Below are 40,472 nucleotides of genomic sequence, written 5' to 3' on the forward strand. Positions count from 1 at the left end.
AGGACCTGATCCTCTTCCACAACCGGTTGAGCGACTCCTTATTCTCCCAGAACAACCGGGTTTCCTTCTTTTTCGACGGCACGGAGAAGTTCGACCGCCTGTTCCAGGACATCCGGGAGGCCAAGCACCATGTCCATATGCTTTATTATATCATCCAAGGGGACAGCTTGGGACAAAAACTTTTCGAATTGCTGGGCGAAAAGGCATCCCAGGGGGTGGAGGTCCGTCTCCTGGTGGACCACGTGGGAGGGCGGCACCTTCCCCGCTCCAGAGTTGCTGCGCTCCGGGCCCAGGGAGCGGAAGTCTGCTTCTTCTTCCCTTCCTGGCTGCGGTACTTCAATCTGAAGGGCAACTACAGGAACCACCGGAAGATCACCGTAATCGACGGGGAAGTGGGGTATGTGGGCGGCTTCAATGTGGGCAACGAGTATCTGGGGCTGAAGAGGAAATTCGGCTATTGGCGGGATACCCATCTGCGCATCGAAGGGGACGCGGTCATCGCCATGCAGCTGCGCTTCTTCCTGGATTGGCGCAACGCTTCCAGGAAGGGTCTGACCCTGTCCCCCGCCTATCTGGGGTCGGACCGTTCCACGGGGGATGTGGCGGTCCAGATCGTCTCCTCCGGTCCGGACAACATCAACCAGCAGATCAAGCAGGGGTACCTGAAGATGGTCCACCGGGCGGTGGAAAGCATCGACATCCAGACCCCCTACTTCATCCCCGACGAAAGCATTCTGGAGGCCTTGCGGATTGCCGCCTCCTCCGGCGTGCGGGTCCGTCTGATGATCCCCCGGATGCCGGACCACATCTTCATCTACTGGGCCACCTATTCCTATGCGGCGGACCTGCTCCCCTACGGAGTGGAGGTCTACATCTACGAAAAGGGCTTCCTCCATGCGAAAGCCATCCTTGTGGACCGGAAGGCCTGCTCCATCGGCAGCTGCAACTTCGACATCCGCAGCTTCAAGCTGAACTTCGAGGCCAACGCCTTCATTTACGACCGGCAGGCCAGCATGGCCCAGGCCCTGCAGTTCGAAAAGGACCTGCTTTCCTGCCGGCGGCTGACCCTGGAGGATTACGGCAACAGGCCTTTCGTGGTGAAAGTGAAGGAGGCCGTATCCAGACTCTTTTCCCCCCTGCTGTAGTTTTCGGAAACAGGTATTGCATATTTATTAAGCTTAATGTATAATTATACCCAATCAACATCAATTGGATAGAAAATGGAGGAATTCGTATGAGTAAGAAGGTTGTTTTGGCGTATTCTGGAGGATTGGACACGACCGTGATCATCCCTTGGTTGAAGGAGAACTACGATTGCGAGGTCATCGCAGTATGCGTGGACGTCGGTCAAGGCAAGGAAATGGAGGGCCTCGAGGAACGCGCCCTTTCCACCGGCGCCAGCAAACTCTACATCGAGAATGTGACCGACGAGTTCGTGGACGAATATGTGGTCCCCACCATGCAGGCGGGTGCCGTTTATGAGGGCAAATACCTTCTCGGCACCTCCATGGCAAGACCCGTCATCGCAAAGCGCCTTGTGGAGATCGCCCTCCAGGAGGAAGCCATGGCCATCTGCCACGGCGCCACCGGCAAGGGCAACGACCAGGTCCGTTTCGAGCTGACCGTCAAGGCATTGGCACCCCAACTGGAAATCATCGCCCCCTGGAGGATCTGGGACCTGAAATCCAGGGAAGACGAAATCCAGTATTGCGAGGACAGGGGCATCGAAGTGCCCATGAAAAAGGACGACAGCTACAGCCGGGACCGCAACCTCTGGCATTTGAGCCATGAAGGACTGGAACTGGAGGATCCGGCCAACGAACCCGACTACAAGAAGATCCTGCAGATGGGTGTCACTCCGGAAGAGGCTCCCGACACCCCCACCTATGTGGAACTGGAATTCGAGAAGGGCTTCCCCGTGAAGCTGGACGGCCAGGCGATGAAAGCATCCGCCATCATCGAGAAGCTTAATGCGGTCGGCGGGGCCAACGGCGTGGGGATCATCGACATCGTGGAAAACCGCGTGGTCGGCATGAAGTCCCGGGGCGTCTACGAGACCCCCGGCGGAACCATCCTCTATGCGGCCCACCAGGAGCTGGAATACCTCTGCCTGGACAAGCAGACCATGGCGGTGAAGAACCAGCTTGCGGTCAAATTCGCGGAGCTGGTCTACAGCGGCGAATGGTTCACCCCCTTGCGGGAGGCCCTGACCGCATTCATGGATTCCACCCAAGCCACCGTCACCGGCAAGGTCCGCCTGAAGCTATACAAGGGCAATGTCATCCCGGCCGGAGCCACTTCCCCCTACTCCCTCTATGATGAGGACATCGCAAGCTTCACCACCGGCGAACTGTACGACCACAAGGATGCGGAAGGATTCATCAACCTCTTCGGCCTGCCCCTGAAGGTGCGCGCCATGAAGATGCAACAGCAGGGCAAGCAATAGAAAGGAGACCGCTATGAAATTGTGGGGAGGCCGCTTTTCAAAAAGCACCGATGCCATGGTGGACGACTTCAACTCCTCCATCCGCTTCGACCAGAGGCTGTACCGTCAGGACATCGCAGGCAGCATGGCCCACGTCACCATGTTGGGACAGCAGGGCATCATCAGCCAGGAGGAGGCGCAGGCCATCCGGTCGGGCCTTGAGGCCATCTTGGGGTCCATCGAAAACGGGGATGCCGCATTCGACATCGATGCGGAAGACATCCACATGAACATTGAGAAGATGCTGATCCAGCGGATCGGGGATGTGGGCAAGAAGCTCCACACCGGACGCAGCCGGAACGACCAGGTGGCCCTGGACATGCGGATGTATGTCCGGGAGGAAATCCGCGTCCTCCAGTCCATGGTGGCCGACCTGCACCGGGTCCTGCTGGACCAATCGGCGGAGCATCTGGACACCATCATGCCCGGATACACCCATCTCCAGAAGGCCCAGCCCATCACCTTCGCCCATCACCTGATGGCCTATTTCGAAATGCTCAAGCGGGACACCCAGCGGCTTTCGGACGTGTGGAAGCGCACCAATGTGCTTCCACTGGGAGCGGGAGCCCTGGCCACCACCACCTATCCCCTGGACCGGGAAGCGGTGGCCGGACTCCTGGACTTCGACGGCATCTGCCTCAACAGTCTGGACGCGGTTTCAGACAGGGACTTCTGTCTGGAGCTCCTGGGGGCCTTGTCCATCCTGATGATGCATCTGAGCCGGTTCAGCGAGGAAATCATCCTCTGGTGCACCAACGAGTTCCAGTTCATCGAGCTGGACGACGCCTACAGCACCGGCAGCAGCATCATGCCCCAGAAGAAGAACCCGGACATCGCGGAACTGGTGCGCGGCAAGACCGGCCGTGTCTATGGCGACATGGTGGCCCTTCTTGCCACCATGAAATCCCTGCCCCTGGCCTACAACAAGGACATGCAGGAGGACAAGGAGGCGACTTTCGACGCCATCGACACGGTGAAGATGTGTCTTCCCATCTTCACCGACATGCTCCGCACCATGAAGGTGAACAGGAACCGGATGCGCCAGGGAGCCTCCGGCGGCTTCACCAACGCCACCGACGCTGCGGACTATCTTGTCAAGAAGGGCGTCCCCTTCCGGGACGCCCACGAGATCGTGGGCAAGCTGGTCTACCGCTGCATCCAGACGGACCAGACCCTGGAAGGCCTCAGCCTGGAAGAGTACAAGGCCCTGTCCCCAGTGTTCGGGCCGGACATCTACGATGCCATTTCCCTGGAGACCTGCGTCAACAAGCGGCAGGTCATCGGCGGCCCCTCCAGGGCCATGATGGAAAAGGTCATCGCATTGAACGAGGCGTTCCTGCAGCAGGAACCTATCCGATAAGAAGTACCTGGAGGGAAATTCCAGGCACATGAAAAGGCCGGCCCCATGGGGCCGGCCTTTTCATGTCTTATCCCAGATATTTCAACACGGTGATCCCCAGCGGCGGAACCTTCAGGGACAGGCTGTGGTCCCTGCCGTCCCATTCGATTTTTTCCGTCAGGATTGCATCCGCATTCACGGTTCCGCTTCCGCCGTACTTCTCTTCATCGCTGTTCATGATCTCCAGATAGCTTCCCTTGTAGGGAACCCCAACCCTGTGCATGGTCCGGGGAACGGGCGTGTAGTTGGCCACGAAGACCAAGGTGTCCGTCTTGTGCTCGCCCTTGCGCACGAAGGATACGATGCTGGCCTCGTAGTCGGAACAGTTGATCCACTCGAAGCCCGCTTCGGTGAAGTCGTCATACCAGCAGGCGGGCTCGTTCACATACAGGTAGTTCAGGTCCTTGACGAACTGTTGCATTTCCCTGTGCTTCTCGAACTCCAGAAGGTGCCAATCCAGGCTCTTGGTTTCTGTCCATTCGTCGAACTGGGCGAACTCCCCTCCCATGAAGAGCAGCTTCTTGCCCGGATGTCCGTACATGTAGCCATAGGCAAGCCGCAGGTTGGCGAACTTCTGCCAGTAATCCCCTGGCATCTTGTTGATCATGGACCCCTTGCCATGGACCACCTCGTCATGGGAAAGCACCAGGACGAAATTCTCCGTATAGGCATAGATCATGCCGAAGGTCAGGTCGTTGTGGTGGTATTTCCTATGGATGGGGTCCTTGGAGACGTAGCGGAGGAAATCGTTCATCCAGCCCATGTTCCACTTCAGGCCGAATCCCAGGCCACCGATGTTGGAAGGCCGGGAAACCCCAGGCCAGGAGGTGGATTCCTCCGCGACCATCAGTGCCCCCTTGTATCTGCCGTAGATGACCGAATTCAAGTGCCGGAAAAACTCCACAGCCTCCAGATTCTCCCTGCCCCCGTGGGGATTGGGAATCCACTGGCCGTCGTCCTTGCCGTAGTCCAGATACAGCATGGAAGCCACCGCATCCACCCGCAGTCCGTCCAGATGGAACTTCTCCAGCCAGAAGATGGCGTTGCCGATCAGGAAATTCTTGACCTCGTTCCTACCGTAATTGAAGATCTTGGTGCCCCAGTGGGGATGCTCCCCCTGCCTGGGGTCTCCATGCTCGTACAGGGCCGTTCCGTCGAAGTTTGCCAGCGCGAAGTCGTCTTTGGGGAAATGGGCGGGCACCCAGTCCAGGATCACGCCGATGCCGCTCATATGGCAGTAGTCCACGAAATACATGAAGTCTTCCGGCTTGCCGAAACGGCTTGTGGGCGCATAGTAACCGGACACCTGGTACCCCCAGGAACCGTCGAAGGGATGTTCGGATACGGGCATCAGTTCGATGTGGGTGTATCCCATTTCTTTCACGTAATTCACCAGGTCATGTGCCAGGTCCCTGTAGTTCATGAAGCCCGTCTCGGAGCCGTTCCGCTTCCAGGATCCCAGATGGACCTCATAGATGGCGATGGGCACATCCAGGTTTCCCACGTTCTTCTTCTCTTCCTGCCAGTGCCTGTCCCTCCACTCGTAGCTGTTCAGGTCTGCCACCACGGAAGCCGTATTGGGCCTAAGTTCCGAATAGTTGGCGTAGGGGTCCGATTTCTTCAGGAGATAGCCTTCCTGCGTCTTGATCTCGTATTTGTAACGCTCCCCCAAACCGATGCCGGGAATGAAAAGCTCGAAAATTCCCGATTGTCCCAGTGTGCGCATGGGATGGATCCTGCCGTCCCAGCCGTTGAAATCACCGATGACGCTCACGCGCTTGGCGTTGGGTGCCCATACGCTGAAGCAGACGCCCTGCGCCCCTTCATGTTCCATTGCGTGGGCCCCCATCTTCTCGTAGATCTCGTAATGGGTTCCTTGCCCGAAGAGATAGAGGTCCAACTCCCCAAGCACGGGACCGAACTTGTAGGGGTCTTCCGTCTCCCAGCCGTTCCCATACCCGTCTTCCAGGAGCACCTTGTATTCCAGCTGTCCCGGCAACTCCACGGTGAAGAAGCCGTCCTCATGGACCTTCTCCATGGGATGCGCTTCCCCGCTGTTCTTGTCCACGACCACAGCCTTCACCGCGGCGGGTTGGAACACGTTCACGTGCCAGCCTCCGCCCTCCTCTTGGTGGATCCCCAGCAAATGGTGCGGATCCCTATGTTCCGAAGCCAGCAAGGCATCCAATTCATCTTTGTTGATGTACGCTCTCATCATACCCCTCCTTTTCCATTCTTATGCTTATTCTACACGCAAACCCGGGAAACCACAAGTAGAAGATGCCTGCCGGCCGTTCCACGCTTTTTGTTTGTTTTTAGGGATTGACTCCCTGGAAATAGTCGAAGATGCCGTTGCTGGAATCCATGAACACCGTGTTGTCGCGCATCTCCCGGTAGATCTTCATCCTCTGCATGAAGCGGTAGAATTCCAGATCCTTGGATAGGGAAAGCTGGTAGATTTCCATCGCCTCCGCATCGGCGCCCGCTTTCACGATGGCTGCCTCCGCCACTGCCTTGGCCAGGATTTCCTCCCTTTGCCTGTCTGTGGTGGCCTGGGCCTGGACATAAGCGGCATCCCCTTCCGCGATGAGCTTCTCACTCTCCTTGGCGATCTGCTTCGTCATCTTGTCTTCGATGGTGTCGATGTTGGAAGGCGGAAAATTCTTCCTGTTGATTCCGATGTCGGAGATGTACAGGCCGAAATCCCCCACCAGGGACCGGTTCAGCCGCAGCCGCTGCTCCGCAAGCATTCCCTGCAGCTTGTTCTCCTGGAAGAACTCGTTGAACGTCAGGGCGTTGGCCGACTGGATCACCGACTTGTATACCAGTTCGTCCATCCGCCGGTTGGCCTGGTCCCTGGAAAAAACGGTCATGGAAAAGGTGTAGGGGTCCACAATCCTGTACTGGGCATACATCTGGACCTCCAGCCGTCTCCCGTCCCTGGTGTTCAAGAGCTCCGGGGAGGACCGGTAGGTCAGGTATTTGGAGGAATGGACGGACACCTCGTCCGCGAACGGAAGCTTGAATCGCAACCCCTTCCTGTAGGTCTTCTGGATGGTCTGGTAGGGCTCCTGGGCGAAATTCCCTTCCAGGATATCCAGGTCCCGGCTGTCCACGACCACCTTGACCACCCTTCCCAGCCTCCGCACCACGGCGACCTCGTCTTCCCGGACGACGTATGCGGTTGTGGAGAGCAGGAACAGGAACAGGCCGGCCACAAGCAGTAAAAACATCGATTTCTTCATAAGCACGCCTCCTAGTTCTCCACCAATCCGGCCTTCACCGGGGTGTCCTGGGTCATGTTCAGGAACTTGTAGAGGTTCCCGCTTTCCGTAGCATCCACCACGATGGTGTTGTTCTCCAGGAAGCTCTGGATGGCCTCCACATAGTAGCGCTCCTTCAGGATGGCGGGGTTTTTCCTGTACTCCTCGTAGAGCGCATCATAGGATGCCATGGCAGCCTTGGCTTCCGCCACCGTCTTGGCCTTGTATCCGCTGGCTTCCTCCAACAGCTTGGTGGCCTCGGCGGTCGCCCGGGGAATCACCATGTTGTTGTATTTCTCCGCATCCTCCATCTTGCCGTTCTTGTACTGGTTGGCATTTTCCTTCTGCTGGTAGGCTTCCTCCACCGAAGGCAGGAACTGCATGTTCTGCGTGCCCACCAGGAGGATTTCGATGCCGGCCCCGTAGTCGTCCATTTTCTTCTGCAGGAGAGGCATGACCTTCATGTCCAGCAACTCCTTCTGGGTTTTGGCCTCGTCCAAGGTCAGGGTCTGGACGGTGCTCCGGATGGTGTCCTCCAGCGCCAGCCGCAAGGTGCCTTCCACATCATCCACCTTGAAGAGGTAGTCCGTCGGATTGTAGATCCTGTACTGGATAATCAGTTCCAGCAAGGCGATGGACGCGTTGTTCGCTGCGGCATCCACGATCACGGTCGCTTCCTGGGGATTGTCCTCGTAGACGGGATCGGACTGTTCCGTGCCCGCACGCAGGATGCGGAAGCCGTATTCCATGTTGTACACGTTCCGCACGTTCACTTTCGTCACTTCCTCTATAAAGGGCAGCTTGAAATGGGGACCCGGTTGCCGTTCCACGGTCCGCAATTGCCCCAGACGCAGGACGACCCCGTTCTCGTTGTCCTGCAGTACGAAAAAAGATTGGAAAAATAGGAATGCCGCCCCCAAAACGAGCAAGAACATGAAGCCCCAGCGGAAACCGTGGGTCTTCATGTTCTTGAATTTCGGATGGACGTCTTTGATTTCCTCTTCCCCTCTGCGGGGGCTGTTGTTCATTTCCATAAGACGTACCTCCCAGCTGTCAATGGGCGGCGCTTCAAGCCAACAGGTGGATGAAGAGTCCGCTCCGCAATTTGGGTTCAAACCATGTGGATTTGGGAGGCATCAGCGCTCCCGCGTCCGCTATGGACATCAGTTCGTCGATTCCTGTTGGGACCATGGCGAAGGCGACCGCCATATCCTTGCGGACCCTGCGTTCCAGTTCCTCCAGGCCCCGGATGCCGCCTACGAAATCGATCCGCTCGTCCGTCCTGGGGTCCTGGATGCCCAGCACCGGAGCCAGCAGGTGGTTCTGCAGGATGGAGACATCCAGCGCCTCCACGGGATTCTCCGACCTGGCGATCCCTTCCTTTGCGCGGAGGAGATACCAGGTGCCGTCCAGGAACATTCCGAAGGTGGCCTTTTCCACCGGACGGATGGCCTGGCCGCTTTCCTTCTCCACCAGGAACTTCCCTTTCACGGCTTCCAGGAAAGCTCCCTTGTCCATTCCGTTCAGGTCCTTCACCACACGGTTGTAGTCCAGGATCTTCAACTGGTTGTCCGGGAATAGGACGGAGAGGAAATAGTTGAACTCCTCCTTGCCTGTGTATCCGGGATTCTCCAGGCGGCGCTTCTGCCCCACCTTCACCGCCGAAGCGGCACGATGGTGTCCGTCGGCGATGTAGAGGGAAGGGACGGCGGCGAAAAGTTCCACCAGCCGGCTGTTGGTTTCCCTGTCGCCGATCCTCCATACCTGGTGCCGCACCCCGTCCTCCGTGGTGATGTCGTATTCCGCGCCGTGCGCCCCCATCCAGCCTTCCACCAGGCCGTCCACCGCATCCTTCGCCTGGTAGGCCAGGAAGATAGGACCGGTGTTGGCGTTGCAAGCGTCCACATGGCGAATCCTGTCTTGCTCCTTGCTTTCCCGGGTCAGCTCATGCTTCTTGATCCTGCCCTCCAGATAGTCGTCGATGCTTGTGCATGCCACCAGCCCCGTCTGGGGTCGGCCGTCCATGGTCAGGCGGTAGATGTAGAAGCTGTCCTCGGAGTCCTGGATGAACTCCCCACTTTCCAGCATCCCGTACAGGGCTTCCCTGGCCTTCCCGTAGACCTCGTCCGCATACATGTCCTGGTCGGGCGGGAAAAAGGTTTCCGCACGGTCGATCCGCAGGAAGGAGAGGGGCTTGTCCTTCACTTCCTCCCTGGCTTCCTCCCGGCTGTACACGTCATAGGGCAGGGCCGCAATCGCGGCCGCCAGGTCTTTCCTGGGCCGCACTCCTTGAAATGGCTTCAGGATGGCCATCCGGTCACCTCCCGCATTCTTCGATCAGACGGACCCGCACCACACCCTCGATGGCTTCCAGTTCGCCGACGATCTCCTCGTTGAGGTCGTTCTCCACGTCCAGAACCGTGTAGGCCCAATCTTTCCTGCTCTTGTTGATCATGTCCTCGATGTTGATGTTGTGCTTGGCGAAAACGGAGGCGATCTGGCTCACCATGTTGGGGACGTTCCGGTGATGGAGGGTGACCCTGTGGTTGCTGCAGCAGGGGCCGGCTTCGCAGTCCGGATAGTTCACCGAATTCTTGATGCTGCCGTGCTCCAGATAGTTTTTCAGTTCCTGTGCCGCCATGATGGCGCAGTTCACTTCCGATTCCGGCGTGGACGCTCCCAGATGGGGGATGGCGATCACATTCTGCATGCCGATGGTCTTCTCGTTGGGGAAATCCGTTACATAGTAGGAGACTTTGCCGGAGGCGGTGGCCTCTTCCATGGCCTCGTCGTCCACCAGGGCATCCCTGGAGAAGTTCAGGATCCGGACGCCGTCCTTCATCGATCCAAGACTCTCCTTGTTGATCATCTTCCTGGTCCCCTCCATCAGGGGCACATGGACGGTGACGTAGTCTGCTTTGGCCAGGACTTCCTCCATGCTGGGCGCCTTGTGCACGGCCCGGCTGAGTCCCCATGCCGCATCCACGGAAATGAAGGGGTCGTATCCATAGACTTCCATGCCCAGGGAAGCGGCCGCGTTGGCCACCAGGACGCCGATGGCTCCCAGGCCGATGACGCCGAGCACCTTGCCCTCGATTTCAGGTCCCGTGAAAGCCCCCTTGCCGCTTTCCACCTGCTTGGCCACATCCTCCTGTCCTTTCAGGGTCTGGGCCCACTGGATGCCGCCGACGATGTTCCTGGAGGAAAGGAGGATTCCCGCAATCACCAGTTCCTTCACCGCATTGGCGTTGGCTCCCGGCGTGTTGAAGACCACGACGCCCTTTTCCGCGCACTGGTCCACCGGAATGTTGTTCACGCCGGCGCCCGCCCGGCCGATGGCCAGCAGGGACTTGGGCATGACATAATCATGCATCTTGGCGCTGCGCACCAGGATCGCGTCCTCCTCCCCTTCTCCGTTGATCTCATATCTTCTATCAAAAAGGGCCAGGCCCCGCTCGTCGATCTTGTTCAATGTCTTGATTGTAAACATCCTTGCCTCCTGTATGTGCTTTGTTTTTTGCCTCTATGCGTTCCGGGCTTCGAAATCCTTCATCAGCGCCACAAGCTTCTCCACGCCTTCCACCGGCATGGCGTTGTAGATGCTGGCGCGCATGCCGCCGACGATCCTGTGTCCCTTCAGGTTCACGAAGCCTTGGGCTTCCGCTTCCTTGATGAACTTGGCATCCAGTTCCGCAGAGGGTGTCACGAAGGGTATGTTCATGATGGAGCGGTCCTCCTTGACCACGGTGCCTTTGAACAGCTTGCTCTGGTCCAGGTAGTCGTACAGCAGGTTGGCCTTGCGGACGTTGATCTTTTCCATCTCCACCAATCCGCCCTTGGCCAGCACCCAGTCGAACACCATGCCCGCGATGTACACCGCGAAGGTGGGGGGCGTATTGAACATGGAGCCTGCATCCGCATGGGTCTTGTAGTTCAGCATGGTGGGCGTGGTGTCGGGGGCGTGGCCGACCAGGTCCTCACGGACGATGACCACGGTCAGGCCGGCCGGTCCCATGTTCTTCTGGGCTCCCGCATAGATCAGGCCGTATTTGGTGACATCCACCGGACAGGACAGGATGTCCGAGGACATGTCCGCCACCAAGGGCACATCGCCTGTGTCCGGAAGGTTCTTGAACTTTGTTCCGAAAATGGTGTTGTTGGAGGTGATGTGGAAATAGTCCGCTTCCTTGTCGAAATCGGCGGGGTTCAGGGAAGGGATGTGGTTGTAGGTTTCCTCCTCGGAAGACCCCACCACCCGCACTTCTCCGTAGCGTTTGGCTTCCTTGATCGCCTTCTTGGCCCATTCGCCGGTGTTCACATAGTCCGCACGCTTGGATTTCCGCATCAGGTTCAGGGGCACCATGGCAAACTGGAGGGACGCACCACCCTGCAGGAAAAGCACCTTGTAATTCTCCGGGATTCCCATCAGCTTGCGCAGGGATGCTTCCGCATTGTGGATGATTTCTTCGTATACTTTGGAGCGATGGCTCATTTCCATGACAGACATGCCGCAACCTTTGTAGTCCAGCATTTCGTCCGCCGCTTGTTTGAGAACTTCTTCTGGCAATGTGGAAGGTCCCGCTGAAAAATTGTACACTCGATTCATCGTATCTCTCCTATTATTGTTAATTTTTTAAAAATCCAAAAGAACATATTCAAACTATACTATATACCAATTCCTTTACCGCGTCAACATCCCAAAGAGACGGAAGAATCCAAAAAAAGCAGGGCCGAAAGGCCCTGCGATGCGTTTTTCCCTTTGGGGTAGAAGCCGCCTGAAGAAATACCGTGGTTGTTGTGGTCGGGAAAAACACCCGGGCAGACTATGACTGTCTGCTCCCTATTCCGTTAAAAATTAATCAATCCTCCCTTTCCTTTGTTGCATGGTTCCATTATACACAAATTTCCGCAACCGTTGGTGTGCCGACGACACACATTCCCTTCTTTTTTTCCCCCTTTCTGCTATACTGGTCGAAAAGGAGGTTCCCATGACAAAAGAAGAAGAAAAAAAAACGCCCGGCTTCCTTCCCTGCAAAACAGAAAGGCTCCTGGGCGAGTTGAAGGAATCCGCCAGCATCTTCAGCTACATCACAAGGAACGAGCCCGTGCTGGAGGCCCTGCCGCTGACAGAGTATCTGGAGTTCCTGGGGGACTGGAAGAAGTTGAAGAAGTCCCAAGCCATCCGCCTGTCGGGCCTGAACCGGAACTATGCCTACCAGATCTACTCCGGCCTCAAGCATCCCTCCAGGGACAAGCTGGTTCTCCTCTCCTTCGGTTACAGCCTGGACCTTGAGGAGACCCAGAAGCTTCTGGCTGTGGGAGGCTTTTGCCTCCTGTCCCCCAGAAGCAAACGGGATTCCGTAGTCATCTTCGTCAAGCACAAGGGGATGTCCCTGGACCGTCTGGACACGCTCCTGGACCAGCTTGACCTGGCTCCCTTCGTCTAGTTTTGTATGTGCTTGTGGTCGAAGAGATGGTCCGAACAGTACTCGTGGTAGCCGTCGCATTTGGAACAGAAGCGGAATTCCAGGGACGGGTCGTCCTCTTCCGTCCGTCCGCACACTTCGCACCGGTGGAAACTTCCCTTCTCTTTCGGCATTTCCCTTGTGTAGCTTTGCCGCCTCTGCCTCACGCGGACTTCCTGCTTCCTGCGCAGGACGATGTCCTTGCCGAAGAACAGGAGGTAGTTCACCAGGGCCCCGGCGATGGCGATCTTGCTGGATGTGCCTCCTGCAAGGAATTGGAAAGCCAGGATCCCCCAACTGAACCAGGCCAGATATTTTATCCGGACAGGCAGCACCAGGAACAGCAGGAGCTGCATGTCCGGAACCAGCCTGGCGAAGGCGAAGAAAAGGGTCAGGTTGATATAGTAGCCCGTCACGGGAACTCCGGACAGCATGGATCCCGCGATGGTCCCCAGCATGCCGGTGAAATAGTAGAGGTTGAACCGGTAGCTGCCCCACTGGTTCTCCAGGGTCGTGCCGATCATGTAGTAGAAGTAGAGGGCGAACAGGATCCAGAGGAGGCTGCTGCTGGGCGGAATCATCACGAAGGTGAGCAGGCGCCAGACCTCCCCGGCCAGCACACGCTCCGGCACCAGCACCAGCCGTCCCAGCAGGCTCCTGTCCGCCATGCTGCCCAGGAAGACCAGAGCGTTGGCGGCGATGATGTACAGCATCAGGTGGGGGATGGCCAGCCCCTGCAGTTTCCGTTCCATCTTGTCGAATAGCTTCATCCGTTCTCCTTCCAGGGGTCTTGGCAGCATTCGCTTTCCTCCGCATCTATTTCCATGCTGGAAGCCGTCAGATGGTAGTGGATGTGGAGGATTTCCCTCTTCTGGGCCTCCTCCAGCTCCATGCGCACCTTCGAGAACTTGCAGCTCCCTTCCAGCACCACCTCCACATGGCTGGGGATCAGGATCTTCACCCTGCTTGCCACCGCCTGAAGGTCCAGGTACATCTCTTCCTCAAAGAAATTGGTGTTCGTCAGGTCGATTTCAATGTCGGAACAAAGCATGGACATGGAATCCCCGTCGAATTCATCATCGTATACGATCCGTTCGCTCTTCCCGAAAATGAAATGGTTGTAAACGCTCCTGAGTTCTTCGAAATTGTGGTAGACCTTTTTCCCCACCAGTCCGAAAACCGCACCCAGGGCCAGATATTTCAACATCTTCCTTTTGTTTCGCATAGGACATCCTTTCTTGGTCTTGTCGGCGGCAAGCCCCTAGACGGTGGCTCTTCCCGTCCAGACGTCTTGGATGATCTTGTCCAGCATCTCGCCGAAACCATAGCCGCCCTCGCTGGCGCTCTTGGGCAGCAGGCTGTAGGGGGTCATCCCCGGCAGGGTGTTGATCTCGATCACATACACTTGTTTGTTCCGGATCATCATGTCGATCCTTGCATAGTTTTTCAGGGAGAAGAGTTTCCAGATCTTCTGGGCAATCCGTTGGACCTCTTCCATGACCTCCCCGGGGACATCCCGGACCGTTTCCGTCAATGCCCCCGTGGTCTCCTTGTACTTGGAGTCGTAGTCGAAAAACCGGAGGGTGGGGCTCACCTTCAGGATGGGGATGACCTCCCCTTTCAGAAGGCTGCAGGTGATTTCCGTTCCCTGGATGAACTCTTCCACCAGGACCCGGTCGTCGAACCCGAACGCTGTCCGGATTCCCTCCTCCAGGGCCCCAGGATCCTCCACCACGGTGATGCCCATGCTGGATCCCCCCTGGTTCGGCTTCACGATCAAAGGGTAGACAAGGGAACCCGTGGAGCTTCTCCAGGAACCCTCTTCCCAATCCTGTTTGCTTACGGCTGCGAAGGGCGGTGTCAGGATTCCCATGCCGCCCATGGCCATCTTGCTCATGGTCTTGTCCATGCACAAGGCGCTGCTGGCGATTCCGCTTCCGGAATAGGGGATTTCAAGCGCCTCCAGCAGCGCCTGGACCTTGCCGTCCTCCCCATTCTTACCGTGCAGGGCAATCAGCGCCACGTCGATCTCGTCCGCGTAGGCCAGGATCTCCTTGGGACGACGGATGAAAATGGGAACCGGCAGGTACTTGTCCCGGTTCATATGTCGCAGGAATTCATTTCCTGTAAGGATGGAGACTTCCCTTTCCAAGGAATCGCCACCCATGATCACGCCTACCCGAAGCATGGGACACCTCCTGTCGTTTTTGTCCATTATAGCACGAACCTGCAAAAAATCTCAATACCGTTGCACCAAGAAACAATGGAAGCGCGCCCCTTGCGGGTGCGCGCTTCCATTGTTTCTTGTGGATCAAGCCATGAACAGGGCGATGTCGTCTTCCACCTTGCCGATTCCGGCGATTCCGAATGTTTCCACGAGGACCTTCGCCACATTCGGGGAAAGGAACGCGGGCAACGTGGGTCCGAGATGGATGTTCTTCACGCCCAGATACAGCAGGGCCAGGAGGACGATGACAGCCTTCTGCTCGTACCATGCGATGTTGTAGGCGATGGGAAGTTCGTTGATGTCGTTCAGCTCGAAGACTTCCTTCAGTTTCAGTGCGATGACCGCCAAGGAATAGGAGTCGTTGCACTGGCCGGCGTCCAGGACCCGGGGGATGCCGCCGATGTCGCCCAGAGGCAGCTTGTTGTATCTGTATTTGGCACATCCCGCTGTGAGGATGACGGTGCCTTCCGGCAACTTCTCAGCGAATTCCGTATAGTATTCCCTGGATTTCATCCGGCCGTCGCATCCGGCCATGACGAAGAATTTCTTGATGGCTCCGGATTTGACCGCATCCACCACTTTGTCTGCCAGCGCGAACACCTGCGCATGGGCGAATCCGCCCACGATGCTGCCGGTCTCGATTTCCGTAGGGGCAGCCAGCGTCTTGGCCTGGGCGATGATGGCGGAGAAATCCTTCTTGCCGTTCTCGTCCGCTACGATATGGGTGCATCCCGGATATCCGGCTGCGCCTGTGGTGTAGATTCTGGAGATGTGCTCCGGCCTGGGGGGGACGATGCAGTTGGTCGTGAAGAGGACCGGTCCGTTGAAGCTTTCGAACTCCTCCTTTTGTTTCCACCAGGAGTTTCCATAGTTGCCCACCAGGTTGTCGTATTTCTTGAATGCGGGGTAATAGTTGGCGGGAAGCATCTCGCTGTGGGTGTAGACATCCACGCCCGTTCCCTTTGTCTGTTCCATCAGCTGCTCCATGTCCGTCAGGTCATGTCCAGAAATCAGGATGGCGGGGTTGTTGCGCACGCCGATGTTGACTTCGGAGAGCTCGGGGTTGCCGTATTTCCCTGTGTTGGCGCCATCCAGCAACGCCATGGCTTCCACACCGTATTTGCCGGTTTCCATCACCAGGGCCACCAGTTCGTCTGCGGTCAGGCTGTCGTCCAGGGTTGCGGCCAGGGCTTTGGAAATGAAAGCGTAGATCTCTTCCTTCTCGGCGCCGATGTTGTACGCATGGTGGGCGTAGGCCGCCATGCCCTTCAATCCGTAGATGACAAGCTCGCGCAGGGAACGCACGTCTTCGTTCTCCGTGGCCAGGACGCCCACCCCTGCCTTCAGGTCTGTGGACTTCGCTTCGATCTGCTCGTCCGTGGAGACGCTGAAGGTCGCACAGTCATGCAGGTCTCCCAGTTCCACGCCCTTTGCGGCCAAGGAGGCCTTCAAGGCTTCACGGACAGCCAATCCCTCTTTGATCGTTTTGGCGATGGCCGCGTCGTCGAAGTTGGCGTTGGTGATGGTCATGAACAGGGAATGCATGATGTGGAAGTCCGCTTCGGGTGACTTTACGCCTGCAGCCTTGCCTTTTTCATTCAATACCGCAATCCCTTTCAGGGTGTAGATCAAAAGGTCCTGAAGGTTCGCCACATGGTTGGTCTTGCCGCAAACACCTTGGATTGTGCATCCCGTTCCTTTGGCCGCTTCTTGACATTGATAACAAAACATTGAGTTCACACTTACCCTTTCTGGATGGTTGTTGTTTTATGGAAGCTGCCGGTTTCATCCGGCTGACTTGTTTGTAGTATAGCATAACAGGGAATAAAAGTTTGTTGCTGTAGCTACGCCTTGGAAAGTTTTTCCCCCTGCCGCAGCCGGGTGCGCATGTCCGCGATGTAGCTGTCCATTTCCGCAAGCTCCGCCAGTATTTCCCTTTCGGCGTCCCCGGTGGGAAGCACCTTGTGGATCCCTCCGTTGCGGATTACGATGCGCTGGTCCGCCATCAGCGCCAGGGATGGGTCGTGGGTGGCCATCAGTACGATCTTTTCCTCCCCCACCAGCAGCGCCAGCGCCTTTTTCCGGTCGATGCCCGCGTTCTCGATCTCGTCGATGAGGACGATGGGGGACGTGCTCAGGATGGCGGTGTCCGCAATCATCAGTGCCCTGGACTGGCCACCGCTAAGGCTGGTGACGGGCGTGTCCGGGTCGAACCGCTCCCCGGCCAGATGGTTGGCCTCCCGGATGATTTTTCCGATGATGGCCTCCTCGTCCTCCACCATCCGGCTCCTGGCATGGAGCTCCAGGAATTCCCGGACGGTCAGGTCCATTACGAAGTTCATGTTCTGGGAAAGCTGGGCCACCAGCCTGTTTCCCGAAGAGAAGCGCCATTTCTTGTCCGGCGTCTCCCCATTGATCAGAATCCTTCTGCCGGTAGGGGTGTCCCCGTCCGCGGTCCATTCGATGTCCGCCAGAAGCCTGCTTTTTCCGGAACCGGTGGGCCCTACGATGGATACGATGTCGCTCCTCCGGATGGTGATCTCGTCAAACCCTTCCGGATTCCCGGACTTGTCCCTCCCCGCCAGGATGGTCAGTTCCCAAACCCCCTCCTCCCTGTCCAGCCCCAGGAAGGAGAGCATCTGTTCCACATAGGTGACCAGGCCCTCCTCCAGGGATTCCAGGTCCATGGCGTTCTCTTCCACCGCTTCCCTGTCGAAGCCCTGCAGGAACTCCGGAAAGGTCAGGTGTCCGGACCCTTCCACCTCCAGCTTGTTGTCCTCGAAAAAGGCTCCCAGAAAGGGGTATTTCTCCAGCAGGGCCTCGATGCTTTCCTTCAACAGATGCCTATTTTTCATGGCCGTCCCCCATTTCCATTTTCCGCACGTTCCCCATCTGGTAGTCGTCCCCGATCCTGGTCTCTCCAAGACAGTAGGAGCAAAGCGCCGACGGCATGGGATACCGAAGCTGTTTTCCCTTCACGGTGTCCAGGTTCTCCTTGCCGTCGTGCAGCAGGGTGGAAAGCTCGTAGGCCCCCTGGCCCGTCAGCCCGTTGATGTGCATGGTGATGGACCTGGGATTCACCGAATGGACCTTGGAGGCGAAAACCTCCCGTTCCGCCTGGGATACGATATCCCCCTTGGTGATGACCACGATGTCTGCTGACTTCAGCATGGGACCGATTTTCTTCGGGGTGTTGATGCCGCTCAGGTTGTCGATGACGCACACCGCCTTCACCTCCTTGATGTAGGGCGAGCATCGGTTGCATAGGCCGGCGCTTTCAGTGACCAGCACATCCAGCTCCATCTTCCTGCCCCACTGGACCACCTCCTCGATGTTGCTTACGAAGTAATGGTCCGGACACAGGGAACCCGAAAGGCCCTTCTTGACCGGGATGCCCGCCTTCTCGTACAGTATGTCGTCGTCGGTGTAAAGGCAATCGAACTTCACCACCCCCACCTTCAGTTTCCGGCTCTGGAGGGCCTGGATGGACTTGAGGATCACCGAAGTCTTCCCTGAAGACGGTGGTCCGGATACGGTTACAAGCTGCATGGTTTCCCTCCTTTAGCTGCCGGTGTGTGCATGGAACAACGCTTCGCAATGTTTAAGCAGGGGGCCCAGGTCGTTCTGCCTGATGAAGTCCCAGCCCACCCACAGGTAGGTGTTCCCTTCCGGGACACGGTTGTCCACCTCCGGGTGTACGCTGGGAAACCTTCCGTTGTGCGCCAGGATTTCCCCCACTTCCTTCGAGGCGAAGAATTCCACCAGCGGCTTGAGCATTTCCCGCTTGCTCTTCTTCGCAAGCAGGAAGATGGGGCTGGCGATGGCACCTTCCTCCGGCCATACGGCGACCATGGGCCCCCCCTCCTTCACCATGTGCGTGAAGAAGTACGGCATGATGGTCACCGCAGGGCGCTTGCTCCTCTTCTGGTGGGATTTGACCATCTCGGAGGGATGCATGCTCCGCAGCAGGCTCCTTCCCAGCCTTTCCACTCCCTCCTCCCCGAAGTTCTTGTAGATGTTCAACAGTATGGCGTTGAAAAGGTCGAAGTCCCCGATGGGGAGGCTGACCGCGCCCTCGAACGCCTCGCCCAGCAGGTCCCCCCAGCCCTTCGGCATGGGTCTGTCCCCCAGCTCCTCCCTGTTCACCAGGAAAATGGCGGGAACCACGCCCAACACCGCATACTGCCGGTCCGGATCCCGCAGCTCCAGCCGGCTGTTGGAGAAATCGCTGTTGTAGCGCTCCAGTCCGGTCAGGTCCTCGAAGACCCCCTGGGCCTTGAACTTCCCCATGAGCTTCTCGTCGAAGAAGATGTCGAAGCCCGCGCTGATGAACAGGTCCGCCAGAGCCTCCTCCGAGGTCGCCTGGGCCAGGTCCTCCACCATCCAATCCAATCCCATGGAAGCGGATTTCAGGTCATGCTCCAGGGTGAAGCCCAGCTGTTCCCTGTTCTTCTCCCAGAAGCCCGTAAAGGATTCCATCAGGGGCACCTTCACCGGACAGGGCAGCACGCCTGCCACCTTCACGTCCGGTTCCGGTTGGACCATGTCCGCCTGGTCCCTGTTCTGACGGATGGCTTCCTGCAGGTTCCCCATGAATGTCCCGGGATTCACCTTCTTCAGGCGCAAGGCGGCCTCCATGGTGATGTTCTTACCCAGGACCTTCCGTTTCTGCGGATCCTGCATGTTCTCCAAGCCGATGGCCACCAGAAGGGGAATGGCCTCCGGGTACTTTTCTGTAACAGTGTACAGGCTTTCCTGCATATCGAAAATCTCGTTCTGTTCCACAACGCTTCCTCCTGTCGTCCCTCGTGTTCATTTGATTCGCTCTCCCCTGCATTATACGGCAGACCCGGATTTCCCGCCGTATCCATGGCTACAACCTCTTCCTTTCCTCCTGCAGCTCTCCGATCAGCTCCCCCAGCCGCCAGCCGGCGGAAACGGGGGTCACCATGGCGAACAGGGGCCTTTCCATCCCCAGCAGGGAGAACTGCCGGATGAACCGGTGCAGCTCCTCCTGGGACACCGCATGGAAGACCACCGCCTTCCGCTCCGCCGGTTCGGGAGCGGGTGTCCCCGTGCCGGCCAGGGGGTCCTCCAGGATCTCCAGCAGCCGCATCCCGTCGCTCCTGCCGTCCAGCAGGATCGTTTCCCAGATGCCTATCCCGACTGCATGGGCCGCCAACTTGGTCCCCTCCTCAGGAGAAAATCCGTAGGCCAGGATGCAGTTCCTTCCCTCCGGCCGCGTCTGGTCCTGCATGTCCATTTTCCTGAATGTCATGATTTCGTCCTCCCTTTGTTTGAATGATCTGAATATCCGTTGAATCCACTGTTTTCATTATACCACCGGAAAAATTGGCTGCCAAGGAGCTTCCAATACAGCAACTATCGCAAGCAACTAAGCAACCATCGCATGGAAACTGCACCGGTTCCTGGTATACTGGTAGACAGGATATGAAACCACCCCCAAGAAGGAGAAGAACCTTGAAGAATGATTTCATGCTGCAGGGGCCTACTGCGGAACGGCTGTATGCCGCCCATGCCAAAAACGCCCCCATCTACGACTACCATTGCCACCTTTCGGCCCAGGAAATCCATGAGGACCGGATATTCGACAACATTTCCTCCATGTGGTTGAAGCACGACCACTACAAGTGGAGGACCATGCGCTTTGCCGGCGTTCCGGAGAGATACGTCACCGGCGACGGAAGCGACGCGGACAAGTTCCGGCACTTCGCCAAAACGGCCGGCCGGCTGGTCGGGTCGCCCATCTACCATTGGTCCAACATGGAACTTTCCACCTACTTCGGTGTGGAGGAAGCCCTGACGGAAAAGAACTGGGAGGCGGTCTACGACCGCTGCAACAGGAAAATCAGGGAGGAATCCCTTTCCCCGGTGAAGATCATCCTGAACTCCAATGTAAAACTGATCTGCACCACCGACGATCCTACGGACAGCCTGGAGCACCACATCCTTTTGAAGGAAAAGGGGCATCCCTTCCAGGTCCTTCCCACCTTCCGCCCGGATAAGGCGCTTGCCATCCGCAAGCCCGGCTGGACGGAATACCTGAAGGAGCTGGAGAAGGCTTCCGGCATCAGCATCGGAAACTTCCGCGACCTGGCGGATGCCCTGGTTGACCGGATCGGCTTCTTCCATTCCCAGGGGTGCGTGCTCGCAGACCATTCCCTGGAAAGCCTGCTGGAGACTTCCGGCACCCTGGAGGATGCGGAAGCGGTGTTCCAGAAGGCCGTCCTGGGGATGGAGGTCGACTTCCTGGAGGGGGAGATCTTCAGAAACCAGCTCCTGGTCCTTCTGGCCGGCGCATACGCAAAAAACAACTGGGCCATGCAGCTCCACATCGGCGCCCTGCGGAACAACAACAGCCGTTGGGCTGCCGTCTTGGGCCCCGATGCCGGCTTCGACGTCATGAACGATTTTCCCGTGGCCAGACCTTTGGCCGCTTTGTTGGATGCCATGGATGGAAACGGCGGACTGCCCAATACGATCCTCTACACTTTGAACGACAAGGACAATCTGGTCCTGTCCACCTTGCCCCACTGCTTCTCCATCGACAGTGTGCCGGGCAAAGTGCAGTTCGGTTCCGCCTGGTGGTTCAACGACCACAAGCAAGGGATGCTCGACCATTTCACAACGCTGGCGAACCAAGGGATGCTGGCCGACTTCGTGGGCATGCTTACGGACTCCCGCAGCTTCCTCTCCTATGCCAGGCACGACTATTTCCGCAGGATCCTCTGCAGCTTCCTGGGAACCCTTGTGGACGAAGGCGAATTCCACGGCGATCCGGAAATCCTGGGCGGGATCGTGGAGGACATCTGCAGCAACAACATCCGGAACTATCTGGGACTCTGAACACGGTTTGGAAATTGGGGACATGCAAAAAGAAGCTTGCACGGCAGTCGATTAGGAACTGCCGTGCAAGCTTCTTTTCATTCATTGGGTCATTCTGCAAACGCCTCCGCAACGACGGCCTTCTGCTTCTTCTCCCAGATGTCCTCCTTGATCTCCACCATCCTCTTCTCATCCAACTCGTAGAACTTCATGGCGACCAGGGATGCCACATGCCCGATCAGCGGAAGACCGAAAACGATGAACAGGATGACCATCTCGAATTTGGAATTCACTGCGGTATTGGGTTCGATGACCTGCCCCCCATATCCGGCAAAAGCGATCCCCACGCCGATGATGAAGGTGGCCAGGGAGGAGATCATCTTGTCGACAAAGGAGAACAGGGTGCCCAGCAGTCCCGGCATGAAGCGTCCGCTCCGGTAGGTCTCGTAGTCGCTGCAGTCGGCGATCATGGGGATGACGATGTTGCCGGCCAGCTGGCTCACGGAGACCTGGACAGCCATGAGCACCAGCAGGATGATGACGCTGACTGGCGTTCCCTGGCTGGAATCGGCCCGCAGCACAGGGGTCAGCGCCAGCATGACGACCAGCATGATTGTGCCCATCCACGTGAAACGCACGAAGGATTTCTTGATGCCCCCTTTGGAAGCCATCCGCACGCCCACAAAGGCCGCCAGCAGGGTGGGGACGATCACCCAAAGGGAATACTTCCCTTGCAGCGCCGTGCTGTAGAGGATGTTGGAGAAGAGGTACACCATGGCGCCGCGTACGGCTACGTTGGCCAGCTTGTCCGTGGAGGCCGCCACCACCAGCATCTGAAGGGGACGGTTGTTCCTGATCACCTCCAAAGAATCGGAAATCTTGACCTTGGGTGCATGTGCGCCCATGCCGAAGAATTCGGTCCTGTCTTTCTGCCAAATGCCGATGACGGCCAGGATGGTCATCCCCAGGGAGATGACGACGAAGACCAGGGAGACGTCATGCCACAGGATCGGATCGATGACGTTCTTCTCATAGCGGGGACCCATGAAGGTGAAGATGAACCAGGTTCCCACATTGAAGAGGATGGCATTGTAGATGGCGTCGAAGAATGTGAACACGGGCCTTTGGGCGGGGTCGTTCGTCAGTACCGCCTGGGCCCCCTTGGTGACCGCTGTCTGGAGCGTATACCCCAGGATATAGACCACATAAAGGATGGTCGTGTACAGGTACTTGTAGTTCTCCCCTGCTTCCACATTCGTCCTGAAGAGCAGGAAAACCGAACCGAAAAGGATGATGTTCCCGACCAACATGAACGGCCTGAACTTGCCGAACTTTCCGTCCGTCCTGTCGATCAGGAACCCGATGATGGGGTCCGTGACGCCGTCGAATATCCGCATGCCCATGGCGATGGTTCCTACGATGGCGGCCGAAAGCCCCAATACGTTCTGTGTGTAAAACGCGTAGAACATCATGGCAAGCATGGCGATGTTGGTTGCGGTGTTGTTCAGTGTGAAAAGTCCGATCTGCCAAAGCTTGGCGCGGTGGTATCTGGACCGTTGTGCTGCGGTTGTATTCTCCATCGTTCTATCCCTCCTATTGTTCCTGTCCTTTCCGGATGGCGGAAAGCTCCTTGTTCAACAGGTACATCACTTTTTCCGTGAACGTTTCCTCGGCCATGCCGGCCAACATGTCGATGCTCATTCCTTCAAGCATGCCGTACATGGGCTGGCTTTCCACATCCCCCAAGTATTTCCGGATCACGGCCTTGGCTTCCATGTTTTCCATCATTGCGCCCAGGCTGTCCTTGGTGGAGAAGCAGTCCTCGGACATCACCAGCTCTTCCACCACAACATCCTCCAGGTCCTCCGGCATGGTGAACCAGTTGTCCACCACTCCGCCCTTGGCTTCCGGGGCCCCATAGCTGGGATTTTCTTCCCGAACCCGCTGGAAATGGGCCGTATCCCGGGCTTCCAAGCTGCCGTCTGCCATAAGCCCTTCCACCTGCAGGGTATTTTCCCCCATCTGCAGGGGAACCTGCCGAAAGACCACCACATGTCCGTCGCCGTCCTTTTCCTCCATTGTGGTCCCGTTCACCTGTAGGCGGACCTTGCCGCAGGTGGTGTACACCTTCAAGTCGATTTCCCCGGTGGCCCGTTCAACAAAGCGTTTGCCGGTGATGTGGACGAACTTCTCCTTGGACCAGTGGGCTTTGTACATGTAGAAGGCGTCCTTCTTGATTTTCCGGTCATAGGTCACCAGCCCCTTGTTGTTCCTGCCTTGCACGCCACCCTCGTCCCGGATGTTGGCCCCGAAGTCGAACATGTTCCAGACATAGGTGCCCCACAGGTAGGGACGGGCCTCGAAAATCTTCCAAACGGTCTCGTGGTACAGGGCATGGTACTCTTCCGTGTAGTCCTTCACTTTCGGGGTCTCGCTGTGGTATTGGATGATGCCTTCCGCCCCGTATTCGGATATGCTCAGCTTCACTTTCGGGTTGGCGGCATGGAAACCGTCCAGCCAACCGGCGAAGTCTTCCGCCTGGCCCTGGTACCATCCGTAGTACTTGTTGTAGCCCACAGTGTCCGTCATGAAGTTGTAGGGATCCCCGTCCTTCACGAACATCACGTTGGCCATGGTGGTCAGCCTGTTGGGATCCTCTTTCTTGGCGATTTCGGCCAGTTCCTGGACCACCTGCCGCACCAGGGGCTTTTCCCCCCCGATTTGGATCTCGTTCTGCACCCCCCAGAAGAAGATGGAAGGATGGTTGTAGTTCTGCCGGATCAGCTCCACCAACTGTTGCTTGGCGTTTTCCCCGTCCGCATCGGATTTGCCCATGACGCTGATGAAGGGAATTTCCGCCCAAAGCACCATCCCCTCCCTGTCGCACAGGTCGTAGAAATACTGGTTGTGCTGGTAATGGGCCAGCCGGATGGAGTTTGCCCCCACTTCCTTGATCAGGGCCATGTCCTCGTCCTGCTCCCTGGGTGTGATTGCCCATCCCATGTCCTTCCTGTCCTGGTGTCTGGAGACGCCATGGAGTGGAAGGTGCTCCCCGTTCAGGAAGAAGCCTTTTTCAGCATCCACTTCGAAATGGCGGACCCCGAAGGGGATCAGGACCTCGTCCACCGTGTCGTTGCAGCTGGCAAGGGAAGCCTTCAGGCTGTACAGATAGGGATTCTCCAAACCGTGCCACAGGTTGGGGTTCTCGATGGAAAGGGGGACGGCGGCTTCCGCCGTGCTTCCCGCTTCCACGAACACCTCCCTTGCACCGTAGGCCACCGTCTTTCCTGCATCGTCCAGCACCTCCAGCCAGAGCCGGACCTTCTCCGTGGCCTCCCTGCTGTTGGAGATCCGGCTGCGCACGGTGAGCTCCGCCTTTTCCCGGTCCACCTTCTCCTGGGTGATGTAAATCCCCTGGGAGCCATGGTCCATTAGGTCGAAGTGTACCGGTTCGGCCACAATCAGCGCCACATCCCTATAGATGCCGCCGTAGAACGTGAAGTCCGCCATCTGGGGATACACGTCCTCATACACCGTGTTGTCCACCTTGACGGACAAGGTGTTCTCCCCGCCCACCGCCAGTCCGTCGGTCACATCGAAACGGAAGGTGCTGTAGCCTCCCCGATGCTGTCCCAGGTGCTTTCCGTTCATGTAGACATCCGTTACGCTGTTGGAGCCCTGGAACTCCAGGAAGAAACGCTTTCCCTCTTCCTGGGAAGTCACCTGGAACCTCTTCTCGTACCAACAGGCTCCCTTGTAAAAATTGAATCCGTTGGCACCGTCCTGGGCGTTCCATGTATGGGGCAGGTTAACGCTCTCCCAAGCGCCACCCTCCGTCTTCAGGAACTTCCAGTCCCGGTTCATGTCCTTTGCAATTCTCATAAATATCCTCCTTGTGGTTTGTGGCTTCCTTCCATCCTTCATTGTATTCATTGTAGCAAATTTTCCAGCAGAGTGTTATAATCTAATTTAAGAAAGCAGCACCATATTTATTTTTTCACAATGGAGGAGACGCATATGAAGAAAATCGAATTCGACCAGCGGATCATACGCGGCATGCAGCATTTGAACGCCCTCACCCAGTTGGACCTGGTTTGGTTCTCCCCCGCCTTCGAGAGGGTCCACAGCCTTGCCAAACAGCCCATCCCCCAGGTCCTGGACTTCGACCCGGAGGAAGACAATCCCCGGATCGCCGCCCTCTGCATGGAGACGGCCCCCCCCAGCAGCTGCGTCGCCTCCACCCGGGGGGACCTGGAATTCGTCTTCATCCCCCTCTTGTTTCAGGATGCACCCGCAGGATACCTCCGGATGGGGCCCTTCCTAACCAGCCCCAAGGACGACGCTTCCATTTCCAGGCTCATGGTCCACTGGGGCCTCCCCCTTTTCCAGCGCCATCTGCTCCGCAACTACTACGACAGCCTGAAAATCCTTTCAGACAATTACAGCCAGCACCTCAGCTTCATCGGCATGAACCTCTTCGGGTCCAGCACCCATGATGTGCCCACCGCAAATTACCATGCGCTGGGCGGAGGTCCCCAGGCTGCGGAAGGCGCTCCGGCGGCCGACGCCACCGAGGACATGCTAGCGCTTCGTTATGGCTACGAACACGAACTGCGCAGGGCTGTGGCCAGGGGGGATGAAACGCAGGTGGAAAAGCTCATCCGGCAGATCGAAACCGAAACCCCCATCAAGGACCGTTTTCCCGAGAACCCCCTGCGTTCCGCAAAGAACATCGCCATCGTCATGAACACCATCTTCCGCCATGCGGCCGAAGAGGGGGGACTGCATCCCGTCTACCTGGACCAGTTGTCCATGCGCTTCGCCATCCTCATCGAGCAAGCCAGCACGCGGGCGGGAATCTACAAGTTGCAGACGGAAATGTACCAGAGTTATACCCGGGCCGTGAAGGAACACGCCTATCCCCAGCTTTCCCCTTCCCTTCGCCGGGTGGTGGACACCATCCAACTCCATCTGGACGAGGACCTGGGTGTCACGGCCCTGGCCCGACGCTTCGAGATGCAGCCCTCCAATCTCGCCAACCAGTTCAAGGCCCAGATGGGCTGCACCTTGTCCGAATTCGTCAACCGGCTCCGGGTCCAGGAGGCCTGCCACCATCTGCGGCATACCGGCTTGTCCGTCCAGGAGATCAGCCGCCTGGTGGGGATCGACGACCCCAACTATTTTTCCCGGGTCTTCCGGAAGCACAAGCACCTGTCCCCTACCGGATACAGGCGCGCTTCCCATGCGGAAGAGGAAGGAAGGGGAGCACGAAAAGGAAGGCCGCAGACGGTCTGATCCAACCGTCTGCGGCCTTCCTCGATGCGTATCCTAAACCTTACTGCGGGTTCACGATGTTGATGGGATTTCCCGCCTGGAACGCACGCAGGTTGTCCACCGCCACATCCATCAGACGCTGTCGTGCCTCTTTCGGTGCCCAGGCGATGTGGGGGGTGATCAGGATGTTGGGAGCCTGGAGCAGAGGGTTGTCCGCCTGCACCGGTTCGCTGGAGACAACGTCCAAAGCGGCTCCCCCCACCTTGCCCTCCTTGAGGGCGGCGGCCAGGTCCTCCTCCACCACCAGTGCGCCCCTGGAGGTGTTGACCAGAAGCACTCCGGTCTTCATCCTGGAGATGGATTCCCTGTTGACCATGCCTTCGGTCTCCTTCGTCAGGGGGACATGGAGGCTGATGACATCCGACTCCCCATAGAGGGTCTCCAAGTCCACGAAGCGCAGCGTGTCGGACTCCATGGACGGGTCCGGCCTCCTGGCGTACACCAGGACCTGCATGCCGAAGGCCTGGGCGATCCGTGCCGTCCTCGTACCGATCCTCCCCAATCCCACGATGCCCATGGTCTTGCCGTCCAGCTCCATCAGCGGATGGTCCCAATAGCAGAAATCCAGGCTCCTGGTCCATCGTTCTTCCTTCAGCACCGTGTCGCTGTGATGCCCCACATGGTGGGCCAGCTCCAGGAGGAGGGCAAAGACGAACTGGGCCACCGCATTGGTGCCGTAGGTGGGCACATTGGCGATAGGAATCCCCAGGGTCTTGGCGGCCTCCACATCCACCACATTGTAGCCTGTGGCCAGGACACCGATGAAGCGCAGGTTGGGGCAGGATTCCAATGTTTCCCTGGTCAGGGGGGTCTTGTTGGTATAGACCGCTTCCGCATCCCCGATCCGCTCCAGGATCCGGTCGGCAGGGGTCCTGTCATGGACTTCCAGGTCCCCCAGGGCCTGAAGGCCCTCCCAGCTGAGGTCGCCGGGGTTCAGCGTATATCCGTCCAATACGACTGTCTTCATCCTTTTCCTCCTTCGATTTCCAGATTGGCCCAGGCGATGTTCAGTACCCGCTTGCAGTTGGCGATGGCCAGTTCGGAGGTCTGGTCCGCCGCCGGCTTCACCTCGAAGCTGACGATGGGTTTTTCCTCCTTGTCGAAGAAACCGCTGGCGAACAGCACCTGCAGGAAGCGGGTGACCTCCTCCACGTCGTTCTCGCTGTTGGGGTAGCCGAACACCGGATGCTCGTCCCCGTAGGCGTCGTGGGAGGGATCGGAAATCACCGTGTTTCCCAGGTGGATGTGCACAACATGCTCCAGGATAGGCTGGATGGCATGCTCGTAGCTCTCGTAGTACATGGGTATGTGGCTCAGGTCCACCATCAGGCCGAAATTGTCGTGGGTCTTCTTCATGTCCTCGGCAAACCGCTTGGCCAGCATGGTGGGACCGATCAGGCTCTTCTTGGCGATGTCGTAGTCGAAAATCTCCAGGATGATCCGGATTCCCTTGGGTTTCGCATGGTCGCAGAGGGCTCGGGTGGATTTCAGCAGCTGGGTGTAGGAATCTTCCTTGCTTTCCTCCTCATACTTGCCGCTCAGGAAAGCGAACCCTTTGATTCCCATCTCCTCCGCTTGGTCGATCCCCCCCTTGAGTGCCTCCACCGCCTTCAGCCTTTCCTCTTCCTGCAGATGGTTCACGTTCAGCCCTCCCATCAGTGTGATGGGCTGGCTTCCGAAACCACCACGGACATGGGCGGTCCGCATGTGTTTTCCCACCAGCTTGCGCACTTCGGGATCGTTGATCCTGGTCAGTTCGATTGCGGTGAAATAGGGATCTTCCAGTATCCTGTCCACCGAAGGAAGGATTTCCCCTTCTCCGGACATGGTCTTCGGAAAAGCCATGAAGTGGACGATGCCCAGGTCGAAATATTTGTACATGCTTTCTTTCATGATTTTCATGCTCCTTTCAGAATGTGGAAAGGCTAAAGGCCTCCCTTCGGGAAGCCCTCCTCCTTTCATGTTCATTGTTCGGCGGTACCCGCCATGGCCTTCTGTTTCTTTTCCCAGATGGCTTGCTTGATTTCCGCCATCCGCTTGTCGTCCAGCTCATAGAACTTCATGGCCAAGAGGGAGGCGAGGTGCCCCAGCAGAGGAAGGCCGAAGATGATGAACAGGATGACCCCTTCGAACCTGCCGTTCACAACGGAATTGGGTTCGATGATCGTTCCGCCATAGCCTGCGAACGCTATCCCCACACCGATGATGAAGGTGGCGAAGGAGGAAATCAGCTTGTCCACGAAGGAAAACAGGGTTCCCATCAGCCCGGGCATGAACCGTCCGGTCCTGTACGTCTCATAATCGCTGCAATCCGCAATCATGGGGATGACGATGTTTCCGGCCAGCTGGCTTACAGACACCTGGATGGCCATAAGGACCAGCAGAACGATGACCGTCACTGGAACCGCCACACTGGAATCCGCACGCAGGATGGGGGTCAGCACCAGCATGGCGACCAGCATCACGGTGCCCATGAGGGTGAACAGGGTGAAGGATTTCTTGATTCCACCCTTCGAAGCCATCCGCACCCCTACGAAGGTCGCGATGAGTGTGGGGATGATGGCCCACAGGGAGTATTTCCCTTGCAGTGCGGTGCTGTAGAGGATGTTGGAGAAGAAGTACACCAGCGCCCCACGGACAGCAACATTGGCCAGTTTGTCCGTGGAAGCCGCAACGACCAGCATCTGGAGGGGACGGTTGTTCTTGATCACTTCCAGGGAATCCGCAATCCTGATTTTCGGAGCATGGGTTCCCATTCCGAAGAATTCCGTCCTGTCCTTCCGCCAGATTCCGATGATGGCCAAGATGGTCATGCCGAAGGAGATGAGCATGAAGATTAGCGTGACGTCATGCCACAAGCTGGGGTCGATGACATTCTTCGCATATCTGGGGCCCATGAAGGTGAAGATGAACCAGGTGCCGACGTTGAAAAGCACCGTGTTGTAGATGGCGTCGAAGAAGGTGAATACCGGCCTCTGTGCGGGATCGTTGGTAAGGACCGCCTGGGCTCCTTTGGTGACCGCTGTCTGGAAGGTGTAGCCGATGATGTACAGGACATACAGTACCGTGGTGTACAAGTACTTCCAGGACTGTCCCTTCTCCACATCCGTCCGGAAGATCAGCAGGATCGTGATGAAGAGGATGACATTCCCCGCCAGCATGAAGGGTCTGAACTTCCCGAATTTCCCGTCCGTCCTGTCCATGACGAATCCAATCACAGGGTCTGTGACACCGTCAAAAATCCGCATCGCCATGGCGATTGTTCCCACGACTGCCGCGGAAAGTCCCAGCACGTTCTGCGTGAAAAACGCGTAGAACATCATGGACAGCATGGCCACATTGGTCGCCGTGTTGTTTAACGTGAAGAGTCCGATCTGCCAAAGCTTCGCCCGATGGTATCTCGACTGCTGAACCGTGTTGGCATTTTCCATAATTTTCATTCCTCCCTGATGACGTGTTTTGTTGTTTCTATCTCTACTAGGAATCATACCATCCCCTGCATCGGAAAAAAATGCGAATGGTGCTGGATGACTTGTAAAAAATGCTTGCAGCTTCCGTCTTTTCCTTTGGACGGTTGTGGCATCCTACAGCGCCCGCTCCGCATCCGTCATGATTTCATAGAATTGCTTGGGCGTTATGCCATATTCCTTCTTGAACGCGCGAAAGAAATTGGAGTAATCCCCGAATCCGCACTTGATGTACACGTCTGTGATGGAGTCGTTCTGCAGGATGAATTCCTTCGCCATGATGAGCCGCTTCAGGATGATGTACCGGTGGATGGTAACCCCCGTGTACTTTTTGAATTCCCGGGACAGGTGGTACTTGCTCAGGAAGAACTCTTCCGCAAGCCTGTCGATGGTCAGGTCCTCGCTCAGGTTGGCTTCGATATGGGCAATCATGCTGTCGATGAGGACGCTCTTCTTAAGGATGGTATTGTACAGCTTCTCCTTGTCCGCAAGGATGTTCCTGATCTTCACCAGGATTTCCATGGAATAAGCCTTTGCCAGCAGGTCCTTCCCCTCTCCCTGGAAGTCCTCCAGGGCGATCAGCTTCTGGAAGAGCATCTTCAGTTCCTGCCGAATCTCGAAATCCGTGTTGACCACACTCCTTTTCTCCGGCGCTTCGAAGCACTGGAGCAGGTCTGTCTTGTCCGAGGAAAGGCTCCGCAAATAGGACCTGCTGATCCAGAACACATACCGCTCATAGGGCGTATCCGTCTTCCGGATATACGCCTGGTGGAGGTCCCTTGTGTCCAGCAGCACGATGTCCCCAGGATTCAACCGGTAGGTCTGCCCTTCGATCAGAAAGTCCAGATCACCTGAAACCAGCAGATACACCTCGTAGAAGTCATGGTGATGCAACTCCACCCCGTGCATCCTTTGGTCCAGATAATGGTATATTTCATAGTTCTCCCCCAGCATGTGCTGTCTGGAGGAATAGGCATGGAGCATGTTTTTCATGTCGGCCTCCTCTCGCTTTCCTGTCACATTCCTTACCTATAGTATAGCACCATTCGCGGGAAGGTTGTCTATTTTTTTCATTCCCCTGTTCCATTCCCTCCGCCTCTGCTATAATGTAATTCAAACCCATGAACGACCAAGGAGGTTCCCATTGGAAAACACATTCGCCTGTACCGGCATCCCTTCCCATCTGGAGGAGGGCTTGAAAAAATTGATGATCCATACGCCCACCCCCATCCAGGCTGCTGCCATCCCCGCCGTCCTTGCAGGACAGGACGTCATCGGGCAATCGTCCACCAGCAGCGGAAAGACCTTTGCCTATCTGCTGCCCCTGATGGCCCGGATGGATGCATCGAAAAGGGAGAACCAGGTGCTGGTCCTGACACCCACCTATGAGCTTGCCCTGCAGGTTGCGGACCAGGTCCGTCTGCTGGCCGATGCATCGGGCCTGCCTTTCCAGGTGTCCGCCATCAACGGACAAGCCGGCATCCAACGGCAGATCGAGAAGCTGCGGGAAAAGCCCCAGTTCATCGTCGGCACCGCCCCGCGGATCCTCGCCCTGATCCAGAAGAAGAAGATCGCCGCACACCAGATCCGCACCGTCGTCCTGGATGAAGCCGACCGTCTTTTCGATCCCCAGCAGTTCCAAGGGGTGGAGCAGGTCATCCGCACCACCCTCCGGGACAGGCAGCTGCTGGCCTTTTCCGCCACCATGACGGAGCATGCGCGCAACCTTGCCAAGGACAGGATGAAAGATCCCGTGCTCCTCCTCATGGAGGAGCCCAGGGTGAATGCAAACCTCACCCATCTGCTTCTTGTCACCCCCCTGCGGGAAAAGACAAAAATGCTTCGGAAGGCTATCGCTGCGGAGAAACCCACCAAGGCCATGGTCTTCCTGAATCAGGCCGTCCCGATGGCCAACCTGGAATCCACTTTGGCGCACCACAGCATTCCGGTTGCCTCCATCCGGGGGGATGCGGGAAAACAGGCAAGAAAGGCCGCCATGGAGAAGTTCCGCAGCGGCAAATGCCCCATCCTCCTGTCCTCCGACCTGGCCTCCCGGGGGCTGGACGTGCCCCAGGTCACCCACATCTTCAACATGGACCTGCCGGACTCCGCCGAAGACTACCTGCACCGGGCGGGGCGCGGAGGCAGGAACGGCCTCTCCGGCAAGGTGCTCAACATCTGCACCGCAGGGGAAGCCCAGCAGCTCAAGAAAATGGCCAAAGCGCTGCAGATCCGGATCCAGTCCGTGGACTTGGAAAACGGCAGCCTCCAGCCCGTTTCATCGGAAGAGGAAGAATGACGAAAAAAGGGACAGGGGTCCCGCCTCCATGGGATAGCATGGAGGCGGGACCCCTGTCCCTTTTTTCTGGCATGAGCCTTATTTCATCAGTTGTCTTAGGACCGTCTGCAGTATCCCCTGGTTCTTGTAGTATTCCACATCCACCAGGCTGTCCAAGCGGGAAACAACCTTGCATTCCCGGACGGTGCCGTCGCCCTTTTCCACCTTGACCGTCAGTTCCTGCATGGGAAGAAGCTCCCCTTCCAGACCCTCGATGGTGATGGTCTCATCCCCCACAAGCCCAAGGGTCTTGCGGTTTTCCCCTTCCTTGAACTGGAGGGGGAGGACGCCCATGCCCACCAGGTTGCTCCGGTGGATCCTTTCATAGCTTTCCGCCAGGACGGCCTTCACTCCCAGAAGCAGGGTGCCTTTGGCAGCCCAGTCCCTGGAGCTTCCCGTACCGTATTCCTTGCCGGCCACAACCACCAGGTCCGCGCCTTGCTCCTGGTACGCCATGGAGGCATCGTAGATGGGTAGGACGTCCCCTTCCGGGAAGTGCTTGGTCACACCGCCCTCGGTCCCGGGTGCCACCTCGTTCCGGATCCGGATGTTGGCGAAGGTTCCCCGCATCATGACCTCATGGTTGCCCCTTCTGGAACCGTAGGAATTGAAGTCTGCAGGTGCGATACCCCTTTCCGTAAGGTAGGTTCCCGCAGGGCTTGTGGGGGCGATGCTTCCCGCGGGAGAGATGTGGTCTGTCGTGACCGAGTCGCCCAGCATGGCCAGGATGTGGGCCTTGCGGATGGACTCCAAGGCTTGGGGTTCCGCCGACAGGCTCTTGAAGAACGGCGGCTCCTGGATGTAGGTGGAATCCGCATCCCATTCGTACAGGTCCCCTTCGGGAACGGCGATGCTGTTCCAGCGCTCGTTGGCCGTGAACACGTTCTTCTCGCCCTTGTACTGGTTGATGAACATGCGGGACTGCACCCCTTGGGCAACCGCTTCCTGCAGTTCCCTGGAGCTGGGCCAGATGTCCTTCAGATACACGGCCTGCCCATCCTTCCCTGTGCCGATGGGCTCCACCGCAAAATCGATGTCAACGGTTCCTGCAAGCGCATAGGCGACCACCAGCATGGGAGACGCAAGGTAGTTCATCTTGATCTGGGCATGGATCCTGCCCTCGAAGTTCCTGTTGCCGCTCAGGACGGAGGCCACCGTCATGTCGTTCTCCGTGATGGCGCTGGACACCGGACCTGGAAGGGGACCGGAGTTGCCGATGCAGGTCGCACAGCCATAGCCCACGGAATGGAAGCCCAGCTTCTCCAGATAAGGCATCACGCCGGAGGCGTCCAGGTAGTCCTTGACCACAAGGGAGCCAGGGGTGAGGCTGGTCTTCACGTAGGAGGGGACGGACAGGCCAAGTTCCACCGCCTTTTTCGCCACAAGTCCGGATCCGATCATGACACTGGGATTGGACGTGTTGGTGCAGCTCGTGATGGCGGCCAGCACCACGGCCCCTGCCTTCATGACCTCTTTCCTGCCGTCCTCCCACTGGACCTCCACCTGCTCCTCCATCTTGTTGGAAGAAAGGCCGTATCCCCCCTCGGAAAGGGGTTTGGCAGCAATGCTCCGGAAGCTTTCCTTCATGTCGGAAAGGAGCACCAGGTCCTGGGGACGCTTGGGTCCGGCCAGACTGGGCACGACGGTGGAAAGGTCCAGTTCCAGGACTTCACTATATTGGGGTTCCGGACTTCCCTTTTCAGCGAACATCCCCTGGGCCTTGTAGTAGGCTTCCACAAGGGCAACCTGCTCCTCATCCCTTCCGGTCTCCCGGAGGTAGTGCAGGGTTTCCTGGTCTACGGGGAAGAATCCCATGGTGGCACCATATTCCGGGGACATGTTCGCCACCGTGGCACGGTCCGCCAGGTTCATGGAGAACACCCCTTCGCCGAAATACTCCACAAACTTTCCAACGACGCCCTTCTTCCGGAGCATGTTGGTGACCGTCAGGGCCAGGTCCGTCGCCGTCGTCCCCTCGGGCAGGGAACCTGTAAGCTTCACGCCGATGACCTCAGGCATCAGGAAGTACAGGGGTTGCCCCAGCATGCCGGCTTCCGCCTCGATGCCGCCCACGCCCCAGCCCAGCACGCCCAGGCCGTTGATCATGGTCGTATGGGAATCCGTCCCCACCAGGGAATCGGGATACACATGGGTCTCCTCACCCACCTGCTTCGTGGTGGCGACGCTGGCCAGGTACTCCAGGTTCACCTGGTGGATGATGCCTGTGGCCGGAGGAACAGCCCGGAAATTGTCGAACGCAGTTTGGGCCCAGCGGAGGAAACGGTAACGTTCCTCATTCCGCTCGAACTCCTTGGCCACGTTGAACTCCAACGCCTCGTTCGAACCGTAACGGTCCACCATCACGGAATGGTCGATCACCAGGTCCACAGGGACGATGGGATTGATCTTCTTCGGGTCCCCTCCCATCTCCTCCATCGTGGAACGCATCGCGGCCAAATCAACCACCACCGGAACGCCTGTGAAATCCTGCAGGACAATCCTGGCGGGAATAAAGGGGATCTCCTTTGTCTTCTCTTTCAAAACAGTCCAATTGGCGATTTCGTCCACATGGGCCTGCGTGATACCCAGACCATCCATCTGACGGATGGCGGCCTCCAGCAGGACCTTCATCGAAAACGGCAGCGCACGGATCGGCGCCCCACTCGCCTTCTCGAAGGAATCCAGGGAAAAATAAGTGAAACTCCTATCCCCCACCTGCAAGGTCTTTTTAACAGATTCTGGTTGAAAACTCATCGGTAACCTCCTGATATTCTTGATTGGGTAACGCTTTATGCTGTTATTATACATAAGATGCACCAAATAAACAAGTGCGCCGCCCCACACAACCCCCTGGCACAGGATTTAGAACACTCCTGAAGCCGAAACAGCACCTGCCAAGGTCAACAGGCAGCAGGACATCCTGTCCTGCTGCAACCGGAAGGGGAACAGACTCCCCCAAGCTAGCTTGGGGACGGCCGTTCCCCTTCCGGTTGTCTGCGTGCTTCGCACGCTGACCTGTTGTCCCTTCCCCTCTGGGGATTCCGCAAGGTCTGGCCCTGCATCCGGAATTCCGTCGACGCCGGAAGCAATCGCTCCTGCGATTCCCCGGCGTCTCCAGCCCTCTTCCACCCTGCCGGAAACGGCTGCGGGGGGCGGCGCACTGGCCTCCCCCCATACACGCTGCCCTGGGACAGGACAAGCGTGCACCCCTTCAGCGGCGATGACCTATCCGGTCTCCCGCCCTGGAACAGGGCAAGCGTGTGCGTTGTCTTGTCGCCTGTCCATGCACAAAAAACGGAACATGTCCGCCACCTATTGACACCGCCTCCTCACAGGAATACACTGGAAGAAAACCGAAGGAGCTGAAGCAGTTGAAACCCAAATTTTTCTCGATCCTCAAACACCGGGATGTGGAACTCACGAAGAACATCCTCCTCAACGACATCATCGCCGGCATCATCGTAGCCATCATCGCCCTCCCCCTCTCCGTAGCCCTGGGGATATCCTCCGGCGTCTCCCCCGAAAAGGGACTCATCACGGCAGTAGTGGCAGGTTTCCTGATTTCCTTCCTGGGCGGAAGCCGGGTGCAGATTGGAGGCCCTACAGGCGCCTTTGTCGTCATCGTCTACGGAATCGTCCAGACCCATGGCCTGGGCGGCCTGGCCATCGCCACCCTCATGGCCGGCATCTTCCTCATCTTCCTGGGTCTCATGCGTTTCGGCAGCGTCATCAAATACATCCCTTATCCGATCACCACCGGATTCACTTCAGGAATTGCCGTAGTGCTCTTCTCCACCCAGATCAAAGACCTCTTGGGCCTGCAAATGGAAGAGGTGCCGGCGGAATTCTTCGAAAAATGGGAAGCCTATTTCTCCCGCCTGGGGACACTCAACACGGCCAGCCTGTTGCTGGGCCTTGTCTCCATCGCGGTCATCGTCCTCTGGCCCCGGATCAACAAGACCATCCCGGGCTCCCTGGTGGCTTTGGTGGGAGCCACCCTGGCCACCAGCTTGTTCAACCTTCCTGTGGAGACCATCGGATCCCGGTTCGGGGACATCCCTGCCACCATCCGGTTCGTCGACTTTGGAACCCTGGACTTCAGCCTGGGCAACCTGCAGGCCCTTGTGGGACCGGCCATCACCATCGCTTTCCTGGCTGGCATCGAATCCCTCCTCTCTGCGGTCGTGGCCGACGGGATGATCGGCAAACGCCACAACTCCAACATGGAGCTGGTTGCCCAGGGGATCGCCAACATCGGCTCCGTCCTCTTCGGAGGCATTCCCGCCACCGGCGCCATCGCCCGCACCGCCGCCAACGTGCGGAACGGCGGCCGGACCCCGGTTGCGGGAATCACCCATGCGGTGGTCCTGCTGCTGATCATGCTTCTGTTCATGCCCTATGCGAAACTGATCCCCTTGACCGTCCTGTCCGCCATCCTTGTCGTGGTCGCCTACAACATGAGCGAGTGGCGGTCCTTCAAAGGACTTTTCCGTTCGACGAAAAGTGATGTCTCCGTACTTCTTACAACCTTCCTCTTCACCGTGGTTTTCGACCTTGTGGTCGCCATCCAGTTCGGTATGGTCATGGCAATGTTCCTCTTCGTCCATAGGATGGGGGAAAGCATGGGGTATGCGGATGTCACCCGCTCCCTGGTTCCCGGTTCGGAGGATGCGGACGATACGCCGGGCACCGAAGGGAACGGTCCTGTCAAGACCAAAGAGGAACTCTCCCTGGATTCGGAGCTGCTGGTCTATGAGATCAACGGCCCCCTGTTCTTCGGGGCGGCCAACACCTTCCTGGATGTCCTCCAGGAAATCCGCAGCCATACCAGCGTGCTTGTCTTCAAGATGAAAAACGTGCCCATCATGGATGCCACCGCCCTGGACGCGCTGAAGCGGATTGAAAAGCGGTGCAGGGAGCGGAAGGTCCTGCTGCTGTTTGCCGAGGTCAATCCGCAACCCCTCAAACTGTTGAGACAATCCGGCTTCCTGGACCGGATCGGTGAAGACCGCCTCTTTTCCGCCGTGGAGGACGCTGTGGGTGCGGGAAAAGCCATCCTGGCATCGAAGGAAACCGCTTGAAAAAAAGGCCTATTTCTCATGAAATAGGCCTTTTACAACGCAGGACATGGGATCGTCCGCCACCAGTACCGACAGCCCCGTTTTGCTGCTGATCAACTGGTCCATCCCGTGCAGGAGGCTGCCGCCTCCTGTCAAGATCATTCCCCGTTCGGAAATGTCTCCCAACAGTTCCGGCGGGGTTTTTTCTATGATCATGTGGATGGCTTCCACAATCTTCGTGGCGACTTCCCGCATGGCCGGCTCCAATTCGCTGGAGCTGATGGTCACTGCCTCCGGCAGACCGCTCAGCAGGCTTCTGCCCTTGACCGTATACTGCAGGGGCTCTTCCCGCGGAACGACGGAACCAATGGCGATCTTGGCATCCTCCGCCGTGCGCTGCCCGATCATAAGGTTGTAGGCCTTGCGGATGTGATGGATGATCACCTCGTCGAAATGGTCCCCCCCCAGCTTGATGGAGGAGCTCAGTACGGTACCCCTGAGGGAGATGACAGCGATGTCCGTGGTCCCGCCGCCGATGTCCACAACCATGGTGCCGAAGGGCTCGTTCACGTCGATGCCCGCCCCCATGGCTGCGGCCAGCGGCTCCTCTATGATTTCCACCTTCCGGGCTCCCGCCTGGTAGGCCACATCCTCGAAGGCGCGGCGCTCCACCTCTGTGACACCGCTGGGCACGCAAATGCGAACCAGGGGCTTCTTCAACCGGTAACCCACCGCTTTCTGGATGAACATCTTCAGCATCTGCTCCGCAAGCGTCATGTTGGAGATCACCCCGTCCTTCAGGGGTCTCACCGCCACGATGCTGTCCGGTGTGCGTCCAATCATCTCATAGGCTTCCTGGCCGATGGCCGTCACTTCCTTGGTGCGCTGGTTGACCGCGACCACGGAGGGCTCCCGCACCACGACACCCTTTCCCCTGATATATACAAGCACGTTTGTTGTTCCCAGGTCAACACCGATATCCGATGAAAACATTCCATTCCTCCTGTTTCGTCATCTATAGAAAGGCGCTTACCGCCTCCGCTCCTAGTGTGGAGTCTGCAGTAAACGCCCGCTGCATGCCTTTCTAGATCCTCTTGAGCACCACCAGATAAAAAGGTTCGCTCAACTCCTCGTAACGTTCCAAGGTGAAACTGCTTCCGACCACTCCCATGACATCCTCCGGAGACAGACGTTCCTGGTATTCGGGTCCGTAATCCGCCCGCTTCCTCTTCCATTCGAAGATTCCCACACGGGACCCGGGGGAGGTAAGCTCCAACAGCTTTTCCCGGAATTGTTCGAAATTCTCCATCTCGTGGAGGATATGCGAAATGAAAACATGGGTGAACACTTCTTTGGACAGGTCCTGGAATTCCCCAAGGACAAGGGTGATGTTTTCAATCCCTTCCTCTTCCAACCTGTCCGACAGATACTCTATCATTTTTTCAGAATCGTCCACCGCCTTGACGGATTTGGCCACAGCGGCGAAAGGGATGCTGAACACACCCATACCGCAACCCACATCCAGGACTTTGCTGTTCCTGTCCAGTCCCAAGGCCTCAATCACGATGTCCGTATGCAGATAATGTTGTCTTCGACCTTCCTCTGTTTCCTCTGTTCTACCCATGCAATCACCTTTCCGTATCTTTGCCTCGCAGGCGTACATTCTTGCCAACACCTCATATTATCGCACAGAAATCCCGCCTTCGCAAGCCGGGAACCTCATTTTTTGAACCAGCCTTCCGCTTTTTCAACCCCCGTCCGAAGCGGGGAGGGCTTCCCGTTCCCTGCCCGCAGACTCTCCCACAATTGGTGGGACGTCTCCAGGACGGCACAATACTTGTCTACGCCGATGATGATCCAGGATTCCCTGTGCCGGGGCCACCAGAGTGTCACCGGCCACATGTGCTTGACAATCACATCCTTTTCCACCTCGTTCAATGTGAAATGCCTCTCCGCGTTCCTTTTCGCGATGACCGGGTGGGCGAAGGCGTGCTTCCCCTCCCTGCACTTGGTCACATGCCAGTCATAAAGGAAAAAGTCATGCAGAAGGCCACCCCTCGCCATTTCCCTGCTGCGCAAACCCAGTTTCCTCGCCACCTTGAAGCTGACGAAGGAAACATGCAGGCTGTGCTCCAGACACGTGATCCTTCCATGCTGGATGAAGGCGTCCATGTCCAGCACCGCCGCATTCTCTATCAGGTCCTCCACTGCGCTGTAGTAGGCGTCCAATTGCTCCCTTTTGGGTTTATGCAAGGCCAAGGTCCGCAGCATTTTGCGGTATCCCTTCTTATGCCGTTTGTTTTCCATTTCAGCCGATCTCCTGTCTTATGCCATTGACCGAATCCATCCTTATCGGTTAAACTGTACTCATCATCCATTTGGAAAGGATGGACTTTCTAGTCCTAGGTATAACACAATGCAGGAAAAAACTCAACAGCTTTTTGGCGATACAATCCTCTTGTCTGATTCACATATGATAATGTCCTATTGTAACGCAAATGATTATGTCCCACTTCCGGTCATGGTGTACAATGAACCTCATGCGACAAAATACAATACATCGAGGTGGCCGCTATCAGAAAGGTAGA

The 40,472-nt window shown here is 57.4% G+C and carries 32 protein-coding genes (1 of these 32 cut by a window edge); 8 read left to right on the plus strand and 24 right to left on the minus strand.

Annotated features, from left to right (window positions below; genetic code table 11):
- From cls to argH, 3 genes are all read left to right on the plus strand, one after another.
- On the plus strand, positions 1–1,145 hold the 3' portion of the coding sequence (gene cls / locus GXN74_RS04040) for a cardiolipin synthase (protein ID WP_162369645.1). 319 nt of this gene lie to the left of the window's left edge; the window shows 1,145 of its 1,464 coding nt (coding positions 320–1,464); the start codon falls outside the window, past its left edge; it ends in the stop codon at positions 1,143–1,145.
- 89 nt (positions 1,146–1,234) lie between these two features.
- Positions 1,235–2,446, plus strand: coding sequence for an argininosuccinate synthase (locus GXN74_RS04045; RefSeq protein ID WP_162369646.1), 1,212 nt, complete (start codon positions 1,235–1,237; stop codon positions 2,444–2,446).
- A 13-nt stretch (positions 2,447–2,459) separates the two neighbouring features.
- The gene (gene argH / locus GXN74_RS04050) at positions 2,460–3,845 is read left to right on the plus strand and encodes an argininosuccinate lyase (protein WP_162369647.1); all 1,386 of its coding nucleotides are present in this window, start codon (positions 2,460–2,462) and stop codon (positions 3,843–3,845) included.
- Between the two features lie 67 nt (positions 3,846–3,912).
- Here the strand turns inward: argH and glgB are convergent, their stop codons facing one another.
- The 6 genes from glgB to serC all read right to left on the minus strand — a co-directional run bounded on the left by glgB (position 3,913) and on the right by serC (position 11,753).
- Positions 3,913–6,102, minus strand: coding sequence for a 1,4-alpha-glucan branching protein GlgB (glgB, locus tag GXN74_RS04055; RefSeq protein WP_212505697.1), 2,190 nt, complete (start codon positions 6,100–6,102; stop codon positions 3,913–3,915).
- A 97-nt stretch (positions 6,103–6,199) separates the two neighbouring features.
- Entirely contained in the window at positions 6,200–7,129 is a 930-nt protein-coding gene (locus GXN74_RS04060) for an SPFH domain-containing protein (protein WP_162369648.1), read from the minus strand.
- Between the two features lie 11 nt (positions 7,130–7,140).
- Entirely contained in the window at positions 7,141–8,181 is a 1,041-nt protein-coding gene (hflK, locus tag GXN74_RS04065) for an FtsH protease activity modulator HflK (protein ID WP_162369649.1), read from the minus strand.
- A 34-nt stretch (positions 8,182–8,215) separates the two neighbouring features.
- On the minus strand, positions 8,216–9,460 hold the full coding sequence (locus tag GXN74_RS04070; protein ID WP_162369650.1) for a DUF1015 domain-containing protein: 1,245 nt from the start codon (positions 9,458–9,460) through the stop codon (positions 8,216–8,218).
- A gap of 4 nt (positions 9,461–9,464) precedes the next feature.
- Positions 9,465–10,637 carry a phosphoglycerate dehydrogenase gene (locus GXN74_RS04075; RefSeq protein ID WP_162369651.1) on the minus strand — a complete coding sequence of 391 codons (1,173 nt, stop codon included), beginning with the start codon at positions 10,635–10,637 and terminating at the stop codon, positions 9,465–9,467.
- A 33-nt stretch (positions 10,638–10,670) separates the two neighbouring features.
- The gene (gene serC / locus GXN74_RS04080) at positions 10,671–11,753 is read right to left on the minus strand and encodes a 3-phosphoserine/phosphohydroxythreonine transaminase (RefSeq protein ID WP_162369652.1); all 1,083 of its coding nucleotides are present in this window, start codon (positions 11,751–11,753) and stop codon (positions 10,671–10,673) included.
- A 382-nt stretch (positions 11,754–12,135) separates the two neighbouring features.
- Here serC and GXN74_RS04085 point away from each other — a divergent pair, with 382 nt between their 5' ends.
- A complete protein-coding gene (locus GXN74_RS04085) occupies positions 12,136–12,594 on the plus strand; it encodes an XRE family transcriptional regulator (protein WP_162369653.1) in 459 nt (152 codons plus the stop codon).
- Here the strand turns inward: GXN74_RS04085 and GXN74_RS04090 are convergent.
- The 8 genes from GXN74_RS04090 to GXN74_RS04125 all read right to left on the minus strand — a co-directional run bounded on the left by GXN74_RS04090 (position 12,591) and on the right by GXN74_RS04125 (position 20,117).
- On the minus strand, positions 12,591–13,382 hold the full coding sequence (locus GXN74_RS04090) for a hypothetical protein (RefSeq protein ID WP_162369654.1): 792 nt from the start codon (positions 13,380–13,382) through the stop codon (positions 12,591–12,593). The genes GXN74_RS04085 and GXN74_RS04090 overlap by 4 nt on opposite strands.
- Positions 13,379–13,837: a LiaF domain-containing protein gene (locus tag GXN74_RS04095; RefSeq protein ID WP_162369655.1), complete on the minus strand. Its 459-nt coding sequence runs from the start codon at positions 13,835–13,837 to the stop codon at positions 13,379–13,381. Before GXN74_RS04095 ends, GXN74_RS04090 begins: the two co-directional genes overlap by 4 nt.
- 36 nt (positions 13,838–13,873) lie before the next feature.
- Positions 13,874–14,800 (minus strand): D-alanine--D-alanine ligase family protein, encoded by a 927-nt coding sequence (locus GXN74_RS04100; RefSeq protein WP_162369656.1) that lies wholly within the window; start codon positions 14,798–14,800, stop codon positions 13,874–13,876.
- A gap of 123 nt (positions 14,801–14,923) precedes the next feature.
- The gene (hcp, locus tag GXN74_RS04105; protein WP_162369657.1) at positions 14,924–16,570 is read right to left on the minus strand and encodes a hydroxylamine reductase; all 1,647 of its coding nucleotides are present in this window, start codon (positions 16,568–16,570) and stop codon (positions 14,924–14,926) included.
- 113 nt (positions 16,571–16,683) lie between these two features.
- A complete protein-coding gene (locus tag GXN74_RS04110) occupies positions 16,684–17,694 on the minus strand; it encodes an ATP-binding cassette domain-containing protein (protein WP_162369658.1) in 1,011 nt (336 codons plus the stop codon).
- A complete protein-coding gene (locus GXN74_RS04115; protein WP_162369659.1) occupies positions 17,684–18,388 on the minus strand; it encodes a GTP-binding protein in 705 nt (234 codons plus the stop codon). The genes GXN74_RS04110 and GXN74_RS04115 overlap by 11 nt, the downstream gene beginning before the upstream one ends.
- A 12-nt stretch (positions 18,389–18,400) precedes the next feature.
- Positions 18,401–19,624, minus strand: a complete 1,224-nt coding sequence (locus GXN74_RS04120; protein ID WP_343032788.1) for an ABC transporter substrate-binding protein — start codon at positions 19,622–19,624, stop codon at positions 18,401–18,403.
- 88 nt (positions 19,625–19,712) lie between these two features.
- Positions 19,713–20,117 carry a DUF3783 domain-containing protein gene (locus GXN74_RS04125; protein ID WP_162369660.1) on the minus strand — a complete coding sequence of 135 codons (405 nt, stop codon included), beginning with the start codon at positions 20,115–20,117 and terminating at the stop codon, positions 19,713–19,715.
- A gap of 203 nt (positions 20,118–20,320) precedes the next feature.
- On the opposite strand from GXN74_RS04125, the gene uxaC reads away from it, so the two are divergent.
- Positions 20,321–21,706 carry a glucuronate isomerase gene (gene uxaC, locus GXN74_RS04130; protein WP_246208581.1) on the plus strand — a complete coding sequence of 462 codons (1,386 nt, stop codon included), beginning with the start codon at positions 20,321–20,323 and terminating at the stop codon, positions 21,704–21,706.
- Between the two features lie 89 nt (positions 21,707–21,795).
- Here uxaC and GXN74_RS04135 read toward each other — a convergent pair whose 3' ends face one another.
- Entirely contained in the window at positions 21,796–23,265 is a 1,470-nt protein-coding gene (locus GXN74_RS04135; protein WP_162369662.1) for an MFS transporter, read from the minus strand.
- Between the two features lie 13 nt (positions 23,266–23,278).
- Entirely contained in the window at positions 23,279–25,567 is a 2,289-nt protein-coding gene (locus GXN74_RS04140) for a glycoside hydrolase family 2 protein (RefSeq protein WP_162369663.1), read from the minus strand.
- Between the two features lie 135 nt (positions 25,568–25,702).
- On the opposite strand from GXN74_RS04140, the gene GXN74_RS04145 reads away from it, so the two are divergent.
- The gene (locus GXN74_RS04145) at positions 25,703–26,980 is read left to right on the plus strand and encodes a helix-turn-helix domain-containing protein (protein WP_162369664.1); all 1,278 of its coding nucleotides are present in this window, start codon (positions 25,703–25,705) and stop codon (positions 26,978–26,980) included.
- A gap of 40 nt (positions 26,981–27,020) precedes the next feature.
- Here the strand turns inward: GXN74_RS04145 and GXN74_RS04150 are convergent, their stop codons facing one another.
- The 4 genes from GXN74_RS04150 to GXN74_RS04165 form a co-directional block, all read right to left on the minus strand.
- Entirely contained in the window at positions 27,021–27,986 is a 966-nt protein-coding gene (locus GXN74_RS04150; protein WP_162369665.1) for a D-2-hydroxyacid dehydrogenase, read from the minus strand.
- The gene (locus GXN74_RS04155) at positions 27,983–28,912 is read right to left on the minus strand and encodes a sugar phosphate isomerase/epimerase family protein (RefSeq protein WP_162369666.1); all 930 of its coding nucleotides are present in this window, start codon (positions 28,910–28,912) and stop codon (positions 27,983–27,985) included. Before GXN74_RS04155 ends, GXN74_RS04150 begins: the two co-directional genes overlap by 4 nt.
- Before the next feature lie 71 nt (positions 28,913–28,983).
- Complete coding sequence (locus tag GXN74_RS04160; RefSeq protein ID WP_162369667.1) at positions 28,984–30,450, minus strand: MFS transporter; 1,467 nt, start codon at positions 30,448–30,450, stop codon at positions 28,984–28,986.
- A gap of 153 nt (positions 30,451–30,603) precedes the next feature.
- Entirely contained in the window at positions 30,604–31,479 is an 876-nt protein-coding gene (locus GXN74_RS04165; RefSeq protein ID WP_162369668.1) for an AraC family transcriptional regulator, read from the minus strand.
- 151 nt (positions 31,480–31,630) lie between these two features.
- On the opposite strand from GXN74_RS04165, the gene GXN74_RS04170 reads away from it, so the two are divergent.
- A complete protein-coding gene (locus GXN74_RS04170) occupies positions 31,631–32,785 on the plus strand; it encodes a DEAD/DEAH box helicase (protein ID WP_162369669.1) in 1,155 nt (384 codons plus the stop codon).
- A gap of 78 nt (positions 32,786–32,863) precedes the next feature.
- Here the strand turns inward: GXN74_RS04170 and acnA are convergent, their stop codons facing one another.
- On the minus strand, positions 32,864–35,578 hold the full coding sequence (acnA, locus tag GXN74_RS04175) for an aconitate hydratase AcnA (protein WP_162369670.1): 2,715 nt from the start codon (positions 35,576–35,578) through the stop codon (positions 32,864–32,866).
- Positions 35,579–36,195: 617 nt separating this feature from the next.
- On the opposite strand from acnA, the gene GXN74_RS04180 reads away from it, so the two are divergent.
- Entirely contained in the window at positions 36,196–37,905 is a 1,710-nt protein-coding gene (locus GXN74_RS04180; RefSeq protein WP_162369671.1) for a SulP family inorganic anion transporter, read from the plus strand.
- 9 nt (positions 37,906–37,914) lie between these two features.
- Here GXN74_RS04180 and mreB read toward each other — a convergent pair whose 3' ends face one another.
- The 3 genes from mreB to GXN74_RS04195 form a co-directional block, all read right to left on the minus strand.
- Complete coding sequence (gene mreB, locus GXN74_RS04185; protein WP_162369672.1) at positions 37,915–38,877, minus strand: rod shape-determining protein; 963 nt, start codon at positions 38,875–38,877, stop codon at positions 37,915–37,917.
- Between the two features lie 91 nt (positions 38,878–38,968).
- The gene (locus GXN74_RS04190) at positions 38,969–39,508 is read right to left on the minus strand and encodes a class I SAM-dependent methyltransferase (RefSeq protein ID WP_162369673.1); all 540 of its coding nucleotides are present in this window, start codon (positions 39,506–39,508) and stop codon (positions 38,969–38,971) included.
- Between the two features lie 95 nt (positions 39,509–39,603).
- Positions 39,604–40,191: an HD domain-containing protein gene (locus GXN74_RS04195; RefSeq protein WP_212505698.1), complete on the minus strand. Its 588-nt coding sequence runs from the start codon at positions 40,189–40,191 to the stop codon at positions 39,604–39,606.
- Between the last annotated feature and the right edge of the window lie 281 nt (positions 40,192–40,472).

Source organism: Anaerotalea alkaliphila (assembly GCF_010179735.1).
Taxonomy (GTDB): Bacteria; Bacillota; Clostridia; order Lachnospirales; family Vallitaleaceae; genus Anaerotalea; species Anaerotalea alkaliphila.

What these genes read in the sequence shown, in the direction of transcription:
- GXN74_RS04045 (WP_162369646.1), top strand. Translation starts at nt 1,235, where the DNA reads ATGAGTAAGAAGGTTGTTTTGGCGTATTCTGGAGGATTGGACACGACC.
- argH (WP_162369647.1), top strand. Translation starts at nt 2,460, where the DNA reads ATGAAATTGTGGGGAGGCCGCTTTTCAAAAAGCACCGATGCCATGGTG.
- glgB (WP_212505697.1), bottom strand. Translation starts at nt 6,102, where the DNA reads ATGATGAGAGCGTACATCAACAAAGATGAATTGGATGCCTTGCTGGCT.
- GXN74_RS04060 (WP_162369648.1), bottom strand. Translation starts at nt 7,129, where the DNA reads ATGAAGAAATCGATGTTTTTACTGCTTGTGGCCGGCCTGTTCCTGTTC.
- hflK (WP_162369649.1), bottom strand. Translation starts at nt 8,181, where the DNA reads ATGGAAATGAACAACAGCCCCCGCAGAGGGGAAGAGGAAATCAAAGAC.
- GXN74_RS04070 (WP_162369650.1), bottom strand. Translation starts at nt 9,460, where the DNA reads ATGGCCATCCTGAAGCCATTTCAAGGAGTGCGGCCCAGGAAAGACCTG.
- GXN74_RS04075 (WP_162369651.1), bottom strand. Translation starts at nt 10,637, where the DNA reads ATGTTTACAATCAAGACATTGAACAAGATCGACGAGCGGGGCCTGGCC.
- serC (WP_162369652.1), bottom strand. Translation starts at nt 11,753, where the DNA reads ATGAATCGAGTGTACAATTTTTCAGCGGGACCTTCCACATTGCCAGAA.
- GXN74_RS04085 (WP_162369653.1), top strand. Translation starts at nt 12,136, where the DNA reads ATGACAAAAGAAGAAGAAAAAAAAACGCCCGGCTTCCTTCCCTGCAAA.
- GXN74_RS04090 (WP_162369654.1), bottom strand. Translation starts at nt 13,382, where the DNA reads ATGAAGCTATTCGACAAGATGGAACGGAAACTGCAGGGGCTGGCCATC.
- GXN74_RS04095 (WP_162369655.1), bottom strand. Translation starts at nt 13,837, where the DNA reads ATGCGAAACAAAAGGAAGATGTTGAAATATCTGGCCCTGGGTGCGGTT.
- GXN74_RS04100 (WP_162369656.1), bottom strand. Translation starts at nt 14,800, where the DNA reads ATGCTTCGGGTAGGCGTGATCATGGGTGGCGATTCCTTGGAAAGGGAA.
- hcp (WP_162369657.1), bottom strand. Translation starts at nt 16,570, where the DNA reads ATGTTTTGTTATCAATGTCAAGAAGCGGCCAAAGGAACGGGATGCACA.
- GXN74_RS04110 (WP_162369658.1), bottom strand. Translation starts at nt 17,694, where the DNA reads ATGAAAAATAGGCATCTGTTGAAGGAAAGCATCGAGGCCCTGCTGGAG.
- GXN74_RS04115 (WP_162369659.1), bottom strand. Translation starts at nt 18,388, where the DNA reads ATGCAGCTTGTAACCGTATCCGGACCACCGTCTTCAGGGAAGACTTCG.
- GXN74_RS04125 (WP_162369660.1), bottom strand. Translation starts at nt 20,117, where the DNA reads ATGACATTCAGGAAAATGGACATGCAGGACCAGACGCGGCCGGAGGGA.
- GXN74_RS04135 (WP_162369662.1), bottom strand. Translation starts at nt 23,265, where the DNA reads ATGGAGAATACAACCGCAGCACAACGGTCCAGATACCACCGCGCCAAG.
- GXN74_RS04140 (WP_162369663.1), bottom strand. Translation starts at nt 25,567, where the DNA reads ATGAGAATTGCAAAGGACATGAACCGGGACTGGAAGTTCCTGAAGACG.
- GXN74_RS04145 (WP_162369664.1), top strand. Translation starts at nt 25,703, where the DNA reads ATGAAGAAAATCGAATTCGACCAGCGGATCATACGCGGCATGCAGCAT.
- GXN74_RS04150 (WP_162369665.1), bottom strand. Translation starts at nt 27,986, where the DNA reads ATGAAGACAGTCGTATTGGACGGATATACGCTGAACCCCGGCGACCTC.
- GXN74_RS04155 (WP_162369666.1), bottom strand. Translation starts at nt 28,912, where the DNA reads ATGAAAGAAAGCATGTACAAATATTTCGACCTGGGCATCGTCCACTTC.
- GXN74_RS04160 (WP_162369667.1), bottom strand. Translation starts at nt 30,450, where the DNA reads ATGGAAAATGCCAACACGGTTCAGCAGTCGAGATACCATCGGGCGAAG.
- GXN74_RS04165 (WP_162369668.1), bottom strand. Translation starts at nt 31,479, where the DNA reads ATGAAAAACATGCTCCATGCCTATTCCTCCAGACAGCACATGCTGGGG.
- acnA (WP_162369670.1), bottom strand. Translation starts at nt 35,578, where the DNA reads ATGAGTTTTCAACCAGAATCTGTTAAAAAGACCTTGCAGGTGGGGGAT.
- mreB (WP_162369672.1), bottom strand. Translation starts at nt 38,877, where the DNA reads ATGTTTTCATCGGATATCGGTGTTGACCTGGGAACAACAAACGTGCTT.
- GXN74_RS04190 (WP_162369673.1), bottom strand. Translation starts at nt 39,508, where the DNA reads ATGGGTAGAACAGAGGAAACAGAGGAAGGTCGAAGACAACATTATCTG.
- GXN74_RS04195 (WP_212505698.1), bottom strand. Translation starts at nt 40,191, where the DNA reads ATGGAAAACAAACGGCATAAGAAGGGATACCGCAAAATGCTGCGGACC.